This is a genomic window from Paenibacillus sp. E222 (genome assembly GCF_013401555.1).
GTDB lineage: Bacteria > Bacillota > Bacilli > Paenibacillales > Paenibacillaceae > Paenibacillus.
The window spans coordinates 6285668-6343338 of record NZ_CP058552.1; the positions used below are offsets into that span (position 1 = coordinate 6285668).

Genomic DNA, 57671 nt, shown 5'->3' on the forward strand with positions numbered 1-57671 from the left:
GGAGATGGAGTGGCAGCGGTGAGTTCTCACGAGAGCCCGCAATGGTAAGATACCGTCCATATTGAAAAAATAATGCAAACAGCTGCGGATCTTCAATCCCCTCACCCTGCTCCAACAAACGAATGCGTTGGTCTGTAGCCAGACCGGATTTCCCCTTGTGCCCCAACTGTATATCTACCTTGTCATATTGCTCGCCGTAATCACGGATATGATCCTCCCTCAGCAAAGCATACCCCTTCTCCAAAGCCCTCATCAGCGTAGACTCGTTCTCTGTTGCCCACTCCTGATCTGTACGGCGATAATCTGTGCTCACACTAAAATAAATCCAGGCCTCATCCGCTCCGGTCACAGTCAATCGACCATCTCTGCTTGCGACCGTCCCCCCGGATATAACCAACTTGACCAAACCCTTGGACCATACGCCGCAAGTCCCATCACTATGTACATTTTCCGTTGCCTGTCCTTGGAATTCAAGCGTGTTGTCGTCTAAGGCTACAACCTTGAATGATTCCGTGCCCGCCTGCAAGCCAAGTGTAAAGGTTACGCTACCCGGAACTTCGCTCCAAACTCTGGAGGCGACGATATCATCGACATTGGAAGCGAAAACTTCACGTCTAATCATGATATTGTCATCCTTCCAGAACGCCCCGGCCAGCGCTTGAGTCAGATCCAGCTCACGTTGGAAAATTCCCTCTTCATCAGAATCCGAATTCTTCTTCTCAAAATCAATCACAACTTCACATAATCCAAGATGGGTACCGAAATTACGTTTCGTTGGCTGCAAATGTTGTTTGGCAAGACGATCTCCTTCATCATAATCGCCGGAGAAGAAATAGCTGCGCATCTCTTCCAGTGCAGCCTTGCCTCCTTCGGAAGGATGCTCCGGGTCAATCCGCCCCGACCAGAAGGTAACCTCGCTCATACTCCATACCTCACGATGCGATGACGCCATAACATCTGCCCCTATTCTTCCATTGCCCAGCGGCAGGCCTTGAGACCAATCCGCTGCAGGGGTTGAATACCACAAAGTAAAATCGTTCATATCATGTCCTCCAGTCCAATAATAAATTTCTTTAGAAATACACTCATTCCCAAAATAGACAAACGCGCGATCTGTGAGATACAAAAGCGCGCGTTTGACTTTGTTTTTTTATATCCTATAACCGTTCACAGCTCTGGGTTGTCATGTCGCCCAGTCAGTTTCCCTTCACGGTCAATCTGAAGATTTTGGATTCCGCCGGTTCCAGCGAGACCGTAAGCTCTCCAGACGTTTCCCCCTGTGAACCTTCCCACAGATCCTGTAAGCGGTATACGGCATTGGCGTTTAGCCCGGCCCGCTCCAGCGAGATGGATTTAACCACTGCTTGTTCAGCATCAAAGTTGAAGACAGCAAGATAGAAACTCTTCTCTTCCGGCGATTCAAGGACAAACACATCAGAAGACAGTTTCCCATAATCACCTTCAACTGGACGGAAGGTTTTCCCCATACGAGCAACGTTCAAAATATCCTTGTTGCCAAGCCATTCTTTTGCTCGTTCGGCAGCTTCCTCTTTACGGAAGTCATCCCCGAGCAGGAGCACCGTACCAGCAATAACTGAAGCGGTCAGACGACTGCGGCCTTCATGCCAGCCGGTAGCTTCCTGGTTGAAGCTCTTGTATAACACGGAATGATCCGGATCATTGTAGCGATAAAGTGTGTTGCTCATCCACCAGCCGTGTGTCAGCGAGTTCAGCATATATTCCGTATCTGCAAGTGTACCGAAGACATCACAGGAAATACGACGGCTGTGGGCAAATGCATATGGAAATAATGGAGCGATGGACAAGTTTATGAAAAATGGACGTCCGATTACTTCTGGTGAGATCTTATGCTGCAAATAAGACATGCCATAGTGATAAGCCGCGATCCCTGTAGTAATATCCGGATTGTGGTGCTGTCCTTCCAGCGAGCCATGTGCCAAGAAATCCAGTTTGATATATTCGAAACCTTCCGCGATGAATTTATCCGTGAACCAGTCAATTCTTTGCAGGTTGCCGGGATGTGTCGGGTCTATTGCCAGACCACCGTCTACATCTGGCAGCATTTCGCCCTCACTGTCACGCAGCAGAATATCTGCATAGGTGTATTTGCCGTTCGTTCCTTCGACCGCCTGACCGAACTGATCAGGCCCGCCCCAGAAGGCAAATGGGGTCCAGTACGTTCCCGCTCTATGTCCATTTTGCCGCACCCGGTCCAGCGCGCTCTTCATCTCTTCCGGCGTAAAATTGTCCCAGAAAGCATCAAAGTTGATGTATAACGTTTCCTCATTCTCGAATCCAAGCGGCTGTACTTCATTTTTCAGAAAATCGCTGGTCGCTGTATACAGATCATAGTCCAGATCACTCATGGCCGCAGACCAGCTGTTCCATCCGATCGGGACACCGCCCTCCCAAGGCAATTGAGCCTCAATCCAGGTATTCGCCTGACCGTAGGCTTCAAGACCTTCACGGTAGTCTTCATAGAACCCGACGAATACCAATGGGGATTCCACTCTTTTTCCCTTCACATAACCATGAGGCTGGGAATCGCGAGTCAGTTCACTCACGGCACCGCCGTACAGATCAAGTCCCTCGATATGTCCGCTTTTTTCGCTTTGGATGCGAATCCCTGTTTTCCATACCTTATGCGTAAGGGAACCCATCACAATTCCCCGGCGGCTGTCAGGCGCGAACAAGGCTGTCGCCTCGTAACTCTCCACATCAAGCGGCGGCTTAACGACCGTATATCTGACCCATTTATCGTTATCAAACGGAACACGCAGAATGCTTGGTTCATCCTGGCCGGATTCTCCGCCGAGCGATATGGTTTTGGATTGGATGACAGCCATGCGATTCGCCTTAAGTTCTTCATCACCGACTATAGCGGTCTGCACCAGTACATATGGTGAAGATTCATACATATAGAAATGCTGCTCCAGTTGCGGCAGCAGCGAAGCTTTATGCAGAACCACCAAGCGGATCCCTTTTCCAAAACCTTCTCGAACAATATCTTCCTGTGCCGTCAGCTCATGGTTCTGATAATGATCCGTGCTGTATTCCCGGCCCTGCCAGCGAAAAGCACTACGAATGCCCTTCACATAGGAAGAATGGTTGCCGATGCAGGACACTTCACCATTTTCCAGATTGATCTCCAGGCTCACGTGGCCATTTGTAACGCTTACAAGATTAACATTCTGTTGCTGCACTTGTACGGCTGTATCGCGAGTTAGCATCATATGCCTCCTTATTGTTGCATGCTGTGCCCTGAGTGGAGCTGGTTACGTCTCTCCTGCCCAAGTCTGCCCTCATTATAAAGACCGAATAGAGCACTTTCCATGCAACGATCTTCCGATCCATACCGCGATTTAACTCAACTTAACCCTGTAAGTGCGTCCTGCAGATGTAGGGAAGCTTATGATATTTGAATGGGTTTCCTCCGTTTCAAGTACGCTGCCGTCAAGCGTTACCACAACTGGGCCTTCACCTCTAAGCACGCAGTCCCGGCCCAGATGAGAAGTGATGTACGCTTCTACGAGTTGTCCGTTGTCCCACCGGATACTGACCTCAAATCCACCTCGGGCACGCAGGCCGGAAACGTTGCCCTGCTGCCAAGCATCCGGCAGTGCAGGTAGTAGTTCCATATATGGACGGTGAGATTGCAGCAGCATCTCGGCTATACCGGCAGAAGCTGCGAAGTTGCCGTCGATCTGAAACGGAGGATGTGCGCCCAGAAGATTCGGATATACACCGCCATGGTTATATTGCTCCGACGCTCCATCTCTGACCAGGCGCAGCATGTTGGAGAGCAGACGCAGGGAACGATTTCCTTCCCTGAAACGACTCCAAAGCGCAACACGCCATCCTAGGCTCCAACCCGTGCTTTCGTCTCCCCGCCGTTCAAGGGAGGTTCTGGCAGCGACAAACAACTCCGGTGTCTCCTCGTCCGAAAGCTGTCGACCCGGATACACGCCTACCAGATGCGAAGTATGCCGATGGTAAATGTCCTCATCCTCATAGTCCTTCGACCATTCCTGCAATTGACCATATTTCCCGACTTGCAGCGGCAGAAGACGTTCGCGGATGCTTACCAGTTCTTTTCTGAAATCCAGGTCCGTTCCAAGTATTTCCGAGGCTTCAATACAGTTGGTGAACAACTCCCAGATTAATGAGATATCCATGGTTGAACCCGGACTGACCGCTGCTACACCTTCCGCTGTCCGGAATTTATGCTCCGGCGAAGTCGAAGGTGAAGTCACAAGGTTACCGCTACCATCGTCAATGAGCCAGTCCAGTGCGAACAGCGCAGCTTCCTTCATCACTGGATAAGCGGAATTCCGCAAATACGTCTCGTCTCCGCTGAAGGCATAATGCTCCCATACATGCTGAGTCAGCCAAATACCGCCCATCGGCCAGAAGGCCCAGCTGGGATCACCGTCACCATAATTGCCTACCGGTGCCGTCTGTCCCCAGATATCCGTATTATGATGCGTGGTCCAGCCATGAGTGCCATAGTTGACCTGTGCAGTCTCAACACCCTTCTTCGCCAAATGGCTGATCAAGTCCAGCAAGGGCTCATGGCATTCAGCCAAATTGCATATTTCAGCCGGCCAATAGTTCATTTCAGTATTAATATTCAGCGTGTAATTGCTGCTCCAGGGAGGACGAGTTACTGCATTCCAGATGCCCTGAAGATTTGCAGCCTGCGTTCCCGGACGGGAGCTTGCGATCAGCAGGTAACGCCCATAATGAAAGAGAAGCTCCACAAGCCCCGGATCCTCCGCCCCATAGGTCGTAATCCGCTGTTCAGTGGACATCTGCTCCGGAGCAGGTGAGTTTCCAAGCTGAAGCTTCACCCGATCGAACAGCACACGGTAATCCGTAATATGTGAGTCAAGCAGGCTGTCATATGGCTTGGCTACCGCCTCATCCAGAAATGAACTTGCAATGAAGGAAGCATCTTTTCCCTCGACTCCCGGAATAGCATCCATACCATTAAAACTGGTAGCCGCACTGAAATAAAAGGTTGCTGTTGTCGCACCCAACACATGAATTCCTCTGCCATCCACCGTTACCTGTCCATCCTCTGTCTTTACCGCTAGCTGTCCTTCAAAGGTCATGCCCTTGTTATTTTCGGGGTCACCGTATCGGATCGGGTCGTCGCTTGCAACGTAGCTGGGCTCGACATGCTCCGGGGCTGTTCCTTCCAGAACAAAGCGATCTTCCCTAAACCCAGTCATATGTCTAAGTGGGCTATCCAACGACGCATGTACATTCAGCGCACCTTCCACACTTGCTGCCAGTCGCAGTACAAGAACCTGGTCAGGATGCGATGCAAACATTTCACGGGTATAAATAACATGGCCAATCTGATATTCAAGGCTGTGCACTGCATTTTCTATATCCAGCGTCCGCTTGTAGGAATGGCAGATGTTCCCGTGTTCAAAACGCAGAAGCAAATCTCCGAAAGGCAGATACGATTGGGTGTACGGGCCCATCATCTCTTTGGTCAGCGTGTCTGCTTCCGTATAACGTTCCTCCTGTAACAACTTGCGAACCTTTGGCAGAGCGTCCTTTGCGCCAGGGTTGTTGCCGTTCTTCGGATAACCGGACCACAGCGTGTCCTCATTCAAGCTGATTTTCTCCTGCTCCACCCCACCAAAGATCATGCCCCCAAGACGGCCATTACCTAGGGGAAGCCCTTCCGTCCATACATGTGCAGGTTTGTCATATTGAAGTTTCATGTGCACTCTCCCTTAAGATTATTGAATTACTGGTTAGATCCTTCTAAAACATTAGTGAACGTATTATCCGCTATGTCAAGCTCGCTGCAAGCGATTACATAAACTGCTTCTTCAACGCAGGATAACTTTCCTGTCTCGCTGGTAGAAATTATTTGATTTGACTTGAACACTAGCCCGCGAGTGGATTTGGCGCTTACAATTTGGACATCTCCACTGGTTTCGAAACGGTTATTCAGGATAACGACCTGTCGGTGAACGGGAGCGTTCTCATCCACCTCCACATTCTCCGGGGATATGAATATCACGGGATGCTCACTGCCGCCACATTCAATAAAATGGTTATCGGTGATCGTTACATCTTCCACCCTTCCGGACTCATACCAGGACTCGGCATCCACCGCAATCAAAATAGCATTCATAGACATCCGTTCAAATGTATTCCCGGTAATCAGCACTTTCCGACGGGTCGTTACGAGTATGCCTCGTGTTGGTACTCGGGCAAAATGATTATTTGTAATGTCCACCTCAGGTGTCCAGGTTACATTCTCAATGACATCATGGCTGCCAATACCGTCCGGCACTGGATGAGCAAGAGTCAGTAAAAGCTCACGAGCACTTAAACGCTCAACCGCAACCACATTGTTGGAAGCGTAGGTCGTCAACGAACCGGAACGGACCAATTCGATCTCATCACCAGGATAAAACGCGGGAAGCCCATACGTCTGGGGATGCATGAATCGAACCTTCACACAATTCACTGCCGGCTGATCTACAATTCGTAAATAGGTACCGTGGACATTGACAGGATCATCATGCGAACCGGAAAAATAGCTGTCCCTTACGGTAACTTTACCTCTACAGCTGGAGATGTGCAGAAAATCCGCAAAGCCGGCAACCGTCCGTTCCGTTTCAGTGCGGGGAGCCAGGTTCATCCGTGAGAAGGTCAGATTTGTGCTGAATTGGCCAACGACACCGAGTCCATGCAAAAAATGCAGACTCACGTCCCTCCACGTTATATCCGAGCATTCGGTCATAAAAGCTCCAACTTGATCACGAATGCCATCGCGGTTTTGTAGTACATGACCCGGGACCACATCAGGTTGAAAATCAAAATGCAAACGGATGGTCATCGGCTCAAGCTCTTCCACAGATTGGGCCAATTCCAGCCAATTGTCGATTCGCCAGGTTGTATTCCGCAATGGATCATAGGTTTGCATGGGACCTTCCGCAAAACTCCAGCCTTCACCGAGCCAGATTAGCTTGTTGTCCCGAATCTGATAACGGGATTCGGGGTGAATCCGGGCATCGAAATAATGCTTTCCGCTGGAGATAATCGTCATCTCGGTCACCGTCGGCTGGTGATAGTCTGTACGCAGATTGCGAATCTCTACATTCATGCAATTGTCCAGCAAGAACAGGGTCTGTTTGCCGTGGAAAATAAACAGGGAACCGTTGCCCTCCAGTGTTACATCGTTCATCCCTTTCAGCAAAATGGCAATGGTCTTGGTTACGTCTGGGTTCTCTTCTTCACTCGTCGTGTTGGAGATATAATAAGGCGCCCGAATCGCCTCCTCCGGGTAGAAATGATACCTGCCTCTTGCACAGTCCAGCACCACCGGACCAGGGATTTCGGCCGCCGCCTGAATGGCACGAGCCATGGCTGGCTGGGTGTCCAGCTCAGAGTCCGGCACAGCGCCATAATCCGTCAGTCTTATCGTCGTGGAATTCGTGATATGTTCTTGTTCAGTCACAGGAATGTTGATCCCACCCTTCTTGGTATGTAACGCATCCATTGCCTATCCTCTATCATCACATATACTCCATCATCATACTTCTCTTCTGTCTAAATACAAGGAAAATCAGGTGCCGGTACATCATAGGCACCTGATTCCAATATCCCTGTTCATTACTTGCTTGTGTCATATGCGTTTTGCAAAATTTCCAGATAACGATCTAGCTTCAGGTTCTGTAAACCTTTCACATAAGCATCCCAGTCCTTATTCAAGTCCTTGTTGCCTGTGATGAATTGCAATTCATTTTGCTCAATGTAGTTTCTGATGTTGGTTTGCAGCAAGCTGGCTTCATCAATTTCGTTGGGATCAATCCAGACGGACCAGATCGGGAACAGCTCTTTGGGCTCATGCCCTTCGTACAACAGCGATGCATCATACAATCTGCGCTCATAACCATTGGATGCATAAATATCTGTGCCCTGTACGAAGGTATCACGATATTCTTTTGGCATATAGAAGTGAGCCATGCCGCTCCAGCCCGCATTACGTGGTGCCTCCCCTTCAGCCATAGGGATTTGTTTCACTACAGGTTTAACGTCTTTCCCCAGTGCCACATCACCTTCCACCGGGTCAGTCCAGTCAATCCCTTTCATACCGCTTGCACCGTTCGTTTGACCTTCTGGTGTGAACATGTAGTCAACCATTTTGATCAGGGCAATCTGCGCTTCTTCACTTGCCTTGTTGGTGATGACAAATTTCGCTCCTGGAGATACACCGCCCGCATCATGCGTTGCATAGGACACACTCTGTGGTCCGGAAATCGGTGGCAGCGGATTATAGTGCGCCGAGCGAGTATTGCCTTCGTCAATGTTTACGAAAATTGCGGGATGCATGGCTGCACCAGCACCCAAAATTTCAGCATCCGCATTTTCACCGATTTTCTTGAACGCTTCTGCGTTTTGTGTGAATGCGCCAGGGTCAATCAGACCTGCATCAAAGAGGGACTTGATGTAAGTCAATCCTTCTTTCCATTCAGGTGTAATCGCCGCAGATTCAACTTTACCATTCTCCATTTGCAGGTAGTTTCGGTCATCATCATAGACAAATGCATTCATCAGGAACGGAATAATTCGTACACCGAACTCCTCTATGGAACCACTCAGCGGTACCTCGTCTGCTTTGCCGTTTCCGTTCGGGTCCTGCGTTTTGAATGCTTGCAGAACGTTTTTGAATTCTTCGGTCGTCTTAGGCATTTCCAGATTCAGCTTTTTCAGCCACTCGGTATTAATCCACATCTTGCTCGGGTAGGAACAGTGGAAACATTCCGTATATGCAACAAGTCCATAGATATTGCCATCAGGCGCTGTATTAAGCGTTTTCAAATTAGGGTTCTTCTCCATGGCCGCTTTGATGTTCGGAGCGTATTGATCAATGAGACCGTTCAAAGGAACGAGCACCCCCTGCTTGCCATACTTCAGCAGATCTGCTTGAGAGAATTGGTCTATATAGTGGGTCAGCAGATAGGCATCGGGATAGTCGCCGCTTGCAAGTGAGATTTGGCGCTTTTCCTTGGCCCCATCCGATGGATTGATCTCCCAATTGAATTTGATATTGAATTTGTCTTCCACAAATGCAGTGAATTTATTGGTCGGAATATCAATGCTGGAGTCCTGAACCGCGAACACGCTGATATTCACCTTGCCGCCCTCTTCCGAGCTCCCCGGTTGTGAGGTCGAGCTGCCATTAGAACACCCGCTCATGACAACTGTAAATGCCACGACCAGCATCAATAACGTTACCATACTTTTCTTCAAATCTGATCACTCCCTTTTTGTAGTTTACCAGGTGAGACGATGGTACCTTGCGTATGAACGTCTATATCTTCTTTCTCCATACACCGAATCTAAGGATCAACCCTTAACGGAACCGACCAGCATCCCCTGTACAAAATGACGCTGTACAAATGGATAGATGACGAGTACAGGCAACGTGGCGACCACAATTAACGAATATTTTAACAGTTCGGTAAGCTGCTGTCTTTCCACCATTTTCGCCACGTCCATGGCACCCGAACCGTTATTTTGAATGATGATACTTCGCAAGATGAGTTGCAGCGGGAACAGGTCTGCCGATTTGAGATAGATCAGGGCGTCAAAGTACGCATTCCACTGCCCCACAGCATACATGAGAACCAGCACGGCGATGATCGGCTTCGATAACGGGAGTACAACACTCCAGATGAACCGCATATCACTACAGCCGTCAATTTCGCTGGCTTCCAGAAGCTCCCCGGGAATCGAAGATTGAAAGAATGAGCGAGCAATAATAACCTGCCATACCCAGATTGCATTCGGGATCAGTAACGCCCAGCGCGTATCAATCAGATGAAGCTGCTTCACCACCATATAAGTCGGAATCAGCCCACCACTGAAGATCATGGTAAAGGTAATGATCATCATCAGAGTGTTCCTGCCGAAAAAGGTCTTGCGTGACAATGGATAGGCAATCATGATGGTCAACGCTACACTGATCAGCGTACCAGCGGCCGTATAGAAAATGGAGTTACCGTACCCGATGAGAATTTCAGGTGTATTAAATAATGCCTTGTAACCGTTGAAGGAAATATCTACGGGCCAAAGCCATACCCGTCCGGAAGTTACTGCTGCCGGGCTGCTGATTGAGCTGCTGACGATAAATATCAGGGGGTAAATGACCACCAGCGCCACGAGACTGAGCAAAATGTAGATTGTAATCAGAAACGTTTTGTCCACGGCGGATTCTTTAATCTTGGTTTGAATGTTCGCAGCCATAGATGAACTCCTTTCCTACCAAATGCTATTCTTTGTAACTCTCTTCGCCAAACCATTCACCGTGACCAGTAAGACCAGATTAATCAGTGAGTTGAACAGCCCTACGGCAGTTGCAAAGCTATAGTTGGCATTCAACAGGCCGACTCGGTAGACGTAGGTTGCAATGATTTCAGAATTAGCCAGATTGAGCGGATTCTGTAGCAAGTAGACTTTCTCAAAGCCAATCGCCATGACATTGCCAACATTCAGGATCAAAATGATAACAATGGTTGGCACCAGCCCTGGCAGATCCACGTGACGGATTTTTTGAAAACGCGAGGCTCCATCGACCTTGGCTGCTTCGTACAATGTGGGGTCAATTCCGGCAAGAGCTGCCAAATAAATAACCGCACTGTAGCCCGCAGTCTGCCAAATATCGGACCAGACATAGATCGAGCGGAACATGCCCGGCTCACCCAGAAAATTCACGGAATCCAGCCCAAAGAAGTTCATGGCGATGTTCACAAATCCAAGCCGTGGTGCCAGGAACAGCATAATCATAGACACCATCACGACTGTTGAGATGAAATAGGGAGCAAAAGATACAAGCTGAACAAACTTCTTGAACTTGGCTCCGCGCACCTCGTTAATCATGAGTGCGAGCACAATCGGAATTGGAAATCCGGCCAACACTAAATAACCGCTAAGCAAAATGGTGTTCTTCACCAGGGTCCAGAATAATGGATTCTCAAAGAACAGACGAAAGTTTTGGAAACCAACCCAATCACTTCCCCATATTCCCTTGATGACGTTATAGTCCTTAAAGGCAAGAACCGCATTGATCATCGGATAATATTTGAAGATGAGAAAAAATAGCAAGGGCGGAATCACCAGTAGATGTAACTGCCAGTGCTTCATCATTCTTTTGCGGGCATTGGTCAGAAAACCAGGTGCCTTCGGCTGTGTTGATGTCTTGTGATTTAATACGATTTCCTTCTCCAGAACAATCCCCCCTTACCAGCTGTCTACTATGCGTAAATTTTGATAGCGCTTTCTTGTTTCTGATCATAGCCGATTTTAATGTCCCATAAACAGGTACACCTGCGCCATTAAACGTACAGTTATCCCGTTTTTGGGGGCACACATCCGCATCACAACAGCCATTTTCCCATTACGGAGGCCTATTCGCAAAAAAAAAGACTGCATTGTCCGGAACACGGACAACACAGCCAAAGGGTCTTCCATTCATTTAATCGTCAACCGATTGTCTATACGCACTGGGCGAAACGCCATTTAATCGTTTGAAGGCCCTCCTGAAGGAGTGAGAACTATTGTAACCTACCCGTGACGCAATTTCGTCCACCGTATAATTGCTCTCTTTTAACAAAATCACAGCCTGATCCATTCGGACTTTGATCAGGTGGTCGGAGAAATTAACACCCGTAATCTCTTTGAATAATTGAGAAATGTATTTCTCGGGCCGCTCCACATGCTCTGCCACTCGATACAGCGTCAGCTCTGTATCGGAATACATTTTCGCAGTATATTCCTTAATCTGTTTGATGATTTGAATATGGGCATCTTTCTTCTTTTTGGCAATAACGGAGCACAGCTCTTCCATAATTTCATAAAACTCGGCCTTTATCGTTTCGAGCGGCTCCGAGGAACCAATATCAATGACCCGCTGTTTCACATTCTCGATGGAGGCATATTCCGTAAACGCCTTTTGATCCAGCAACTTGAGAAAAGTCCCCTTCATTTCTCCGACAAGTTGATGCTTCATTTCCATGGACAACTCCCGCTGCTCCCTGTTCTGCACAATGATTGCATCGACAATCCGTTTGGCCTCTTCAAGTTCTCCTGCACGGATCGTGCCAATCAGCCGCTGCTCCGAATCCAGCGGGTAATAATACGTTGTATTTTCGGTTTGGGCTTCGTTGTTCCACATCATGCCTTTTTTGTTCATGTAGACTGCATATTCCAGCGCCTGATTGGCCTGATCAAAGGATAGGCTGACCTCTGTCAGCGATGTGAAGAGATTTCCGAATCCTGACTGGATGGTGATTCTGTATTCATTGAACACATACTGGGCCAGATTCTCCATGATATGCGTGATATCTTCCTTTTCACGATCCATTTCGGAGTTGGTTTCCTTCGAAAAGAACAGGACAACCACTTTGTCCGAGCCCATATCGGTCATCAGGACATCTACGCCCAGTTCAGTCAAAGCCTGCTTCAACAGTAGTCGGGAGGCATTCAGTTCATTCAGGATCTCAACGCTGTCCATACTGGCATAACCCTTAATCTGGACAATTCCTGCATATCCCGTGCCTTGATACAAATTAATATCTGCCTGTTCAGCGGCGGAAAGAATCTCATCCCGTGATTTGAATTCGCCGGAGATCAATCGCTTCAGGAAAGCATCCCTGACCAATGGAAGCTGGCGATTCAATTCGGATTCGAGCAGCTTGTTTTTGGTAAGCATATCAGCGATATTTCCACTCAAAAAGTCAAATTCATTTTTGGGAGCCGATTCATCCTTCCCAAACTGCTCTTTCATTACACTTAACAGTCGATTGATTGGAACGCTGTTGCGATAAGCCAGCACAAGTCCAACAATCAGTCCGATGAGCAGTGTGCCGCCAGTAATCAGCATCGTCATCCCCTTGATCCTGTTTGCATTCTCCATCAGGACATGACGGGGAATACCCGCTTGGTATACCCAGCCGTTCTTATCCGATCTTGTAGTGATTACGAGATCATCCCCATAGAACTGGCTGACTCTACTTGGGTCAAAATGAGCGTCCGAGGCCATTTTCACCATCTCGGGCTCGGAGCTCCCTTGCAGCGCAATGGTATTGCCCTCCGCATCGCTGATATGAACCCAGCCACCGTATCGGTCATTCAGGCTGGACAACAGACCGAGAATCATTTTCTCATCAATGATTACAACGGCGACAGCCGGTGAAGAATCATTGAAGCTGTCCAGAGGCAATGACTGCATATATGTGATTACCGAAGTTTGCTTCCCCCTGCTGACGTAGGAACTGAGCGGTTTAATCTCACTCCGGTGGGTCTTCTGCAACACGTCCTTCATCCATTCTTCCAACGAAAGATCGTTATAACGAAAATCAGTGTAATAGTGATTCGGTCGGTAAGAAGAGCCAGGGGTCAAAATTAGATTGTAATTCGCAAGATAAATATAATAATTTTGCAGAAAATCATTGGTCTGCCCAAAGGTCAACACATTCTCCATCGTTCTCCATATCCCATATACGTTGGTTTCGTTGTCCTTTTCATTCATCAGAACGTTCAATTCCTGATTGACCGCAAGCTGTCGGGTGAAGCCCTCCACTTCCGCCATGCGGCCCTCCAGTATTTCCTGGCTTTTCTGAAGTTGGGTCACACTATTCTCAATGGAAATGGACTGTGTTACGGAGATGGACGTCAGATAAGACATATAACCGCCAATGCTGGGTATCACCAAAATGATCACGTAGGAAATTAGAAATTTACGAAAAACACTGGAATATTTAATGGGTAACCCTCCTCCCCCTCTTTGAGGTATTGGTAGCGTTATCAAAGATAATAATATTTTTCGGCTTAGTCAATTGTTTTATCTTATTATTCAATCGTATTTCATTCGGGAATGAATAAAAGGCAACGATTAAAAGACGATGATCATTGCTTTTTTTACATTTCCGAAATTCTTTGATTTTGAAATAATCCACAACTCCAAAAACCTGTTTTTCTGTACAATAAGCCTCGCTCCTTTTCCATAAATCCTTAACATTCAGAAAAAAAGGGGCCCAGATGGCCCCCAATCCTAGTTTACATCATTTCTTCTTTGGTTCTTCCCCCTCTGATCGGGCTTTTACAATCTGATCAGTGGATGCTGCTTCAATATCGCCAAAGGCCCAGTGTGTGGAAGGAACATCCTTCCACTGCGGCTGCGAAACGTTCGTGAGCGGTGCTCTGCCCAAAGCTCTGTTGATTGCTACAACGGCTTCCGCTCTTGTCAGTAAGGCATTCGGTCTAAAGGTTCCATCATTATAGCCTTTCAAAATACCTGCACTTTTCGCTTTCAAAATGGCATCCTTGGCCCAATGGCTACCGATATCCGAGAAACCATCCCCTGAAATCTCGGAAGCCGGACCAAGAAGGGACACAAGAGTGGCCATCTCCGCACGAGTCAATGACTGATTTGGCTTAAACGTGCCATCCTTGTAGCCATTCATCAGCCCCATCTTGCTTACCTTAGCAATGGCGTCGGCTCCCCAATATTCAGATTTAACGTCACTGAATGCAACAGCAGATCCCGTGGCTTCTTTCTCAGATACCAATGCGACTATGGTTGCCATCTCTGCACGGGTGAGCTTGTTATCTGGCTTGAACAAACCGCCCGGATATCCTTGAATATACGCTTTGTACGGAATATCCTGACCATCATCCGTTCCTGTTGTCCCGTCAGTAGTTCCGGATTCAGGAGTTGGCGCTGGCACAGACGTGTCTGAAGGCTGGACGACTGGAGTCGATGGCCCGCCTGGATTGGATGGACCACCTGGATTCGACGGATTCGACGGATTCGTTGGTTCACCGTTTCCGTTTCCAGTAGGGACATTAAATTTCAGTTGATCGGCCAGCATAAGCTCACCGGATTTCTTCACAACTTTGAGTGTATGCTGACCTTTTGCCAGTCCTGAGATGCTGTAAATCTCCTGCATCATTTGGCGACTCGGACTATAGGCGTTCACGGTTTGCTTCAGTTGTCCGTCGACATAAATATCTACTTCTCCCTGCTCCGGTCCAGTAGGTGTAATCAAGCTTATTCCAGTACCCTTGAAGGTGTACTCGAAGAAATCTCCATCCGCCGTCGTAGAATGTACGTCATTGAGATAATCACCGCCGAAGGAAAAACTGAGATTTAACGTTCCTACAGGCTGGGCAGCAAGATATGTTTTGCTCAGTGTAACGCGGTCGCCATTAACTGTATAATCAGTCCCTCGTGTCAGTTCATTGGAGCCGTTGGTAATGCCCTTGAAGCTTCCCGCCTGGATCAGAAGCGTGACATCAATGTCAGCCTGAGCAGAAGCTAATTTGTCAAAGCTCGCATTCACCGGATTAATCATATTCGGGAGCTCAACCTTGAGCATATCAAGCAGCATAAATCTACCCGATTTCTTGACGGCCTTCAGCGTGTGCTGCCCATCAGGCAAGCCCGATATGCTGTACAGATTCTGCTGTGCCAATCGTCCGTTGCGATACGCACTGACCGTCTCCATGAATTGACCGTCCACGTAGATATCCATATCTCCCTGTGACTGGTCTACCTCTGTGAACAGCTGGATTCCTCTTCCTCTGAACGTATATTCAAAAGAATCACCATTCGTCTCGGTATACTGCACATCATCTTTATAGTCGCCCATACCTCGCCCCGTGCTGCGGGACCATGAGCCATTGTATTTTATGGCCGGATCGTCGTTATTGATCAGGACATAACGAAGGCCCGTTGTATCTCTGATTTGAACAGCAAGAGTTTGCGGATCACCAGCGCTGAAATTGACAACAAAGTCGGTTGTTCCTACAGGCAGTTGGGTGAGATATTCTTTCTTGATGTTCAGTTTGTCATCGACCACCGTGTAGTCGTCTTCACTGAGCATTACTCCGTCATTTTCAATGCCAGTTAGTGTATTTCCGTTCAATGTGAGCGTGACAGTAATGTCCTTCTGTTGTTCTGTTGCCTTGTCAAAGTCAGCAGAAGCCGGACTAATGGTGCTGTTATGATCTCCTGTAGGAATTTCCCTTGTTACTCTAAGCGCATCCAGCAGCATATACTGGCCCGATTGTTTGACGACTTTCAAGGTATGCGAACCGTTAGTCAAACCAGCAGCGCTATACAGTACCTGTTGCACTTCTCGTTCATCACTGGTATAAGCGCTAACCGTTTCAGGCGTTCCATCGTCGAGTGTGACTATCATGTCTCCCTGTTCTTGATCCTTCTCCGTAAGCAGGTCAATGCCTGTGCCCGTGAAGGTATATTCAAAATAATCGCCGTCATTCTCAGTAAAATGTACATCTTCCTTGTAATCCCCGAAATTTCTCCCGGAACTTGAACTCCATGAACCCGTGTATTGAATATTGCTGTCATCATCATTAATGTACACCACATCGGTAACAGCAGCCGCATCAACGGAAGCAGGATTTGCTACATTTTCTGCGTTCGCGATTAGGTCATCACCGGCTTCCAAGTCAGCTACTTGCTGCGTATTCATATTGGCTGGACCAGTGGTCGTTGAGGAATCCGTAATGGCGATGCTCAGATCCTGTCTGCCATCGATTTGCTCCTTGCCTCCATTACGCTTCCAATCCCCACTATAGCGCATGCCCGTATCATCATCATTAACGGCTGATGTGCCGCTCAGTGCGGTTACCTTAAGCATCCGGGAAGCATGGGGTTCCAGTACGCCGCCACTGAATTCATGATTAAAATTCCCCAGTTCGGAATGGCTCCAGAGATCACGGACCGAAGCCGGACCTTCGAGGCCAATATCACTCCATTTCACTTTGACCTCGGCACTCCGATTGCCCAGATTGAACAGAGCTACGTTGTACGTACCATCTCCGTTATTCGCATACCATACCTGCTGTTTGGTGTCCATGGAAACGGGATGAGCTGGACGTCCGGCCTGATTGACCGCAATGACCTCATCATTCGTCAGAAGCTCCAGCCCATAGCTGTCAAGCCTGGTCAGATCATTACCTGTATAAAGCGGTGCTGAAGAGATTGCCCAGAACGTCGTCGCGGTCTTCCGCTCGTCTCTGGTCAGACCATCCATCGAGCCATTCCCGACATTCAGGGAGTCAAAATCGTTCCAGCCTCCAGGACCTGCATCACGCCACCAGATGGCTGCTATGGGGAATAAGCGTGAAATACTCGACCATTCTGTTAACCCCTTACTACTGTCGTAGGCTTCAACATCCCAATCGATCCTCCAGCCGTTCGCATACTTTTTCCAGAAGTCCACGTAATTATGGTCAAGCGCCCAGGAAAGCTCATACCAGATATTATTTCTGTCCAGGGCTTTGGACCATGCCTCTACATCACCGCGTGCATCCCGGCTCAGGTTATTAATCCCTGATCCTGGCGTCACACTGTCGAATTTGACAAAGTTGATGCCCCACTCGCCAAGAAGATCCGCGATGGAGTCAATGTACTTCTGTGAGCAAGGGTTCGAAAAATCAATTTTGTACGTGTACGAATCCCAAGCATCCATAACAACGAGCGGTTTTACCGCAATATCCTGCATACGACATGCCCCACCCGTTCCATACACCTCAAGATTTTTTTCATAAGCGGTGATTGATAATCCCGGAATGAGATAGATCCCGATCTTCTGTCCGTTATTATGGACATAATCGATGACCTCCTGAAATCCATTTGGATAAAGAACAGTACTCGGAATAGGACGGCCGTATTCATCTTCATCACCGTTCCAGCCTGCATCAATATTAATGTATTCATATCCATGGGCTTGCAGCTTCTCGCGCATGGCATCCGACTGCTTCTTAATACTCTCGGCCGACGTCCAGTTACCCGCCCCGTCATATACCTGCATGCTGTAACTGCTCCAACCCATATACGGCTTCTGGGCCAGACTCTTATCTGCTGCTTGTGCCACATTGCCGCCTGTCGTTCCCATAATCCCGAACTGCACCACCGCAATCATGAATACCATGAAACACATTGCCATCCTTTTTCCGATTCGTTTCAAATTATCCCTACCCCCTCTGAATTTGGTCATTCAAATCCCTGTTGATAGCGCTTCCATACGAGAAGAGAATAGTAGATGAAGGATGCTCAGGATAGGTACATTTCGGTATTTTACGTACATTAAACCTGAAATACAGGGGCAAACCGTCACATAACGAACACTTTTCCATTTTTGGATAAATAAACAAAGATCAACTTCTTCTTTGCTCAAGTTGAAGGAATAGTTGAAAAAACATTCAGGATGAGCAACCGCTCTGATCCGTAAACAGATAAAAAAGGTTCCTAGAGTGGCAGCAATGCCATTCTAGGAACCTTTCTTCGTGTTGCACATGATGCGGTCGAGAGGACTCGAACCTCCACGGGGGTTAGCCCACACGGACCTGAACCGTGCGCGTCTGCCAATTCCGCCACGACCGCGTATATCTTATCTCCGAGAAATTATATCGCGGCGACAATAAATACTATATCATGTGCAGGTAATTAGTGTCAACAAAAAATTATCCTCTTCTCATGTGTAAAGCATTTTATAAATTAGATCTTGGAGGGCCAGTTGCCGTACCAGGCATACCCACTTCTTCTTTCCTTATCGATATCGCTGAGTTTGTATTTCACAACCCCATCACGTCCTACGAAGATTGGTTTATCCGTTCCAATTTCATAGAAACGTGCCCAAATTGGCGCTGCACCTGAATCTGCAATGAGTTGGCTGTCTCCGTTTTCTCTGACATACTTGTAACCAGTAATTTTAACTTTGTTGAACCAGGCTTCTGCCGCTTTGATGGAGGCAGTAATTTTGGAGTTAGCCGGTCTAGTTTTTAAAAACTTCACAATTGTACTGCTCTCTCCAGCACTCAGAGAAGGCACTTCATAAATCCTAGCGCCTGCAGGTTTAAGGGTACTGGAATCATGCTGCTGCCCCCATGCAGTCAGTTTACCGTTCGCTACAACCTGTGTATTGAGAATAGCCTCTACACCTTTGGCAACTGATTTTTTACTACGATCTGCAAGAGAGCTGTCGATGAATGAGAAATCTCCTTTACGTGCACCTACTTCATCCAGCATGTACATGACATTAATCATGGCATCGTCGTTGAAGGTGATGTGCTTGTGATAACCGGAGCTTTGGTATACCTGTGGCCAACCCCCATTGGAGTACTGCATATTCAGCAAAAAGTTGATTCCTTTGATGGCAGCAGCCGAATAACGCGGATCATTCGTCTTTTTGAATTCCTTGGCTAACCTTCTAATTTCTGAGTATGTAGCTTTGTTATCAATCGTAGATTTGGCCCACTCACCACTTGTTTCTTTGTAATCCTTCTTCCATCCCCCGTCTGGATGTTGATTCTTCAAAATGTCCGAGATACTTGCTGTCGTTCCAGAGGCGTCTGCAGCAGAGACCTTAGCAGCAGGCTGAAATACCATTCCGACAACGGAGAAAACCATTGTACATGCCTATAACCAAAGATGCAAACCTTGTTTTTGCCTTCAACATAGATTAGAAACACTCCTCAATTCATTTTCTGCAAACTGTTCCCCTGCTAATCTATCCCCCTTATATTTGTTTTATAATCAAACTATTTCTTTTAATCCAATAAATGGAATGTACAAAAAGAATTCTATGCAAAAAGATGAATTTTGTCAATATTTGCAACAACATGTAACAAATTCTTTGGACAACCTATAATTATCGTCTAATTGGATGTGAGAAAGCCAATAAATTGTCCAATTTCTCTCCTTCTGAAACAGTAGTTACTTTTTTGTCATTTATTAGAACCCATCATTCGAGTTATTTCTACATAAAAAGCGATAATTCCGTTAACATTGAGATGATAAGAAGGGTTCAAGATCGGTTTGACATTTTCGCATTTATGCAATATAGTTTCAAAAGGTTACAAAAACTTAATTATTCATTTGCCGAGTTTCATGTTTGAAAACGGGGGAACCATTTTGGGTGAATTATTCTTATACATAGGAAATATAGGGAACCTTCTACCGAACCCTTAGCTAACTCCGTAGGCATCGAAGGGAGAACAACAATTTTGAAAAAGCTTATCATTTCTATTTTTGGAGCAGCAGTTCTATTTACATCCGGTGCAGCAAGCACAGAGGCAAGCAGTATTAACACCGTCGTTAACAACATGACAGGCATTCCTTACAAATGGGGCGGCACGACACTCGCCGGGTTTGATTGCTCTGGATTTATGAGATATATTTTCAACAAATATAGCATTGAATTACCACGTACTTCCCAGCAGCAAGCGAAGGCCGGAACACCGGTATCCAAAGCTAATCTGCGGACAGGTGACCTGGTATTCTTTAATACGATGGGCAATGGCATTTCTCATACAGGTGTATATATCGGGGGCGGACAGTTCGCTCATGCTTCCAGCAGCAAGGGTGTCAGCATCACCCAATTATCCAATCCATATTTCAATGATCGTTATGTAACAGCACGCCGGGTAACAGGTCAGTTTATGTATAACAAAATGCTGGGCAAAATATAAGTTTGATTGGAAATAGCGCAAAGAGGAGGCTCCGGGTGAATCCGGGACCTCCTCTTTGTTTTGGGACTTTTGTTTACAAATCCGCTGTGCTGTAGACTTCTATACTTAATGTAGAGCCTTCTGTACTCTCATTGCACCTTGAGACAACGCATGGCCTCCGCCTACGGCTCCAGCCACAGCCACCGTCTCCATAATCTCCTGATCGGTCGCTCCTTTGGCACGCGCCTCTTCCACATGGTAAAACGTACATACCTCATTGTTTGCAAACAAACCAATGCCCAGCGCTATCAGCTGTTTGGTCTTGGCATCAATCGCCCCTGCCTGAAAACATTCTCCAGTGAACTCATGATAAGACTTAACCACAGCTGGCAGCACGTCGCTTAATTCACCAATCTGATCTTTATAGGCATGAACCTTATCATTCATTAATGTCATGGTTACCGCACATCCTCTCGGCTGATATGTTACAAGCTCTCACTGTACCTATCATTTCACCCGAGAGGTGCAATTATGCCAAAACACCCATGGTAAATGAACCTAAAAACACACGTCCTATTCTTCGAGCAGACTCTTACGTGGCTCGCTGAACAACTGATACTGATAATTCCGGTCCAGCTTGACCACACGACGATTCTGACGGCGAATGAGCACCTGCTCCCCGTCCCAGGCAACCACAATGCCTGTCACATCATTGGACTGAATCTCGTCCCGTACTACCCTTACTTTTTCACCCGATAAACGCAGTGCATCCAATTCTGCATCACTGATCATATTCATGGCGCCTACTTTCCCAAAAAATTATTTACAAAAAGAGACCTAAATGAAAAGTCATTTAGGTCTCACGTGACTGTATTGGACTGTCATGTCATTCGAAAGTATGTCCCGACTGAAAGTTACCGCTGCGCGTGCTCTTTGCTGTCGTTCTTCTCAAACCAAAAATCAAGCACTTTGGCGGACATCACACGTTCTTCAAGGTACTCCACTTGATGCGGTGTAAATTGTTCTTTCCAAGAGAAGGACAACTCTTCGCACAAGCCTACAATCGTCAGCAATTCTGACCAGGCAACGTAGCGTTTGTACCAGAAAAATTGAGGATGTTCAATCATATAGGGATAAAGGTCATCGAATTCCGTATGTTTACAATCCAGGGCACGCTCAAAATGTACTTTCGATTCCGCCAGCTTATCAATAAAAAATTGTTCTGTTGCCGGTTGGTTACCCATGGTGTTGCCTCCTCTCCCTAACATAACCCCATTATAAATGAAATCAGCGGTCATGCAAAGGCATTGTTATAAAAATAGGCACTTTTTCCTTTAAAAAGTCACAATTCGTTATCGTCAAATTGCACGGTGCCATCGTTCAAAGAACGAATACGCACCAACGCTTCAACCGGAATGCCCTGCTCACGAATGGTGCGCGCTCCGGCCTGAAAACATTTTTCGACCACGACACCGAATCCAACCAGTTCCGCACCCGAACGTTCGATAATTTTGATGACACCACGAGCAGCATCGCCATTGGCAATGATATCGTCAATAAACAAAATACGGTCATTCTCATGAATATACTCACGGGACACCATAATATCCGTTACAATCCCTTTGGTAAAAGAAGGCACTCTTTCACAGTAGGCATCGGGGTCAGCCAAAAGTGTTTTTTTGCGACGAGCAAATACCAGCGGAACACCCAGTTCATGTGCAGCAGCAAAGGCGACCGGAATCCCGGAAGACTCCACTGTAATGACCCGAGTTACACCACTTTCACGAAAACGAGCGGCAAATTCCCTTCCCATTTCCATCGTCAATGCAGGATCAATCTGGTGATTCAGCAGACCATCCAGCTTCAGCACCTGATCTGACATGACTACGCCTTCTTGTAAAATTCGTTGTTTCAAAACTTCCATAATTTGACCTCCCAAGCCGTTCCTATGACGTAAAAGTATCATAGATCCCGCTATCAGTTCAAGCGAAATTGCCTTTGCTCTTGTTCAGAGCATGTTAAATGACCCTTTGCCATACTTCAATTGTCATGAGTTTGACGGGTCAAGCATACCTTGTACCATGGCACCCGCATGTCCAAACTATTCAGGGGCCTGAGAGGGGAAACGCATGAAACAGGCATTTCGGGTGCTGCAGATCGCATTTACATACATTGGAACGGTAGTTGGAGCCGGCTTTGCAACAGGGCAGGAGATATTGCAGTTTTTTACCCAGTATGGCAAATGGGCCACCATTACCATCGGCTTATCGACCATGCTCTTTGTCTGGTTAGGTACAAAAATGATGCTGATTGCCCATGATACCGGCTCGCGCTCATACGAAGATCTCAACAAACATCTATTCGGCCATAAAGCAGGAAACTGGATTACCTGGGTTACCCTTCTGATCCTCATTGGAGTAAACAGTGTCATGCTGGCAGGAGCAGGGTCGGTCTTTGTAGAGCATCTGGGACTTCATTATCAGACCGGACTGATTGTCACCCTTATCGGTACTTATCTGCTGCTTGGACGGGGCATTCAGGCCATTCTGCAAATGAACAGTATCGTAGTGCCCATGATGCTTCTGCTATCTCTGCTTATGATCATCAGCACCATAAATCATCCCGGCGCAAACCGATTTATTACATTAACCACCGACAGCAATCCAATACGGGTCTGGTTATCTCCTCTGTTGTATGCTTCATTCAACCTGGCTCTTGCCCAAGCTGTACTCGTTCCGGTGGGGAATCAGATTCGCAGCCGAAAGGTACTGAAATGGGGCGGCGTTCTGGGCGGAATTGGTGTAGGATTCATGCTTATGGCAGCCCACTTCGCCATGTCGGCCCAGATGCCTGGCATCACACAATTTGAAATTCCGATGGGCAGCATTGCCTTTCAACTTGGATGGGTAGTCCAGTCTATCTATGTATCTCTGATTTTCATGGAAATCTTCAGTACGTTTGTAGCCGATATTTATGGAATGACCCTCCAACTCAGACAGCATGTCCACGTACATCCCAAACTAATCATACTGGCCATCATGCTGCTATGTTATTCGCTCAGCCAGTTTGGATTCAGTTCCCTGCTCTCTATTCTTTACCCCATTTTCGGCAGTTTGGCACTGGTCTGGGGTGCAAAATTAGTAATGGATCGATGGGGAAGCTTTCGCGGACGCAAAAAACATCTATAACAACGTATCCTTTTGTTGCGAAACATCATTTCCCTAAACATAAAAAAGCCGCTGTTCTCACAGCGGCTTCCTTCTTTCCCTTTTCAGAAACTAGACCTGGCTCGGAAATTGTAAATACATTTTTTTCAGTTCATTGACTGATCTGCCCAAAGAGTAATGGGTTTTGGCCTTCTCACATGCCGAACGGGCAAGCTCATAACGATACGCCGGGTCAACCATCACCTTCTCCAGCGCTTCTGCCAATGCAGATGGATCTTCTGAAGGCACCAGCAAGCCATTACTGCCGTTTTCGATCTGCTCTGGTATGCCGCCAACATCTGTACCTACAAGGGCAAGACAGCTAAGCGCTGCCTCCGCAAAAACAGACCCGAACGCCTCCGCCCGCGAAGGAAGCACAAAGATATCAAAAAATGGCATGAATTCCTCGGGGTGCAGCGTGTAACCATAAAAAATAGTCTCATTATAAATGCCCAGCCGTTGGGCCAATTCTTCCAAGTCCGGACGGATCGGTCCGTCCCCAATAATATGAAGCACATAGTCATGTCCCCGCGCTTTCAGTTCGGCACAGGCTTTGAACAGAATATCCAGCCCTTTCGCCGGAACCAGGCGGCATACGGTGACCAGCTGTGGTATCGCATTCTCATGGGGAATGGGTTTAAACCGTTTCTCATCAAAACCGTTCGGAATTACACCGATAACATCGGGATGCTGCACATAGGGCGCCAGATAACGACGGAAAGAATCCGACACCGTTAACAACCGCTCTGCCTGGTGCTCCAGCTCACCATAGATGGCCAGCAAGAATTGATGCTCCGGTCCATCCGGCTCAATGCGTCCATTCAGAATCAGCTCTCGCTCATAACTGGAGTGGATCGTTTGAATGAGAGGAACATCCGGGAAAACCTTCTTCATTGCAAGCCCCGCAATAGGGTGATGGGCATGGATCAGATCGTAAGGCTTCTGAATACGCAGCTTGGTCCACCACAAGTAATCCCGGTAGGTTTGCATATATTTTTGCACGACAGGACTATCCTGATACTGCGTCCAATCGAACGTCTCAAACTGGATATCTTCTCTGCCCTTGTTGCGAATTCGCTTAGGCAGTGAGAACAGATCCATCTCCCACCTCGGGGTTGTAAACCTCTCTTGCATATACGGAATCATAGAGGATACACCTCCGGGCTGCTCCGGAGGAAAGAAAAGCGCCTGCAGCAATCTCACCGTTAGTTTCCCCCTTTCTAGCATAAGTCTTTTCATTACATCTTCAATCATGATATATCAGAACATATGTTCAGTAAAGGTACAAAATGAGATTCCTTATCACTAGGTCATTTACAGCTGAATAATAGAATTCATTTCAATATCCATTGTACCATGTTGGTTCTGACGCTGACGACATGACGAATATTGTTAGGTACTGTGTCAACTTCACCGGAAGTAACCGCTCTCTGGCTGCCTTTATTTACTATACGTTCATCTTTTTCATCTTGTTTGAGCGTAAGCCCTCACTCCGGAGACGTATATACAACATATTCAGGAGATGCTCGGCTAAGAAGCGGATGTATGGTTTGAAAGTTCAACCTCTTTGTCCACATGCAAATGAAAGCCGGTGAGCAATGGTAGCTCCCGGCTTTTTGAATGCACTAGATATGTTGGATACAGTGTTATACAGACCGGTGTGTGACCGCCTTCTCATACGTACTGAAGCCATCTGTCTCTCCCACAAAAGTATAGCCGTTACGCGTATAGAATGCGTTCAATGTTGCGTTGTCCGCTCCACAATCCAATCGGACGATATGTTTATCCTCAAACTGGATCCCACTGCTGGACCATTGCAGAATCGCCCGTCCCAGTCCACTCTGGGCATACTTTCTGCGAATGGCTAATCGGTGCAGATAAAGTGCACCATCCCCGGCATGCGCTTTGCTTCCCCACAAATGCACATCCCATGCACTTGGCATACTCATCAAAATAACCATGCCAGCAACGTCAGAGCCCTTCTTAAATACAAATACGTCGCCACGCTGAATCGCCTCCGCCGTATGATGAGAATCCTCACCTTTTAACAAAGCATTCCATTGAGAAGACCCCTGGCTCCGCAGCCATTCGGCTGTTTCCATAAGCAGAGACATCACATTCTCCGTGTCTTCCGGCTGAGCCTGCAATGCCTTAAATTCGTCATTAATGTAGTCTGATGTGATACTGAATGAGTGCTTCATGATTCTCCTCCACTTCCAGGTCTCTCTTAAACTAATGGTACTATACCGGGAAATGGCTTGTTCGTCAAAAAGAAAACAAAAAGGCAAGAGGCTGTGCCTCTTACCCTTCGATCTTCGCTTCATCAATCATTTGATTTCGATATAACATCGTGAGATGTAATGTATCAAATTCAAGCTCTTTGTCCAGCTCCCGCATCAGAACTTCAACCAGACTCTTTCGCTGAGCACTTGTGCCCGGAACCTGATAATCCATATATCCTGACAAATCCGCTTGTGAGGTATCGATCGTTGCTGTACCTACAGGTAGCCCTCCGCGTTCTTGAAGAAACAAGTCATATACTCGAAACTCCCGATCTTTGCGCACCAGCATGACGTAGCAGGCTTCTTCAGCAGCTTCAATCTCTTCAAGATCTTCTTCGGACTCTAACTCAACCTCATCCGCAAAATCCCGGTGCACCCATTCCGCCGATTCCAGCTCCTGCCCTTGATGCCACATGCGGATCGTAATCGTATCGATAACTTCTTCATCCAGCTCTCGTACCAGCAGCTCGGCAGCCGCATCCTGATAACTCTCCGCCGGTTCATCATACCAATGGATCTCGCCCTGTACATCTGCACCATATTGTCTCAGAGAGGCTTCGGCCAGCTCCTGTCCATTGGGGTCATTAAATATATAGGTTGATATGCTGCGTCCGGCGCTTACCAGCTCCATCTCCAGCAAATGTTCCGGGTCTTCATATGTAAATGATTCGGCTTGTGAGCCGGATATGACGCGTACATCATTTACACCAGCCCGATCACTTTTCCCATCGTGACTATACTTATCTTCAGACCGTGAAGACTGAATGAACTCATCCATTGGAGACTCTGTTTTCTGTAACACAGAATACAATGTACCGCAGCTTACAAGCACTTCATATTCAGCAGCACTTACCGCATCCGCGAGAGAACGAATATATTCGTGCACCTGCTCCACAATATCATGTTCTGTCTCGTCAATTAGCGAATCCTGCTCGATCTGAAGGCTGCCGGATACCCGGTCTCCTTCTCTGAACACCAGCAGCAGCGAACCCACGTATTGACCGTCCACCATAATATCCTGCACTTCCCCACCTGATGTACGAAGATCAGGAATCAGCTCTACTTTTAGTTCCATGTACCTGTCCCCCTCAATTCCTAACGTTGTTCTATTAGGTTGCCCTTGAGAGCGACAGTTTATAAGATACAGCGTCTAATCAGATTTTAATCGTGTACGTTAGACGGACAACAACACATGTTTTTGGATAGCGTGGGCCACACCCTGATCGTTGTTCGAAAGTGTAACCTCATCCGCAGCAGCTTTGACTTCCTCCGGGGAATTGTCCATCGCAACCCCTTTGCCCGCAAAGGTCAACATGGTAATGTCATTGTAGTAGTTACCTACCGCCATGATCTCGGAAGGCAGGATTCCTTTGGCGTCGGCCAGTCTTTTTAGAGCTGCACCTTTGGAGGCTTCGGGATGCATCAGATCAATGAAAAAATCACCGCTGCGCGTCATATAATAAGGAAGATTCCAGGTCGACCACTCCTGCTGCACCGCATTCATCTGCTCAATGGGTCCAAACGCAGTGAATTTTGCAAGCGGCTCTGTCATATCTGCCCATTGCGGCAGCTTTAATGGCTCTGCCATGAAGTTTTGATACATTTCACGTACCTGCAGCTCCAAACCTTCCGGCTGATCTACATAGAGTCCAAACGCTGTGTTGATATCAAAATGCACACCTTGCGTACGGCAGTAAGTTATGAACGGCTCCAGTCCATGTCCATCCATAGCAAAATGGTGCACGACTTCACGAGTCTGGACCTGAGCAGTAACTGCACCATTATGTGTAATGACATACCCGTCAAGGCCCATCTGCTCCATAAACGGGATCGTGTTCGCAGGACCTCTGCCTGAACACAGGACAATCTCAGCGCCCTGACGGGAAGCACGAATTAAAGTCTCTTGCGTTAATTCGGTAAGTTCATGATGATCATTAAGCAGCGTTCCATCGACATCCAGTGCGATTAATTTAATTGTCATTGTCTTCATTCCTTATCTGTAAAAGAGTCGCACCCACCCAAACCCTCCCTTCCGAGGGAGGGCCCCAGAGGGCCCTGCCCTCTGGACTCCCGTCTCGTTTACCGGCGGCAGGTAGGATCTTGCTATGTGACGGTCGGTGTGGGAGCGCTTGGTTGCCGGGTCTGCCGCTTGACAGCGGCGGTCCCGCCCAAGCTAAAGCGGGACCATTACGTGCAGGGCTTCGCCCCCTGCCCGGGCTCCCTGCTCCGCTTCGCGAAGGACGGGAGCTGTTGCACCTTTGGTGCGGTGGGCAGGGCTTCGCATCCTGCCCAGACTCCCTGCTCCGCTTCGCGAAGGACGGGAGCTGCTGCACCTTTGGTGCGGTGGGCAGGGCTTCGCATCCTGCCCAGACTCCCTGCTCCGCTTCGCGAAGGACGGGAGCTGTTGCACCTTTGGTGCGGTGGGCAGGGTTTCGCATCCTGCCCAGACTCCCTGCTCCGCTCTGCGAAGGACGAGAGCTGTTACTTCCGCAGACGATCTAACTCGTCTGCGGTTAGTTCGCGATAACTGCCAATTTCCAGATTGGCATCCAGCTCCAGATCACCCATGGCAACACGTTTCAAATAAACTACGCGTTTGCCTACAGCCTGGAACATCCTTTTCACCTGGTGAAACTTGCCCTCATGAATGATCAATGAAATGGAAGAAAACACGCCCTCTTCCGTGTCCTCACGATCCAGCACAGTCAGTTCCGCAGGCAACGTCTCATATCCATCATCCAGCTGAATGCCGGCTTTGAATTTTTCAATATCTTCTTCGTCAACGTTTCCCAGCACACGGGCTTCATACGTCTTGGGCACATGTTTACGCGGGGATAACAGATCATGGGCAAGTGGCCCATCATTCGTTAGAATGAGCAGGCCCTCGGTATCTTTGTCCAGTCGTCCCACAGGGAACGGATCGAAGACACGCTCCTCTTTACGTAGCAGATCAATCACCGTTTTATCCCGATTATCTTCGGTTGCCGACACCACGCCAGGTGGTTTGTGCAGCATCAGGTAGATCATTTCCCGATACACAATCCGCTCTCCATCGGCTTCAATAACGTTTACGTCCGGATTAACCTGTACACCGCTATCTTTCACTGGTTTTCCGTCCACACGGATTCTACCCTGCTTCACCATCTTTTTGAGCTCACTTCGAGACCCCACACCCATATGACTCAATATTTTATCCAGACGCAGCGTTTGTTTGCCTTTTCCGCTCATACCGATGTCCACCTCCAGCCTGCCGGATATTCATTTTTCAGTACACCATCCAGCCATTTCCCCCAGCCAGCCGCATATCCGTCCACACACACCAACACATAACCTTTAGCAGCGGTATCTGCTTGGCGTTCAACTCGCACTTCTTCGATGTTCAACGTCTCTCCTTTGAGATACCTTACCGCTTCACCGTCTGCCGAAGATAAATTAACGGATCTCTGGGCTTCAGCTGCATTCAAAGCACATGCAAGCGGATGGGAGGGCACAAATCGCCCATTCTTCACGGTACCCATAAACCACCCTGGCCGAATAACCTTGAGCCCTTCCAGACGAGCAGCACCCACAGAAGATTGATACACGCGATCACCGTAAAACACTGTTTCTCCAGCAAGCTCGATTCTCAGATTATCTTGTACAAATTGAGCATACACCGTTCCTGGATCAACACTCGCCTGATCGGCTCCTCGTCCCTGACTCCGTTCGTTTTTGCGACCACCACGATCGTTTCCTTTGCCCTGTTTTCCTTGAGCTTTGCCACCACGGGTATGCCTGTCATTGCTCTCTCTGGATTCGGTTCTCATTAAACGTTCCCGTTTCCGCTCTTCTTTACTGATTGGTGCAGATGCACGGATGAATGGATCTACCAATTCAGTTGGTTCCGAGAAGTTTGCGCTCACTGCCTGTCCATTCTGTGATCCGCTACCCTGTTCTTGACTTCCGTCTTCTTCTGCAAGTGATGCAGCACGATGCTGCAATACAGCAACATAATGACCTTCCCCTTCCAACAGGTGAGGCCACAACCTCGCGGTGCCGCGCGTTTGCTCCAGCACAGATTCCGTCTCTTCTGCTTTTTCGGGCAACATCTGACGCACCCATTCCGGTCGTCCTGGAGCAAATCCAGCACTTTCCGGGATGTCATTCACCACAAAATCAGGATTGATGTTCAGAAATTCCGCTATCATCGCTTCATTTTCCTCCGGCGCAAACGTACATGTGGAATATACGATGGTTCCCCCTGGAGCAAGCAGCTTGGCCGCAGTCTCCAGAATATCGCGCTGCATCAGCACACATTTTTCCACCGAATGATTTTCCCAGGATTTCACCATGTCCTCATCTTTGCGGAACATGCCCTCACCAGAGCAAGGCGCATCGATTAACACTTTGTCAAAATAATGAGGAAATGCATTCGCAATCCGTTCCGGTGATTCATTTAATACAACAGCATTACGTACTCCATACAATTCCACGTTTTTGGCGAGTGCTTTCGTACGTTCCGCATGGATATCATTCGTAACCAGTACACCTTTCCCCTGAAGCTTGGCTGCGATCTGGGTTGTTTTCCCGCCAGGAGCAGCACACAGATCCAGCACACGTTCCCCGGGCTTCACATTCAATAATTCAACCGGGGCCATGGCGCTTGGCTCCTGGATATAATACAGACCCGCATGATAATAAGGATGTAACCCCGGCTTAACCCCGTGAGGCACATAAAAACCCGTTCCGCACCACGGAATGGGTCGCATATCAAATGGAGCAATTTCCTTGAATTGCTCCAGCGATATTTTTAACGTATTCACTCTCAGCCCCGCATGTGGCGACTGCTCATAAGATTTCATAAATTGTTCAAATTCATCGCCTAACAAGCTTTTCATTCGCTCGGCAAATATCGAAGGCAGCTGTACAGCCATAATCCCACTCATCCTGTCTTGTTAAAATTGCAACTAGTCCTATGTTATCATATCCGGGCATGGCTTTCCTATTGCTTCATGCATCATATATATTCCACTACAGCGTGTAATGTAGTATAATGGCAAGTAGATTGATGGATGTGCAAAAATTCGGGTGTTTATGCATATTATCCCATCCTGTATTTTTTGCCAAAACTATATTTCGATATGATCGATGGGGGATGTCTTAATGAAATCCAAGAAGAAAAAGAAAAGCGCTGCGATCCTTATTTTCCTGGGTATTTTCGTCGTATTGATTGCAGCACTTGTCCTGGTGAACCAGCAATCCAAGAAACAAATGGACGCCGTGGGGAATGCTTATGGCATCGCCGCCTCCAAGCTTAATCCCGCAACACGCGAACTGCTGGACGATCCGAACTACCAACAGATTATTTTACCAGCTGATCTGAAAGCCAGAATTGATAACAAAGACAGCTTCTTTGTCTATTTCTTTGCTTCCGACTGCTCACACTGCCGTGCGACAACACCTCAGTTGATGCCACTGGTCGATGAAGAAGGTATTCAACTGCCTCAGTTCAATCTGCGCGAATTCGATTCCGGTTGGACCGATTATAACATTGAGTACACACCAACTCTGGTATACTATCAGGATGGTGTTGAGAAAGACCGTATGGTTGGCGGGCTGCAGGAAAATGGCAGTGACAACGGTTATACGCTGGATGACTACAAGCAATTTTTCGAGAAATATAAAGGCAGTGCCACTCCATCGGCAAGCTAAACGCATATCCCTTCGTGGATGCGATGGACCCGCTTGGATGTTTTTGTCCTTTGCATGGACATGCTCTGGAACATTCCTAACTTTAATAATATCCTTTAATATCGAACACCCCGGCCAATTCCTCTAGAGGAACGGTCGGGGTGTTTTTTTATAGATCATATGTCAGACAATATGTTAATGAATGAAGTGAATGATGACTTTCCATTACCAGCTCACTCGCTCTCCAAGCTCTGCTCCTGCTGCATTTCCTTCATCTTCTCTTCATAGATTCGTCCACGTGTAGGGCTTCGCCGTTGGGGAATATTAGGCTTCAGTTCAAGAGCTCGTTCTCGAACCTCCTGCATAAGTACCTCATCCAGAATCTGAATATGCAAGTCTCTGTAAGGAAAATTCTGCGGCTCAGGACCGGAAAGTCCATGAACCAGCTCCTGTACTTCCTGCACCAACGGCCCAAGCGCAATGCCTCGCGCAGTTTCCGGATATGACTTTAACAGATCTACCGAACTCTGTAACATCATGCGTCCTCCGCGAAGGTTATTATTCCTGAAATGATACAGCCCCACTGCAATCTGCAGCAACCCTTTATACATGGAATCCCGATCCCGTTCAAGCCACAGCTCTTCCAGTACCTCATGGCATTCAAAGTAGTCCTGATCACGGTTGAAGTAGATTAGATAATCAACATACAGCGGCTCATAGCTGCTCATCCGGGTTTTCGCCCTTTCTGGCCGCGTTCAGAAGTGCTTTCACATCATCCAGCAGGTCTTTCAACCCTTCCATATCATGACGCTCCCAGCAGTCATTGAAGCGCTTTTGTGCCTCTATCGCTTCGTTCACGAGGTGGTAGAAATACAATTGATGTATGATGTTCAGCGTTCTTGATACGATATTGGAGTCATCCTCAAAGGCCTTTTGCGCCTCCAGAATTTGCAAACGGATCGCCGACATCTCATTATCGAGTACAAAAGCGGCTTCAGCCGTCTTTTTCAATCTGGCGCGCATATCATCCGGCAGACTCTCCCGGAACTTGTAACTCAGGGAGTGCTCGATCGTGGCCCAGAAGTTCATCGCCAGCGTCCGAATCTGAATCTCGGCCAGCACATTCTTCTGTCCCAGAGCCGTCTGAACAGGATATTCGATAATCATATGGAAACTGCGGTAGCCGCTCTCTTTGAAATTGGTGATATAATCTTTCTCGATTAATACCGTCAAATCCTTGCGACCACGAATATACTCGGCTACCCGCCGAATATCATCCACAAACTGGCACATAATGCGGATACCTGCAATATCCTCAATGCCTGTTTCCACCTGATCAAGCGGCACATTCAGGCGTCTGGATTTCTCCAGAATGCTGGATATTTTTTTGACACGACCGGTAACGAATTCGATCGGGGCGTATTCTTCCCTTTTCTTAAGCTCCGCCCGCATCGTTTTAAACTTAACCTTCAATTCCTCTACCGCTTGTTCATAAGGAAGTAAAAATGTACCCCAGTCTCTACCGTCCATGCTTATGCCTCCTGTCTCTATAGCTTCCCCTGTTCTTATCCATTATACATGATGTTAAGCGGGGGGAAGAGTCCCGTACGACATTACCCTCTTCCACGCTTCTAATTTTCAATCCGGGGAACTCCGAAACATTGCTTAACGATGCTCTGCACCGACAGCTTCCGAAATATGACTGTAACCGTCTTTGCGCAGCAATTCACGCAGTCCGGCATGAATGCGCCGATTCACTTCAGGTCCTTCATAGATCAATGCCGTATATATTTCCACCAGGCTGGCCCCTGCTTTAATCTTTTCGTAAGCATCTTCGCTTGTGAAAATGCCCCCCGATCCGATGATAGGCAGTTTGCCTTCTGTCTGGCGATAGATCTGGCGAATGATTTCCGTGGAACGATCACGCAGCGGCTTGCCACTTAGTCCACCAGTCTCTTTGGCATGCTGATGGGACAGACCTTCACGGCTGATCGTTGTATTCGTTGCGATGATTCCGGCAACTCCACTATCAGCAATGGTACTCACCATATATTCAAGCTCCTGGTCATTCACATCAGGTGCAATTTTGACCAGCACCGATTTAACGGAACCGCCCGCTCTCTTGCGCTGCGTCTCCATCTCATTCATGACAGCGGCAAGCAATTCCTTCAGTTCATTCCCATGTTGCAGATTACGCAAATCCGGTGTATTTGGTGAACTGATATTCACCACAAACAGGTCGGCATAATCGTACAGCGCCCGAATGCATTTGGCATAATCCAAATGCGCTTCTTCATTCGGTGTTGCCTTATTTTTAGCTATATTTACAGCCACTGGAATTCGGCGCTCCGTGAGGCGTGCCAATTCACCCGCCATCGCTTCGGCTCCGAGGTTATTGAAGCCCATCCGGTTTACCAATGCCTCATCCGGAGGCAGGCGGAATAACCGTGGCTGGTCGTTACCTGGCTGTGCGAGCGGTGTGACTGTGCCCACTTCCATGAAGCCAAACCCGATGGAAGAAAAGCCCGTTACAGCCTGTCCGTTTTTGTCCAAACCAGCCGCAAGTCCTACAGGTGTAGGGAAATGACATCCAAACATGTCCACAGCCAGATCCGATGTTTCACGTACACCATACATGACACGCAGACCGGAAGGAACCGGGCGTATGCTCCCCATTCCGCTGAGACCGCCGATAATTAGATGATGGGCCTGCTCAGGGTCCATTTTGAACAACAAGGGTTTAGCAAGACTTCTGTATAACAAATCACTCACTCCGTTCTGGTCCGGTACGCTGAAAAACTGCTTTCCGTTTTTTTCATATGTAAAAAAACACTCTATACACAAGTCTATCCGTTTCTTCTTCAAAAGGAAAGTAGTTTGAGCATAGACAGAAGCATTTTGCATCCCCCTCAAGCAACAGGAATCGTATGATGCAAAATGCTCACAAGAAATCCACCCGCCTACTGGAAATGGCGAGTTGAATTCTTTACAATGGGAGCATGGCTACATCGATATAGCCTTATTCCATGAAGGAGGAACAGCCCATGGCTCCCAAACGAAAACCACCTACTTTGCAGCAAAAGAAAGAAGAGGTCAACCGGAAAGCCATTATCTGGACAGCAGCCAGCGTCGGTGGACTAATCATTATCATTGGCGCGCTTATTATTATCGCCAACCTGTAAATGCTTCAACCGACTGTTTCTGCATCTACATACCAATCCAGCATGGATTTTACGTTTCCTTCGGTCTGAATCACTTGGTTTATCGTTTAATTCAACCAATGATACGTCTTATTCGGATTATTTTGCTTGAGAACAAGTGTGTACCGGTAGCGATCCTTCGCTTCTGGAACCATAGGTGTCTCTGGCAGCAGATCTTTCCCGATGCGTACCGGAGTTCCCTGAGGAGCAAGAGCAAATAGCTCTTCCACATCTTCAGTACTCATTCTCACACATCCAAGGGATTCATCCAGCCCGATACTGTTTGGCTCGTTGGTCCCATGGATGGCATAATTCGTGTCCGATAGCTGCATGCCCCTACTTCCAAATTCGCCGTTAGACCGACCATTTGGATTTACAACCTTGTCTGAAATGACAAACGAACCCTCTGGAGTACGCTCTCCCCCAAGTCCCACCTCGTAATTTCGAATAATGGTGTCACCACTAATCAGTGCAAGCTTATGCCTGCTCTTGTCCACGATGATCTCAAGCCGATCCTGCAAAAAAGGCTCTCCTCCTAACGTATCCACAAATGCAGCATTTTTACTTTGTTGTGAATCTGGAGCTTCACCTGTTCCCTTATCTGCGTTTTTTCCTTTCCCCAATCGACCTTGTTGATGCATGGCTAGTAGTGCAGGAAACATCCGGGTCATGCCAGGTGCAGTTTCGCCCAGAATATTATTTGGAAATGGCTGAGCTAATTGCGCCACACTTTTCGGCCAGCTTCCGTTTTGTTTCTTATATGTAATCATTGCACTTGACAGAGCTGCCGCGGTTTCTTGTTTGGCTGTCCAGGCCTTTGCCAACCGCTTGATCTCCGGTGATACTTCCGGTGGTTCACAGTTACACTGTTTGGCATCATAACTCTGTGCCGTTAATTTGCCACTGCTGTTCGTCTGAACGATGTATTTCACCGCCATATTGCGTTTCCATAATGTCCAGTTCCCCGCGACCTGCATTCCAAGCACAGCCGATGTTTGCACTTTCGCACCAGAACCTGACCATGCAGCTGCAAGTGCAGCCTCACCTTTGGCACCTCCACCGAATGCTCCAGCTGTAAACACATTGGAGTTCGCAACAAGAGCCAAGTCTTCCATCGGTTTATTTCCTGATTCGCTATCCATGGAATTGTCCGTCGATTCCAAAGCTGAAGCCAACGCCTCGGCAGCATCCCGATCGAAACCAGGAGCATCCGCAGGTGGTAATCCTGCCAGTACAAGCAGCATCAGCAGGGTGAGCCACATCTTGCGAACACGATGTTTTTTCTCCTTTTGCTCAGCCATTTCAACCAGCTTCTCCTGATAATCCACCCATATATCGGCCGGTGCTTTACTCCGCTCAAAAGCCTCGTAGACTTCACCCGCCTGTTGAAAACAATAGTTCGCCTTGGCCTCCTGCCCTTCACCCAAATATTCCTTACCGAGTAAATACCAGGCCATTTTATTATCTGGATGTTTCTTTACATATGTTCGTAGGTGAGTATTTTGCATCCGATCCTCCATTATTTCGCCTTTTTCCGTTTCTATATATATCGGCAAATGATGACAAGAAATCCATAGGACTTGAGTACCCGGATCTAAGCCTTAACATTCGACAAAAAAACACACCCCACTGTCCCAAAGACAGAAGAATGTGCTTTTGTATGTTCATATGAAAGGAATTAACCTTCTTTGTTGAAAGGTTCATCCGCAACTTTAATGGAGTCTGTAGGGCAGCCGTCGCAAGCGTCCTGCATATCGTCGAACAAGTCATCCGGAATTGCTTTGATCCCTTGGTTCGCATCTCCATCAAAGATTACTTCTGCCAAACCTTCATCATCATAGTCATAAATGTCTGGCGCCGTTGCTCCGCATGCTCCGCACGCAATACATGTATCTTTTTCTACCCAAGTATATTTACTCATTACCAATCTCTCCTCCTATTATTCAAAAACGTACAGTATTTTTATCTAGAAACATATTAATACAAAGTAAGAGTTATTACAAATCATTTTCACAGCCTCAAGACTCCATTATGCCCTATTTAATCGAGACTTTGCAAATTATCTTTTTGCAGCGACGTCCCCCGGACTTTATGATTGCGCAGTAATACGGAAGGATCATCCCCCAGCATGCCAGCAGTAACGACAGCATTTTCGCCAAATTTGTCACGTAACTGATCCATAATGCGAATCAGGTTCTCCTTCTTCGGCTTCTGCTCATATTCGAAGAGGTCAAGCTGTATCGCCGACTCCTCACGCGGAATCAACGTTTGGAGGGTCACACCCAACATTCGAACAGGCTTCCCGCCGCCCCAATGTTTCGCAAATAAAGCACAGGCCTCCCGGTATATGATCGATGCATCTTCAGTAGGCACTTCCATCATCCGTGATCTCGTTATTGTCTTCATATCGGGTGTACGAATCGTAATCTGAATGCCCTGACTGAGCATTTCGTGCTTGCGCAACCGTCTGGCAACCTGGTCACTTATATTAAGCAACACCCGATGCACATCATCCGGTTCAGATATATCCGCAGGCAACGTTGTTGTGTGCCCAATTGATTTGTTCGCTTCACGTTCAGCCTGAACTGCCGAATGATTAATGCCGTTTGCTGAATTTTTTAACCAAGAGCCATTAATTCCAAACACATCGGTTAACATCCGCTCATCTGATTTGGCCAGCTGTCCTATCGTTTCAATGCCTAGTTTCTTCAGCTTTTCCGCTGTCTTTTTGCCGATGCCAAACATCTCGTTACATGGTCTATGCCATAAAATCCGAGGTACATCCCTCATCCGCAAAATCGAGATACCATTCGGCTTTTTCAAATCAGAGGCCATCTTGGCGAGCAGCTTGTTGGGTGCAATTCCGATCGAACAGGGCATTCCCAGCTCTTCCCGGATTCTAGTCTGAATACTTTCCGCTATTTCCATCGGAGTACCGAACTGTCTGGACCCCGTAATATCGAGGTAACACTCATCGATTGAGGTCGCTTCAAGCAGCGGTGTATAACTGTAAGCTATTTTCATGAATTCTTTCGAATACCTACGATATAAATGAAAATCCGGACGAATCACAATTAAATCAGGACACTTCTTTAATGCTTGATGAACGACCATGCCTGTGGAAATGCCCCTGCGTCGTGCCGTGTACGAACAAGTGACTATGACACCTTTGCGCACTTCACTGCTGCCCGCAACGGCCGTCGCTTTTCCTCTATATAATTCCGGTTCCTCGGCTTCATGTACAGAGCAATAAAAAGCATTCATATCGACATGCAAAATAACTCGTCCGGCGGCAGGATAATATCGATCTACATTTATGTTGTTATGCGTCTCGTCTGAAGACATGATCCACCACCGCCCTTTCGTATACACAATTCCGTTAAATGCACTCTCTACTCTATTATATCAAAATCCCTTATGTAAAAATCATTTATATCCCCTTATTTTCGGAGAGATTTAACGATCGATCGAATGATACCCCACACGGCAACGACGATAATAGCGATTATAATGATTGAAATAACTATATTCTCCCAAACAAAGTTCATTCATTTCCCTCCATTTATAAAGACAAGATTTGAATCCATAATTAATCCTGGAATACTTGTATTTAGATGAAGCATAACATATTACAAGATAACGTTTACAGCTCACTTAACTCTACAATCCATCATTTGTTACACCAAATGGTGAATTCGATGTAGCATTTGGCGATAATGGTGCTATAATAATTAATTATACAAATTCACGATTTTAGGACAAATCTACACTTTGAATTTAATACAGTGTAGCGGTACAGAATCGAAGGATTCGTCACCAACATTCTAATATGTTTTTTAAACATACCATTAAACTTTCTAAAAAAAAGCGCTTCATCTTAAAGGAGGATCTTCATGTCAAAGGCCATCTCCATCTTCGATACGACTTTACGTGACGGCACACAAGGGGAGGGAGTCAGCTTATCGGCAGATGACAAGCTCAAAATTGCCAAGAAGCTCGATGACCTGGGTGCTCATTATATTGAAGGCGGAATCCCAGGCAGCAATACCAAGGACATTGAGTTTTTCAAAAGAGTCAAGGAACTGAACCTGAACGCGAAGGTTGTCGCTTTTGGCAGTACACGTCGTAAAGGCAGCATCGCCAGTGAAGACGCCAACTTGAAGCGCATGCTCGAGTCCGGTGCTCAGGCCGCAACTCTGGTTGGGAAATCATGGGATTTTCACGTACACACAGCTTTGCAAACCACTTTGGAAGAAAACCTGTCCATGATCTACGACTCCATTGCCTATCTGAAACAAAATGGTATGGAAGTCATCTTTGATGCAGAGCATTTCTTTGACGGATTTAAGCACAATCCGGAGTATGCACAGGCTGTGTTGACCAAAGCCCATGAAGCTGGAGCGGACTGGCTTGTGATGTGTGACACCAACGGCGGAACGATGCCGCATGAGGTGTACGAGATCGTGTCCACTCTCGCTGGACGACTTCCTCAAGCCCATCTGGGCATTCATACACATAATGACTGTGAACTTGCTGTAGCCAACACCTTAAGCGCAGTACAAGCTGGTGCCAGACAGGTCCAAGGTACAATGAACGGGTATGGAGAGCGATGTGGCAACGCCAATCTGGCTTCGATTATCCCTAACCTGCAACTGAAGCTTGGATATGAGTGCGTTTCTGAGGATTCAATGAGACAGCTCACGAATGTTGCCCGTTATGTCAGTGAGATTGCCAACGTAAATATGCCAATCAACCAGCCTTATGTCGGAAATGCGGCTTTCGCTCACAAAGGCGGTATTCACGTCTCTGCCATATTGCGCGATTCCCGGACCTACGAACACATCGTTCCTGAGTTGGTTGGTAACAAACAGCGTGTGCTCGTCTCCGAACTGGCAGGACAAAGCAACATTGTGTCCAAGGCGCAGGAACTGGGTCTTGAGTTCGACCCAAGCAGTGCCAACTCACGTCAGATCATTGAGAAAATCAAAGATCTGGAACATCAGGGCTATCAGTTCGAAGGTGCCGATGCCTCTCTTGAACTGTTGATCCGTGAAGCCAACGGTGACATGAAAGAATTGTTTACCTTTGAATCGTTCAAGATGCTTGTTGAAAAAGTGGCTGGCAAGTCTGTTGTTTCGGAAGCCTTTGTTAAACTTAACGTAGGCGGAACAAGTGCGTATACCGCAGCGGAAGGCAATGGTCCGGTCAATGCACTGGATAACGCGCTTCGGAAAGCACTTGTGCAGTACTTCCCTTCCCTTGCCAACATGCATCTGTCCGACTATAAAGTACGTGTTCTGGATGAAAAAGATGCTACTGCCGCAAAGGTTCGTGTATTAATTGAATCCAAAAACACAGAAAACACGTGGAATACCGTCGGTGTATCCGAGAACGTGATTGAAGCGAGCTGGGAAGCCCTCGTACACAGCTTCCGTTATGCCCTTCTTCAGGAAAAATTGCAGGACGAGCCTGGCGTAGTCAACATCCCTGCTCACGGTCTAAGCAACCATTAATGCATATTTCCCGGAAAATAAAAGAAGCGCCTCTCTCCAAAAAACTTTGGAAGACAGGCGCTTTTGCTTTTCGCTTGGCTAGCTTCTTGCATGATAGCTTTTTGCTTGGTTAATCCGCAATTAACTCCTTAATTTTGCGCTCCAGCTCTTTCTCAGGCAAAATCCCCAAGATAATTTCCTGAACGACACCTCGGGAATCAATCAATACATTCGTCGGAAAAGCTAAACCGTTATATTTGGCATATGCTGTTCCGTCTTCATCAAGCAAAATAGGGAACGTCAGTTTGTATTTATCTACAAAAGCTTTGGCATCCCTGATTTTATCGTACGTGGTTACGTTCACACCGTACAGATCCAGTTTGTCCTTGTATTTTGCTGCCAATGTATTGAGCGCAGGAGCTTCCTGCTTGCACGGTTCACACCAGGATGCCCAGAAACTGACGAAGATGGCCTTTTCCTTGGCTCCACCTACAGCGTAGGTTTTCCCATCCATGGCTTTCAAAGAGAATGCTGGTGCCAGTAAACCTGCTTTCGGCCCCGTCTCCGTGGGCATCGGCTCCTCTTGTTTAAACACGGCTGCGATTCCGTTGTCTGCATTTTGAGCCAAAGCAATGCCCACCAGCAAAACAACACCCAGCAGTATGTATATATTTCGTTTCATGACCAGCCACCCTTTTGTATAATCAAACCTATTGAGATTCACGTTCTTCTAACATGTGAGATATTTCAAGCTCTCTCTCATATTGTACCCTTTTCCTTTAAAATTTTACAATCCGGGTCACACAAAATAAAATAAAAAAGGACTCCTGCCGAAGCAGGAGCCAAAGAGAGAGGGGTGAATACAAATGGCAGCACTTCACGAGCAGCAAAACACCTTCTACATCCCTTCCTCCGTAGAGCAGGAGATGTCTAAGTACATGTTCGCTTCGCTGCCGCAGGAAGCCTGCGGGGTTGTGCTGGGTGAAGCCGCAGCGGGCGGCATACGAATCAGTCGGTTTCAGCCCATTCGTAACGTAGCGCCTGACCCGCTGCACCATTTCGCATTGGAAGATGCAGAATGGATCCGATGTGTGTTCAATGAGCCACAACTTATCGGGCTCTTTCACTCCCACCCTCGAACCACGCCCATTCCTTCCAATGAGGATCTGCGCAACCTACCACTTTTCGCTGGACTACTCCAGGTCTATTTTATAGGCGCGCCTGATCTTACGGCTGATACACCATCAAAGATGCTTCTAAATGGTTATCAAATTCATTCAAATGTTGATTCAAGCATTGGAATGAGTCCTGGCCAATCATACAGCTTACAGCCCGCCCGGCTAAGCGTGACTTAACTGGGTGTACAGGTCACCCAATGTTTCTACATTTTTGTGAGACATATCCTCCAGATAACAGGACCATAACTGTGCAGTCATTTTTGCGTCCTCCAAAGCATGGTGCCGTCCGTAGATCGGAATGCCTTTGGATTCCAGCAATTCATCCAGACCATAGCCCGGTCTGCTCGGTTCAAGCCAACGCGCCAGCATCATCGTATCGATGAGCCGGTGCGTTAGCCTTACTTTGGATGTCCGCCACAAGGCCGCATTCAGAAAAGCCCGATCATGCGCGCTTGCATGGGCAACCAGTACACTTCCGCCAACAAAAGACATGAAGTCATGCAGACCTTCCAGGAGCGACGGAGCATCCATCGTCATTTGCTGTGTAATTCCCGTCAGTTCCGTAATGTGTTCCGGAACAGAGACTTTGGACTGAACCAATGTGTAGAACTGCTCATTCTCCAGCATCACACCACCATTAATACGCACCGCCCCAAAGGAAAGGATCTCATCCCCATGCTGGGGAGAGAAGCCCGTCGTTTCCAGATCAAATACGACAGCATTCAATTCGTTTAAAGGCGTGTGAAGCGCCTCGGGTCTGCGCTGTTCTCTCATCATCGAACGGATAAACGCCATATGTTGCGCCGTTGGGGCTCCCATTATGGAAGCGATGGCGGAAGGAACCCCTCCCTGGCGCAGCGAATTCCAGAATCCTGTATTGCCCCTTGCCGGCTCTCTCATGGACGTCTCCTTTCTGCAAAACGAAGTTGTCTTTGCAGCGCACGATGTACTCGCCGCACCAACCCTAACGTATCCCGGAGTTCATAAAGCATTTGTTTTTCCTTCAACTGTTTCTCATTCAGAAAACCACCGCTATGCTGCAACCCTTGTTTCATCACAATGGGTGTACTGCGGCGCAGCTTCAAAGCCGTCATAAATGCACGCTGAGCTGCATCCAGCAAAGTAAGCGGAACTGCTTCGAGTGATACCAACCTCTGAATTCGTTTGAGCGTGGACGTTTCTTTGATGCCATGCTGCAAAGCCAGAAAACGTGCACTATTCACCAGCGGAATATACAAGCCGTACTTCACATCAAATCCACCTGCATGTTCACCGAATCGTTCCGTTACCACCCTTCCAAGAATGTTCAGTGTCGCCTTGTGTTTAACGGTATTGCGCAGCACGGCATCGGAAAGCTCAGGAACCGATCTGAACCCTTCATAAAATGCAGATATCCATTCCTCCGCAAGCTCTGGCTCACCCGCAACAAAACGCATGTCTGAAGCGATAATCAGATTGCGAACCGGCTCCCAGGACAGGTCCGATCCCCATGCTTTCAATTGTTCCTTCCAGGATTCCAGTGTTTTCCTCCATAAAGGCTCCGAACACATCACTTTGCCTTCACATTTGGCGTAGCCAAGCTCCTCCAGCATATCGGTCATTCGAAGTCCGAGTTCGGCAAAATATACCTCTTTCCCCTCATCCGGGGCATCGCTGATAATCATGCCATTATCCTGATCACTCCATAACGTCGCTTCCTGCCTGCCGGAACTACCAAAAACGATAAAGGCATAGGGGACGGGAGGTTGGCCTAGGCCTTCCTCTACCATCCCCTGGATGCATAACTCTACTGCTCGCCGAGCAACCCGGTCATGCAGTTCATTTACCGTCTGGTACCATTCGATCGGCGACAAGGAAGCGGACAACAGTTCCTGGAGCTCATTCTGCAATATCACACGCGCCTGACGCAGTTCTTGAGAAGATGCCGCACCATCTATTCCCTGATAGGACCAGGATTGATTTATATACGGGATGGGTTCCATCATGTCCTGCCTCCTTGAAGCATGATTCAGCAATCATTCCTCTTAGGAGCTGAACGTACCGCCATTGGATTTAGTTTCTACATTTTTCATTTGTTCAGGGTACCCGTAAGTACCATGCTCACTTAAATCCAGCCCCATCGTTTCTTCTTCTTCCGTTACACGGATTCCCATGATAGCTTTCATACCACCCAGAATAATGAAGGACATGATCAGAACGAAGGCAAATGCGCCTGCCAGACCCAGAAGCTGAACGCCCAGTTGGTGGAAACCGCCACCGTAGAACAATCCCGCTTGACCTACACCTGCATTCTCAGCAAGTTCTGGTGTTGCGAACAAACCCGTGGAGATCGCTCCCCACATACCGGCAATACCGTGTACAGAGAAGGCGTAGATTGGATCGTCAATTCCTTTGCGTTCAAAGAATTGAGCAGTGAAGAATGTAATAATACCTGCCAGAGCACCAATAACCAGTGCTGCCCACGGTTCAACGAATGCACAAGCACCTGTGATGGCAACGAGTGCCGCAAGCACCCCGTTCAGCATGCTAGGAATATCGGATTTACCCAATACAGCCCATGAGATCAACAGTGCAGCCACACCACCAGCAGCCGCAGCTACGTTTGTAGTCAATGCTACATAACCGAAGAATCCATCACCCATGGCAGATAATGTACTACCTGGGTTGAAACCGAACCAACCGATCCAAAGGATAATGACACCGAGTACAGAGTACACTTGGTTATGACCTGGGATGATGTTAGGTTTACCATCTTTGTTATATTTGCCGATACGCGGCTTCAACAGAATCGTAGCTACCAGCGCGGCAGTCGCACCCGTCAAGTGGACAACCGTCGAACCTGCAAAGTCTTGCATACCAAGCTCAGCCAACCAGCCGCCGCCCCATACCCAGTGAGCAACAACCGGATACATGATAATGGTATACAGCGTACCGAAAACGATATATACACTCATCTTTGCGCGTTCTGCCATACCACCGCAGGCAATAGCCAGGGATACCGCTGCAAATGCAAGGTGGAATACAAATTTAATGGTTAACGGAACATCAGAGAAGGCCAGTGATTCGAACGAAGCAGCCATTGCATCCCCACTCAGGAAAAATCCGGTTGTTCCGAAAAAACTGTTACCATTACCGAAACCAAGACCGAAGCCAAGAGCCCAGAAGGCAATAACCGAAATCCCCAATGTCAGGATTGTTTTACCCGCAATGTGTCCTGCGTTTTTCATTCGAGTTGAACCCGCTTCAAGTAAAGCAAATCCCCCTTGCATCAGGAAAACCAGCACAACAGCCAGAAACGTAAAGGCTGAGTTCAGACCGCTTTGAAGTTCGATGTTAGTCGGCCCCTCCGCAGCTGCAAATGCGCTGACCGGGAAAGCCAATAAAGTAAGCATTATTAACACCGAAACCAACCATTTCTTTCTCATATACCCCACTCCCTCTTATGTTAAGTTTCTTCACATATCGTGAAACTCTTAATGCCATTATAAGCAGAAGACAGGAAAGTTGACAAGAGTATTTTCAGCAAAATTGAAAAATATTTCTGGGAATAAAGTCATACGTCTTTTTCTTGCACTTAAGTACATAATCATGTCCCATGAGTACATAGATATAGAAACGAAGCTTCGCAGCCACCAAAGCATAACGTTTGACTGTATGGTTAAAGATCATGTATCATAACTATTAGTAAGAAAAAAATTGGGCGGGTTATGCAAAGCCGCAACTGGAATCTACAATTCCCTACATTTGAACTTGCAAGCGAGGTGAATATCATTGGGGATATGAAATTGTTTCGGATTGGCGAACTTGCCAAAACTGCAGGTGTGAGCGAACGGACGATTGATTATTACACAAAGCTCGGTCTCATCGCTCCTGAAGAGCGCACAGAAAAAAACTATCGTCTTTATAGTAATGAAACTTTAACCAGGCTGGAACGTATTGTACACATGAAACAAGAGAAGTATAGTCTCGACGAGATTAAGCAATCTCTTGAGAAGTGGAGTCTGGTGAGCACGGAAGAACAAGTTGCCAGCAAACTGACAACATTGGAGCTCCACGTGCAACAGCTTGAGCGAGAGGTGAATGAGCTTAAACCGCTGCTTGGCGAGATGAAACCTGTACAAGCACGTAAGATGATGGCCGGACTACTCACCAAAAGTGCTGGTACGATGGAAGCTTTGAAAATCTTGCTTGAGAACACCATGATGTAGCTTATTATTTAGAAAGCGGAGGAATGAATATGAGTTTTAATAACGGTATGTTCGTTTTGATCATTATCGCCTTTTTGCTCTCCTTATGGGCGCAATTTCGCGTTAAGAGTACATTCAATCGTTGGTCTGATGTTAAAAACCTAAATGGAATGACCGGTTACGATGCTGCCCGTCACATGCTTGATTCCAATGGCCTACACGACGTTCCTATTGAACCCGTACGCGGAGCACTCTCCGATCACTACGATCCAATCAATCGTGTCGTGAGGTTGTCTGAGCCTGTATATTATGAAAATTCAATCTCGGCTGTCTCCGTTGCGTGTCACGAAGTTGGCCATGCGATCCAGCATAAGGAAAGTTATCCGATGTTGGCACTACGTCACCGGATTTTCCCAATCGTCAACTTTGCATCCGGACTTGCACCCTTCTTGCTCATTGCCGGATTCATCTTTAATGCAATGAACCTTGTCGGTATTGGTATTATTTTCTTCTCCGTAACCGTCGCATTCCAACTCATTACGTTGCCGGTTGAGTTCAACGCAAGTAACCGTGCAAGAGAGATTATGGTATCGGAAGGTTATATCCGGAACGAAGAAGAGAGAGGCGTCGCCAAAGTACTGAATGCCGCAGCATTAACTTACGTCGCTGCAGCATTAATCTCATTGCTCGAACTGATTCGTTACATCGGAATTTTCAATAGCCGCGACTAATTGAATACACAAACCAAAAAACAATACCCCACCGTTAATCGGATGGGGTATTGTTTTGCTGTAAACCGAAATAATTAAGTAAAAATGAACGAAATGACTGCGCAACAAGCGGAAGCTTGTCATCTGCACGGTGGATCAACCCGATCGTACGCGTCACTTTTGGATGAGAAATGGCTACATGCGCCGGTTGCAGCGGGTTCGTCTGGAAAAGCGCCATTTCCGGCAGCAAACTCACACCCATGCCAGCCGCAACCAGCCCTCGAATCGTATCCGTCTCTTCCCCCTCAAAAGCAATCTTGGGCGTAAACCCGGCTTCAAGGCACGCGTGCCAGACAATCGGACGCAGAGAATAGCCTTTACTGAATAATACAAACTTATCATCTTTGAGCTGCTCTAACGCAATACTCTCTTCACCGGCCAATGGATGATTCGGCGGAAGGATCGCATGCAGTTCTTCCGTTAGCACAATGTCACCATCCACCTGGTCATGCTTCTCCGGAAATGGAGATATAAATGCCAAGTCCACTTCGGCCGATAACACATCACGAATGAGCGTCGGGAACATGCCTTGCTTGAATCTGAATTTGACGTTAGGATAACGCTGACGGAACGCTGCCACAACCGAAGGAATCAAGTGAATACCGAGACTGTGAGGAAAACCGATACGAATTTCACCATGCTCCGGGTCGAGAAACTCATGAACCTCCCCGACCGCTTTGTCCAGATCTTTCAATATACCTTCAACCCGTTTGCAAAAGAGCTGCCCAACGGCGGTCAACTGCAGATTTCGCCCTTTTTGCATAAAAAGGTCTACTCCCAGTTCTTCCTCCAGCTGATGAATCTGACGACTCACTGCAGACTGCGCTACGTGCAATTCCTCCGCTGCCTGCGTAACATGCTCCTTCTGTGCCACTTTCAAAAAGTAATGCAACTGTCTTAATTCCACTGCCCCTGATCTCTCCAATCTGCTCTATACCCTACTTATCCGTGATTGCATTCCGTCTTCAGATCAATTTGACTACTGCTTAAAGCTACGGGGTTTCCACAAGCGGATGAGAAGTCCATAAATGAAGAATCCACCCAACAACCCGCCCAAATGCGCCATCCAGTTAATGCCCGTCATAGCAAAGGAAAAAATAATACCGAATACAAGCAGCGTATACAACGTTTTACGCGAGGTTTCGTCCATCATTGTTCGCTGGAACAAGGCTACATACAGAAACGCACCATAGATTGCGTAGATCGCACCTGAAGCACCTACCGAGATTGTCGTTGCTCCAACCGAGTTATACCAGGCAACAGCCAGAATATTACCCAGAATGCCTCCACCCAAGTACAACACACCATATCTCACCGACCCAAGCAGTCGTTCCATTGGTGGTGCAAATACGATGAGAGCAAAGCTGTTAAACAACAAATGGCTGAAACCAGCATGCAGGAACATCGATGTAATGTAACGCCACCAATCTGCTGCAAATAATTCATGGTTAACAAGCGCTCCAAACTTAAGCAACGTCATACTGTTTGTGGAACCACCGTTCAAACTGAGCACAATAAACATAACAACATTGGCAATTAAAAGAATCGACGTCAAAGGGAAAAATTTTAAATAACTTTTCCAGTTCTCATACCTTATAAATATCATAAGTTTCTGCTTTCACTCCACCCTGTTCAGATCGGCCTGCAAATCTGACCCATTCTAATGATCCTTCGTCCGAATTGGACAATGCCTTTCATAAAAGATTATAATGGATTTTGGCACGGATCACCAACTTATAAGGAGGAACATTATTATGGCACAAGAACGTACAGGCGCAGCCACCTTTAAAGGCAACCCTATTACACTGATCGGACCCGAATTGAAAGTGGGTGATCAAGCACCCAATTTTACACTGAGTAAAAACCTGGTTGAAGATGCATCCCTGAAAGACTTCGCAGGTAAAATCAAATTAATCAGCGTTGTTCCTTCACTGGATACTGGCGTATGCGATGCCCAAACCCGTCGCTTCAATGTTGAAGCAGGAGATCTTGGAGACAATGTTGTCGTATTGACAGTAAGCGTTGACCTTCCTTTTGCACAAGCACGCTGGTGCGGCGCAGCCGGAGTTGACCGCGTTGTAACACTGTCTGACTACAAAACACGTTCATTCGGTCAAGACTACGGTGTTCTGATCAAAGAATTCCAATTGGACATGCGCTCCATCTTCGTGTTGGATGCTGAAGACCGAATTACATATGTGGAATATCTGCCTGAAATGACAGACTCCCCTAACTTCGAGCAAGCGATTTCCGCTGTAAAAGCCTTGCTGTAAAAGGTAGTTCACGTTCAGAACAAAAGCGAGGAAGGTTAACCTTCTCTCGCTTTTTGTTATTCATCCATCTATTTCAATCGTTTGACTTATACTTACTCAGCTTCTTATCCAAAACGGAGAACAAGTTCATGATCGTTCGATAATTAGAACCCAGGTCTCCAAGTGAACCACGTGAAGCCGAATACATATCGACCGCACTTCGTACAGGACTTACCGATATAATGGAAACCGTAATATCCATCGTCCGTCCAAAGGTAGTCCGCTTCTCCAGTATAACCTCTCCCACAGAAGGCACTTCATGCAGCACTTTATAACCCGGGATTTTTTTGAGTGTCGAAGAAACCTCTTCCCAGGCTCTGTCTTTGGATAAGTTATAATACCGTGTTTTTAATTTGGGATCCTTGGCTCGATCGCTGGTTCCCTCCATGCTGCGGATGATACCGACGAGCGTTCTCTTTAAGGTCAAGACCCTTCCTCCTTTGATGTAACCGTTCCATTTATGTATACTAGTGTAACATTGTTCATGTAGTAACAAAAGGGCAAGCGACACTTTTAACAAAATACAGCCAATCCAACAAAATAAGCTCAAATAAAAAGCACCCTGAAATTCCTGGATTAGAGGAAAGAGTCAGGGTGCTGTACATGATAAAATAGGAACCCGCCTATGCCGTCCGGCTACATTGTCTTATGAACCTGCTTAGCAGGTGGGTGGCCGCAAAAATGTTTTTTGAAGTCCCCATGTCATATAGACAGGGCGTTTCAGCAACATTCTGTATTGATCTCCCGAAGACATCATCATTGGTTCAAAACAACGAATAACCGAAACGTACATCGCAGGATGTACAATTATTATATCCCTAACTGTGTAAAAAGTAAATGGTGACAGCTCATGTTTTATTTTTGGAGATTATCTTGTTTTTCGTCAGATGGCTTAACCTCAGATGGTTCATGGGCCTCTATCGTCTCAACTGACTCCCCTGCCTGTTCTGCAGCTTGTGCAGCTTCCTCTTCTTCTTTCTTCAACTGCATCTTCTCCATCTGCTCCTGCATCTTATTAAACGTTGCGTAGAAGTTGAAGAAAGCAAACCAAGCAACAATACTAATAATGAAGAAGATGAACAAGACCGGATAACGAAAACCGATATAGAACAACAATCCACTTCCCAGCAGCGTGGAAAATACACGGAATGGTCTAATCAGCGTCAACAGCACCGCATTTTTGATGATCAATCCGATGGACATGTGGTAATGTACCACCATCGAGAAGAAGTTAAAGAGAGAAACAAACAGCAGCAGCAATAGTACGAGCATAATAATTCCGACCAGCTGCATATTCTTGAATTGTGTCATATATACTGTGTAATCCAGATACATGATGGCAAACAGCAAGGTATAGAAGATACCTCCGATTAAACTTTGTTTGTAGTTCTCTTTGTAACCTACAAAGAAAGTACGGAAGATTGGCACGTCCGTATCCCCCATATTCCATTTACGTACAACCGTAAACAGGGCCGATGTCGCTGGGAATAGTGTAAGCGGTGCCACAATGGCTATAGCCCAGTTCATTTGTAGTGATTCGTTGGCCAGGTTCTGCTGCATCACGAGCAGTTTCATAATCAAGAAAAACAAGAACGGAGACGAACAAATAGCCCACAACAGATTGGTTGCGGCCAGTCTCGTAATCCACTCTGTAAGTCGGTAGATCCCACCCATAGCTCCTTTAAATTCCAAACAATTCTCCTCCTCCGCAGCCTTGCGTCTAACCTGAAGTCTAATAATATTAATATACCTTATTATAGATAGGAAAAGCCAGCCCTTCCCGAAAAGAGATCGACAGTACACTGGTTTGGCCTAATCTGCACATAAAAAAATGGAGCAGTCGCCCTGCCCCATTTTCCAGTTCACGCTTGTATATTATTCGAAAGAAGAATCTTTCGCAGGACGACGTCCTTCGTTGTTGCTTGGACGCGGTTTGCGGTCACGGTTGTAACCACCTTCTCTGCTTCCACTTCCACTACCACTGCTGTTACGATCGCGGTTGTATCCACCACGTCCGCCGCCACTGCTGTTGCGATCACGGTTGTATCCACCGCCACCACCACTGCTGCGGTTGCCGCTGTAACCAGATGGTTTGCGTCCGCCAGAGCGAACATCCGGTTTACGACGTTTTGCACGAATTGGATCTTCAGGAGTCAGATCAACCTGAGCATCTTTTTTGTCACCTGTCAGGAGCTTCAGAGCAGCCGACAACAGTTGAACAGAATCATATTGCTCCAGCATTTGAATCGCGATACCTTTGTATTCGTTCAGTTCACCAGATTGTACGATTTCGAGCAAACGCTCAGCTGTCAAACGTTGTTTTCCTTCTACAGCCTCAGCCATAGTTGGCAGCGGTTTGCGCGGAATACGGTGACGTGTTACACGCTCGATAAAGTGCAGGTGGTCGATCTCACGCGGAGTAACGAAAGACCATGCAGCGCCCTCTTTACCCGCACGACCTGTACGGCCGATACGGTGAACATAACTTTCCGGATCTTGCGGAAGGTCAAAGTTCACAACGTGAGTTACGCCGGATACGTCGAGACCACGTGCAGCTACGTCTGTTGCAACGAGAACATCAATGCTGCCGTCACGGAACTTACGCATTACTGTATCACGTTGGTTTTGCGACAAGTCACCATGCAGACCGTCAGCAGAATATCCACGTTTTTGCAGAGCTTCAGCCAATTCGTCAACACGACGTTTAGTACGTCCGAATACAATCGCCAGTTCAGGAGATTCCATATCCAGCAAACGGCTGAGTGCTTCGAATTTTTGACGCTCTGGCACTTCAATGTAAGCTTGGTCAATCAAAGGTGCGCTTACTTGTTTAGGGATCACGGAAACGTGCTCAGGGTTGTTCAAGAATTGTTGAGCCAATTTTTGAATGTTAGGAGGCATTGTTGCTGAGAACAGCATTGTTTGACGCTCGTCTGGAACTTGTTTCAGGATGGATTGGATATCTTCCATGAAGCCCATATCAAGCATTTCATCTGCTTCATCCAATACAACAGTTTGTACATCATCAAGTTTGATTGTTTTGCGGTTGATGTGGTCCAGGAGACGTCCTGGTGTACCAATGATGATCTGTGGTTTTCTTTTCAGTGCACGGATTTGACGAACGATGTCTTGTCCTCCGTAAATTGGCAGGGAGCGCAAACCTTTGAAGCGGGTGAGTTTTTCGATTTCTTCGGCAACTTGGATCGCAAGCTCACGTGTAGGTGCCATAATGAGGGCGCGGATTTTTTCATCACTTTTGGAGATTTTGCTGATCAATGGAATACCAAATGCAGCGGTTTTACCAGTACCCGTTTGAGCTTGACCGATCAAGTCTCTGCCTTCTAGAGCAAGAGGGATTGATTTGGATTGAATCGGAGTGGCCTCTTCAAAACCAAGTTCGGTGATTGCTTGCAGCACCAGTGGTTCAAGATTGAAATCTGTGAAATTTAAATTTGTCAAAATTATTCATACTCCTTCTATATGGTGGACATGGTGGACAATCCACTTTGTTGTCTGTATTCTTAAGTAGCGTTAATATTTATAGGTTATCCCATCAAGTCGAATTATTTTCACAAAAGAACATAATTCGTGAATGGGTCCCCAACATAAGACTAAAACTACATACATGTGTTTGAAACATTTCAAATTTTATCGTTCCATTTGGAAAAAGTTTCCTACTCAAGAATATCCACAAATCATTATATCACAAAACAATTCAAGATTACCAGCAATCTGGTTTTAAATATAAATGAGGTGATTAAATTGCCCAAAATGATTTGGCACTTTTTAGTGATCGTATTGGGTGCTGCAGCTATTGCCTGCGGCTTCAACTGGTTTTTGGTTCCCCATCAGCTTCTTAGTGGCGGGGTATCCGGTATTTCCATGCTTCTTGGTTATTTTACAAATTTGAATCTTAGTATAATGTATTTTGTTCTTAACATTCCTCTGCTCATTGCAGGTTGGTTTATTCTTGGACGACGTTTCATTACATTAAGTATTGTTTCGGTAGCGGCCACTTCATGGTTCATCGGGCTTCTGCCTGTTTTTGTTGTGGCAACAGATCCTCTTCTGAGCTGTGTATTTGGCGGCGTATTAGTGGGATTGGGCACCGGAGTTTCCTTTCGAGTAGGCGGATCCACAGGCGGGCTGGACATCGTTGGTTCCATTTTCACCCGTAATCGTGATTTCCCGATTGGTACGGTAATGGCTGGCATGAACGGAGCCATTATTATGCTCGCAGGTTATCTAAATGATGACTGGAACATCGCGCTTGCCTCCATGGTTTCGATCTATATCACAGGCAAAGTACTGGATCTGATTCATATCAGCCATGTCAAAGTCACCTTGTACATTATTACCAATGAAACCGAAGCGATGTTGAAAAAATTGCTTATTCGCCCTCGTGGGGTCACCAAAATTAAGACTCAGGGAGCATATACAGATATCGAAAAGGACATGTTAATGACAGTGACTACTCGCTACGAACTCGTTGAAATCAAACGAATTATCAAGGAAACTGATCCGAAGGCATTTGTTAATATTGTGGAAACAGTTGGAGTTATGGGCTCTTTCCGCCGAAGTTGAGACAGATGTACGGTTAACAATTCAAAACATTGTGGTATAATAACGGTGTACGGCTCCTAAATATGTTGTATAGCAGGATGTGCCCTTCAATTTCACAGAACCATGTGCTTTTCCGATTCGCGCCGAATGACTTACCATTTTGGAATTCGAGTAGGAAAGGGTGATTATTGTGGATATGGAAACGGTAAAACTGTTTGAAATCGTCAACAGATGGTGCCCGGAAATGCTCCCTTTCTTAAAACCGAATGAGCTCGACTCACTGATTGTTCTCCGGGATGGGCTGGGCATCCTGGAACAGGGAGACGCAATGGAAATCATTCAGTACAGTATTTGTGAGCATCAAAATGAGATTTACATTCAATAATTTTTTTTAGATTGATCACGCCGCTTCTTGTGGGGGTTACCCTCAACAGGAGGCGGTTTTCATTTTTCCCATGTGTTTCATCACTTGAATATTATGGTTAAAAGCCCAGAGGCTTTATTGTATAATTCAAACATGGAATGCACATAGGGGAGTGGAAATGAATGAATATGTTTTGGGCTTTACTGGCTATGGCGTTGGGAACCTTCAGTGGTACACCAGGTACAGCCGAGCAAGGGAATCAACCCTTTCAATCATTAACAAGCAGTTTCAACACCGCCATCATTCAATCTCAAAAAGACCAGGTCGTTATTGATGCGGATAACCCACCTGCCAAAATCGACCCACAACCCGATGCACCCGTTGTCAAAGGCATTTACGTGACGGCTTACAGTGCTGGTGGTTCACGTATGACATCATTACTCGATCTAATGGATAACACCGAGCTCAATTCCATGGTCATTGATATCAAGGACGATCTCGGATACATAACCTACCCTACGGAGAACAAGACGTTACAGGAAATGGGCAAATCCCAGCCTTTTATCCGTGATATGGATGCTTTGATGAAACGTCTGCAAAAACATGATGTTTACCCAATCGCACGAGTTGTCGTATTCAAGGATACAATTCTCGCCAAGAAAAATCCGGAGCTCTCTTTCCGGAATAAGGACGGTTCCGTATGGGCCAATGGCAAAGGCGACAGCTTCGTCAATCCCTACAGCAAGGAAGTATGGGATTACAATATAGAGATTGCCAAGGAAGCTGCCAAATTGGGATTTAAGGAAATCCAGTTCGACTATGTTCGTTTTCCGGAAGGTTTTGAAACGCGTGCAGACGCACTGAAATACACCAAGTCCGACAAGTCCCGGGTCGACATTGTAGCCGAATTCGTGCAGTATGCACGCAAGGAACTTGCACCGCTGGGCGTTCGAGTCTCCGTTGATATATTCGGTTACGCGGCCTCAGTACCCGCAGCCGAGGGTATTGGACAGGATTTTGTGAAAATATCTGAAAATGTGGATGTCATCTCGCCGATGGTTTACCCGAGTCATTACTCCACCGGCTGGTACGGTGTGAAGGACCCTGACAAAGACCCTTATACGACCATCAAAGGCTCCATGAAAGATACACATAAGAAGCTTGATCCAACCAAGGAGCTTAAACCCGTTATTCGCCCATGGATTCAGGACTTTACCGCAAGCTGGCTAGGCAGTGGACATTACATCAAATACGGCAAAAAACAGGTAGAGGACCAGATCCGAGCAATGAAAGACATGGATGTGGATGAGTACCTGCTATGGAATGCCTCCAATCGTTATACACCAGACGTAAACTATAAATAATGGACTTTTACTCTTATTCACTCTATTCCAACAACCTCGTTCCATCTCATCTGGAGCGAGGTTTTTTTTACTATGTTCTCACCCATACCTTCCGAACAACTATGTTTCCCTCCCTATTCAAAATGAGTAAAATCCACTACAATAAATAGCTGTCCGAACATGAAAGTTTAGTGATAACTCTTAAGAATAGTGAGGCACTGCCAGTGAACATGATCACCACCAGCTTTTCTCAAAAAGTAAAGCAATTCCTGATTATATTTCTACCCATCTTCACCACACAAATCGCCCTCTCTGCCATGTCGTTTTTCGATACCAATATGTCAGGCAAGTTCTCCCCGGCTGATCTTGCGGGTGTCGCCATCGGCACAAGTCTGTGGTTGCCGGTGCAGACAGGACTAAGTGGTATTCTGATTGGCATTACACCTGTCGTCTCCCATCTGCTCGGTTCGAAGCGTAATGACAAGATTGGTCATAGCGTCATTCAAGCATTATATCTCGGTGTGGCGGTCGGAATCGTCGTTCTGGCAGCAGGCACATTGCTGCTCAGTCCGATTCTAAACGGAATGCCCTTGGAGCCGCGGGTTGCCCAAGTCGCTTTCTATTTCCTGTGTGCTTTGGCTTTTGGGATCATCCCCCTTTTCGGTTACACTGTGCTGCGAAGTTTTATGGATGCACTGGGCCAGACACGGATCACCATGATGATTACGCTAGTCTCGCTGCCTGTAAACATCTTCCTGAACTATTTACTTATCTTTGGACGCTGGGGCTTCCCCCAACTGGGAGGTGTCGGAGCAGGTGTGGCTACGGCAAGTACATACTGGCTCATTTTTCTCCTCAGCCTTTTTTTCGTACACCGTATTGAGCCCTTTGCCCAATACGGGATCTTTCGAAATTTGCCCAACGTTTCATTGACCAAATGGAAAGAGCTGCTCAAGATCGGCGTCCCCATCGGTTTCGCTACTTTTTTTGAAACCTCTATCTTTGCAGCAGTCACATTATTAATGAGCCGGTTCGACACGATTACGATTGCTGCCCACCAGGCGGCCCTGAATTTCGCTTCTACGCTGTATATGCTGCCTGTGAGTATATGTATGGCCCTTACGATTCTAGTAGGCTATGAGGCGGGCGCAGGGCGTGTGAGAGACGCAAAGCAATACAGCCTCCTGGGTATCGGAGGCGCCATTGGGCTCTCTCTGTTAACAGCTGTGGTATTACTGGTATTCGGGGAACAAATTGCAGGCGTGTACTCGAATGATCGCGAGGTTATTGCTTTGACAAAGCATTTCCTGATTTACGCCATCTTTTTTCAAATCTCTGATGCCATTGCCACCCCAACGCAGGGAGCACTTCGGGGCTACAAAGACGTGAATCCTGCATTGATCATAACGTTTGTCGCATACTGGATCATCGGTCTACCTGTCGGCTACATCACGGCTACGTATACTTCACTCGGCGCCTTTGGATACTGGGTTGGACTGATTGCAGGCCTTGCCGTTGGGGCAACGGCGCTTCTATGGAGATTGTTCCTTGTGCAGAAGCAAGCCTCGATTCGTATGGTCGAAAATAAATAGTGGACTTATAAAAAAGAGCACAGCCCGCGGCAAAACGGGACTGTGCTCTTTTGATTTGAACTTTTGGTGATACAGAAACTGGATTATTGGGACAAACGCTGTGCAAGCTGGTAAGTCTCCATATCGAAATCTTTTTTGGTATTAACAACTTTATCAATATCCGTCAGGGTCAGTTCACCCTTGATAATACCGCAACCTTTGTCTGTCTCCCCTGCAATCAGACTGCGTACGGCGAAATCTCCCAGACGGCTGGCAAGGTTACGGTCAAACGGAGTTGGCGTACCTCCACGCTGAATGTGACCCAAGACAGTTACACGTGGCTCATACGTTGGGCAGCGTTCCATCAGTTCTTTTGCTACATCCTCACCTTTGCCCACGCCTTCAGCTACGATGATGATACTGTGACGTTTACCATGTGCAAAGTTGGCTTTCATGCGATCTGCCACTTCGTCCATGTCAAACGGAACTTCCGGTACAAGAATCGTTTCTGCACCTGATGCGAGTCCTGCATGTAAAGCGATATCGCCACAGTGACGACCCATAACTTCAACGATGGAAGAACGTTCGTGTGAAGACATGGTATCGCGCAATTTGTTAACTGCATCTACTACTACGCTTACTGCTGTATCGAATCCGATCGTGTAATCGGTGAAAGAAACGTCATTATCAATCGTTCCCGGAAGACCCATCGTGTTGATACCCAGCTTGCTCAGTTTGTTGGCGCCGTTGTAAGAACCGTCCCCACCAATAACAACCAGGCCGTCAATGCCGCGTGCACGCAGAATGTCTGCACCTTTCTGCTGACCTTCAGCGGTATAGAATTCCTTGCAGCGTGCCGATTGAAGAACCGTTCCCCCACGCTGGATGATATCCCCTACACTCCGCAAGTCCATTGGGAAAATATCGTTATTCAAAAGACCTTGGTATCCACGTTGAACCCCGTACACTTCGAGACCGTGAAACAGTCCGCTGCGAAC

At 47.0% G+C, this 57671-nt stretch carries 49 protein-coding genes, 1 tRNA gene, 1 other RNA gene and 1 riboswitch (2 of these 52 running past the window's edge); of the genes, 13 read left to right on the forward strand and 38 right to left on the reverse strand.

What is annotated here, in order from left to right:
• From HW560_RS27780 to pelA, 11 genes are all read right to left on the reverse strand, one after another.
• Nucleotides 1-1042, reverse strand: the 5' portion of a protein-coding gene (locus tag HW560_RS27780) for a glycoside hydrolase family 95 protein (RefSeq protein ID WP_179265225.1). 1289 nt of this gene lie to the left of the window's left edge; the window shows 1042 of its 2331 coding nt (coding positions 1-1042); it begins with the start codon at nucleotides 1040-1042; its stop codon lies beyond the left edge, outside the window.
• Between the two features lie 154 nt (nucleotides 1043-1196).
• Nucleotides 1197-3254 (reverse strand): alpha-galactosidase, encoded by a 2058-nt coding sequence (locus HW560_RS27785; protein ID WP_179265226.1) that lies wholly within the window; start codon nucleotides 3252-3254, stop codon nucleotides 1197-1199.
• Between the two features lie 129 nt (nucleotides 3255-3383).
• Nucleotides 3384-5759: a glycoside hydrolase family 95 protein gene (locus HW560_RS27790; protein WP_179265227.1), complete on the reverse strand. Its 2376-nt coding sequence runs from the start codon at nucleotides 5757-5759 to the stop codon at nucleotides 3384-3386.
• 26 nt (nucleotides 5760-5785) lie between these two features.
• On the reverse strand, nucleotides 5786-7552 hold the full coding sequence (locus HW560_RS27795; protein ID WP_179265228.1) for a right-handed parallel beta-helix repeat-containing protein: 1767 nt from the start codon (nucleotides 7550-7552) through the stop codon (nucleotides 5786-5788).
• A gap of 113 nt (nucleotides 7553-7665) precedes the next feature.
• On the reverse strand, nucleotides 7666-9306 hold the full coding sequence (locus HW560_RS27800; protein ID WP_179265229.1) for an extracellular solute-binding protein: 1641 nt from the start codon (nucleotides 9304-9306) through the stop codon (nucleotides 7666-7668).
• A 96-nt stretch (nucleotides 9307-9402) separates the two neighbouring features.
• Nucleotides 9403-10302 carry a carbohydrate ABC transporter permease gene (locus tag HW560_RS27805; protein WP_179265230.1) on the reverse strand — a complete coding sequence of 300 codons (900 nt, stop codon included), beginning with the start codon at nucleotides 10300-10302 and terminating at the stop codon, nucleotides 9403-9405.
• A gap of 15 nt (nucleotides 10303-10317) precedes the next feature.
• The gene (locus HW560_RS27810) at nucleotides 10318-11172 is read right to left on the reverse strand and encodes an ABC transporter permease (RefSeq protein WP_024629272.1); all 855 of its coding nucleotides are present in this window, start codon (nucleotides 11170-11172) and stop codon (nucleotides 10318-10320) included.
• Between the two features lie 358 nt (nucleotides 11173-11530).
• Nucleotides 11531-13741 (reverse strand): helix-turn-helix domain-containing protein, encoded by a 2211-nt coding sequence (locus tag HW560_RS27815; RefSeq protein ID WP_179265231.1) that lies wholly within the window; start codon nucleotides 13739-13741, stop codon nucleotides 11531-11533.
• A gap of 376 nt (nucleotides 13742-14117) precedes the next feature.
• Nucleotides 14118-18053 carry a X2-like carbohydrate binding domain-containing protein gene (locus HW560_RS27820; RefSeq protein WP_179265232.1) on the reverse strand — a complete coding sequence of 1312 codons (3936 nt, stop codon included), beginning with the start codon at nucleotides 18051-18053 and terminating at the stop codon, nucleotides 14118-14120.
• A gap of 332 nt (nucleotides 18054-18385) precedes the next feature.
• Nucleotides 18386-18469 (reverse strand) — tRNA-Leu (locus HW560_RS27825).
• A gap of 114 nt (nucleotides 18470-18583) precedes the next feature.
• Nucleotides 18584-19495, reverse strand: a complete 912-nt coding sequence (pelA, locus tag HW560_RS27830; RefSeq protein WP_179265233.1) for a pectate lyase — start codon at nucleotides 19493-19495, stop codon at nucleotides 18584-18586.
• Between the two features lie 459 nt (nucleotides 19496-19954).
• Nucleotides 19955-20086, forward strand: a riboswitch (cyclic di-AMP (ydaO/yuaA leader).
• 5 nt (nucleotides 20087-20091) lie between these two features.
• Here pelA and HW560_RS27835 point away from each other — a divergent pair.
• Nucleotides 20092-20556: a C40 family peptidase gene (locus tag HW560_RS27835; protein ID WP_090895654.1), complete on the forward strand. Its 465-nt coding sequence runs from the start codon at nucleotides 20092-20094 to the stop codon at nucleotides 20554-20556.
• 105 nt (nucleotides 20557-20661) lie between these two features.
• Here the strand turns inward: HW560_RS27835 and HW560_RS27840 are convergent, their stop codons facing one another.
• The 4 genes from HW560_RS27840 to HW560_RS27855 form a co-directional block, all read right to left on the reverse strand.
• Nucleotides 20662-20991, reverse strand: a complete 330-nt coding sequence (locus tag HW560_RS27840) for a carboxymuconolactone decarboxylase family protein (protein ID WP_062322073.1) — start codon at nucleotides 20989-20991, stop codon at nucleotides 20662-20664.
• 117 nt (nucleotides 20992-21108) lie between these two features.
• Nucleotides 21109-21327: a hypothetical protein gene (locus HW560_RS27845; protein ID WP_179265932.1), complete on the reverse strand. Its 219-nt coding sequence runs from the start codon at nucleotides 21325-21327 to the stop codon at nucleotides 21109-21111.
• 122 nt (nucleotides 21328-21449) lie between these two features.
• Nucleotides 21450-21779, reverse strand: coding sequence for a hypothetical protein (locus HW560_RS27850; RefSeq protein WP_024629266.1), 330 nt, complete (start codon nucleotides 21777-21779; stop codon nucleotides 21450-21452).
• A gap of 98 nt (nucleotides 21780-21877) precedes the next feature.
• Entirely contained in the window at nucleotides 21878-22459 is a 582-nt protein-coding gene (locus HW560_RS27855; protein ID WP_063564778.1) for a xanthine phosphoribosyltransferase, read from the reverse strand.
• A gap of 205 nt (nucleotides 22460-22664) precedes the next feature.
• Between HW560_RS27855 and HW560_RS27860 the strand changes: the two genes are divergently transcribed.
• Complete coding sequence (locus tag HW560_RS27860) at nucleotides 22665-23723, forward strand: YkvI family membrane protein (protein WP_090895652.1); 1059 nt, start codon at nucleotides 22665-22667, stop codon at nucleotides 23721-23723.
• Between the two features lie 90 nt (nucleotides 23724-23813).
• Here the strand turns inward: HW560_RS27860 and HW560_RS27865 are convergent, their stop codons facing one another.
• The 6 genes from HW560_RS27865 to HW560_RS27890 all read right to left on the reverse strand — a co-directional run bounded on the left by HW560_RS27865 (nucleotide 23814) and on the right by HW560_RS27890 (nucleotide 30936).
• The gene (locus HW560_RS27865) at nucleotides 23814-24944 is read right to left on the reverse strand and encodes a glycosyltransferase family 4 protein (RefSeq protein WP_090895650.1); all 1131 of its coding nucleotides are present in this window, start codon (nucleotides 24942-24944) and stop codon (nucleotides 23814-23816) included.
• A 443-nt stretch (nucleotides 24945-25387) separates the two neighbouring features.
• On the reverse strand, nucleotides 25388-25942 hold the full coding sequence (locus HW560_RS27870) for a GNAT family N-acetyltransferase (protein ID WP_090895647.1): 555 nt from the start codon (nucleotides 25940-25942) through the stop codon (nucleotides 25388-25390).
• A gap of 100 nt (nucleotides 25943-26042) precedes the next feature.
• On the reverse strand, nucleotides 26043-27098 hold the full coding sequence (locus HW560_RS27875; protein ID WP_090895644.1) for a hypothetical protein: 1056 nt from the start codon (nucleotides 27096-27098) through the stop codon (nucleotides 26043-26045).
• Nucleotides 27099-27197: 99 nt separating this feature from the next.
• The gene (locus HW560_RS27880) at nucleotides 27198-28004 is read right to left on the reverse strand and encodes a Cof-type HAD-IIB family hydrolase (RefSeq protein ID WP_179265234.1); all 807 of its coding nucleotides are present in this window, start codon (nucleotides 28002-28004) and stop codon (nucleotides 27198-27200) included.
• Between the two features lie 500 nt (nucleotides 28005-28504).
• Nucleotides 28505-29251: a pseudouridine synthase gene (locus tag HW560_RS27885; protein ID WP_179265235.1), complete on the reverse strand. Its 747-nt coding sequence runs from the start codon at nucleotides 29249-29251 to the stop codon at nucleotides 28505-28507.
• Entirely contained in the window at nucleotides 29248-30936 is a 1689-nt protein-coding gene (locus HW560_RS27890) for an RsmB/NOP family class I SAM-dependent RNA methyltransferase (protein ID WP_179265236.1), read from the reverse strand. Before HW560_RS27890 ends, HW560_RS27885 begins: the two co-directional genes overlap by 4 nt.
• Nucleotides 30937-31165: 229 nt before the next feature.
• On the opposite strand from HW560_RS27890, the gene HW560_RS27895 reads away from it, so the two are divergent.
• Complete coding sequence (locus HW560_RS27895) at nucleotides 31166-31714, forward strand: thioredoxin family protein (RefSeq protein ID WP_179265237.1); 549 nt, start codon at nucleotides 31166-31168, stop codon at nucleotides 31712-31714.
• Between the two features lie 212 nt (nucleotides 31715-31926).
• Here HW560_RS27895 and HW560_RS27900 read toward each other — a convergent pair whose 3' ends face one another.
• The 3 genes from HW560_RS27900 to HW560_RS27910 all read right to left on the reverse strand — a co-directional run bounded on the left by HW560_RS27900 (nucleotide 31927) and on the right by HW560_RS27910 (nucleotide 34456).
• Entirely contained in the window at nucleotides 31927-32421 is a 495-nt protein-coding gene (locus tag HW560_RS27900) for a DUF309 domain-containing protein (protein WP_179265238.1), read from the reverse strand.
• Entirely contained in the window at nucleotides 32408-33223 is an 816-nt protein-coding gene (locus HW560_RS27905; RefSeq protein ID WP_053783647.1) for a GTP diphosphokinase, read from the reverse strand. The genes HW560_RS27900 and HW560_RS27905 overlap by 14 nt, the downstream gene beginning before the upstream one ends.
• 135 nt (nucleotides 33224-33358) lie before the next feature.
• On the reverse strand, nucleotides 33359-34456 hold the full coding sequence (locus HW560_RS27910) for a quinone-dependent dihydroorotate dehydrogenase (protein ID WP_179265239.1): 1098 nt from the start codon (nucleotides 34454-34456) through the stop codon (nucleotides 33359-33361).
• Between the two features lie 281 nt (nucleotides 34457-34737).
• On the opposite strand from HW560_RS27910, the gene HW560_RS27915 reads away from it, so the two are divergent.
• Nucleotides 34738-34875 (forward strand): hypothetical protein, encoded by a 138-nt coding sequence (locus HW560_RS27915; protein ID WP_167434889.1) that lies wholly within the window; start codon nucleotides 34738-34740, stop codon nucleotides 34873-34875.
• 86 nt (nucleotides 34876-34961) lie between these two features.
• Here the strand turns inward: HW560_RS27915 and HW560_RS27920 are convergent, their stop codons facing one another.
• The 3 genes from HW560_RS27920 to HW560_RS27930 form a co-directional block, all read right to left on the reverse strand.
• Nucleotides 34962-36401 (reverse strand): L,D-transpeptidase family protein, encoded by a 1440-nt coding sequence (locus tag HW560_RS27920; RefSeq protein ID WP_179265240.1) that lies wholly within the window; start codon nucleotides 36399-36401, stop codon nucleotides 34962-34964.
• Nucleotides 36402-36571: 170 nt separating this feature from the next.
• The gene (locus HW560_RS27925) at nucleotides 36572-36814 is read right to left on the reverse strand and encodes a ferredoxin (RefSeq protein WP_062322102.1); all 243 of its coding nucleotides are present in this window, start codon (nucleotides 36812-36814) and stop codon (nucleotides 36572-36574) included.
• 119 nt (nucleotides 36815-36933) lie between these two features.
• Entirely contained in the window at nucleotides 36934-38238 is a 1305-nt protein-coding gene (locus HW560_RS27930) for a DNA polymerase IV (protein WP_090895627.1), read from the reverse strand.
• Nucleotides 38239-38786: 548 nt separating this feature from the next.
• Here HW560_RS27930 and cimA point away from each other — a divergent pair.
• Nucleotides 38787-40406 (forward strand): citramalate synthase, encoded by a 1620-nt coding sequence (gene cimA, locus HW560_RS27935; protein WP_090895624.1) that lies wholly within the window; start codon nucleotides 38787-38789, stop codon nucleotides 40404-40406.
• Between the two features lie 109 nt (nucleotides 40407-40515).
• On the opposite strand, the gene HW560_RS27940 is transcribed toward cimA, so the two are convergent.
• Nucleotides 40516-41067 (reverse strand): TlpA family protein disulfide reductase, encoded by a 552-nt coding sequence (locus HW560_RS27940; protein WP_090895621.1) that lies wholly within the window; start codon nucleotides 41065-41067, stop codon nucleotides 40516-40518.
• Nucleotides 41068-41251: 184 nt separating this feature from the next.
• Here HW560_RS27940 and HW560_RS27945 point away from each other — a divergent pair, with 184 nt between their 5' ends.
• Nucleotides 41252-41740, forward strand: coding sequence for a M67 family metallopeptidase (locus tag HW560_RS27945; protein WP_090895618.1), 489 nt, complete (start codon nucleotides 41252-41254; stop codon nucleotides 41738-41740).
• Here HW560_RS27945 and HW560_RS27950 read toward each other — a convergent pair.
• From HW560_RS27950 to HW560_RS27960, 3 genes are read right to left on the reverse strand one after another with little or no spacing between them, the layout of a single operon-like run.
• Nucleotides 41726-42463 (reverse strand): exonuclease domain-containing protein, encoded by a 738-nt coding sequence (locus HW560_RS27950; protein WP_090895616.1) that lies wholly within the window; start codon nucleotides 42461-42463, stop codon nucleotides 41726-41728. The two genes, HW560_RS27945 and HW560_RS27950, sit on opposite strands and share 15 nt — an antisense overlap.
• The gene (locus HW560_RS27955; protein ID WP_090895613.1) at nucleotides 42460-43545 is read right to left on the reverse strand and encodes a DUF294 nucleotidyltransferase-like domain-containing protein; all 1086 of its coding nucleotides are present in this window, start codon (nucleotides 43543-43545) and stop codon (nucleotides 42460-42462) included. The genes HW560_RS27950 and HW560_RS27955 overlap by 4 nt, the downstream gene beginning before the upstream one ends.
• A 42-nt stretch (nucleotides 43546-43587) precedes the next feature.
• Nucleotides 43588-44988 (reverse strand): ammonium transporter, encoded by a 1401-nt coding sequence (locus HW560_RS27960; RefSeq protein WP_090895611.1) that lies wholly within the window; start codon nucleotides 44986-44988, stop codon nucleotides 43588-43590.
• 354 nt (nucleotides 44989-45342) lie between these two features.
• Here HW560_RS27960 and HW560_RS27965 point away from each other — a divergent pair, with 354 nt between their 5' ends.
• Both HW560_RS27965 and HW560_RS27970 read left to right on the forward strand, forming a co-directional pair.
• The gene (locus HW560_RS27965; protein ID WP_063564944.1) at nucleotides 45343-45771 is read left to right on the forward strand and encodes a MerR family transcriptional regulator; all 429 of its coding nucleotides are present in this window, start codon (nucleotides 45343-45345) and stop codon (nucleotides 45769-45771) included.
• Between the two features lie 29 nt (nucleotides 45772-45800).
• A complete protein-coding gene (locus HW560_RS27970) occupies nucleotides 45801-46481 on the forward strand; it encodes a zinc metallopeptidase (RefSeq protein WP_062322116.1) in 681 nt (226 codons plus the stop codon).
• Nucleotides 46482-46515: 34 nt separating this feature from the next.
• On the opposite strand, the gene HW560_RS27975 is transcribed toward HW560_RS27970, so the two are convergent.
• Both HW560_RS27975 and HW560_RS27980 read right to left on the reverse strand, forming a co-directional pair.
• A complete protein-coding gene (locus HW560_RS27975; protein ID WP_024629242.1) occupies nucleotides 46516-47427 on the reverse strand; it encodes a glutamate biosynthesis transcriptional regulator GltC in 912 nt (303 codons plus the stop codon).
• Between the two features lie 72 nt (nucleotides 47428-47499).
• Nucleotides 47500-48126 (reverse strand): rhomboid family intramembrane serine protease, encoded by a 627-nt coding sequence (locus tag HW560_RS27980; protein ID WP_063564796.1) that lies wholly within the window; start codon nucleotides 48124-48126, stop codon nucleotides 47500-47502.
• 148 nt (nucleotides 48127-48274) lie between these two features.
• Here HW560_RS27980 and tpx point away from each other — a divergent pair, with 148 nt between their 5' ends.
• Complete coding sequence (tpx, locus tag HW560_RS27985; protein WP_090895608.1) at nucleotides 48275-48793, forward strand: thiol peroxidase; 519 nt, start codon at nucleotides 48275-48277, stop codon at nucleotides 48791-48793.
• Nucleotides 48794-48866: 73 nt separating this feature from the next.
• Here the strand turns inward: tpx and HW560_RS27990 are convergent, their stop codons facing one another.
• From HW560_RS27990 to HW560_RS28005, 4 genes are all read right to left on the reverse strand, one after another.
• Entirely contained in the window at nucleotides 48867-49259 is a 393-nt protein-coding gene (locus HW560_RS27990; protein WP_024629239.1) for a DUF1499 domain-containing protein, read from the reverse strand.
• 185 nt (nucleotides 49260-49444) lie between these two features.
• Nucleotides 49445-49636, reverse strand: a non-coding RNA gene (gene ssrS / locus HW560_RS27995) — 6S RNA.
• A 51-nt stretch (nucleotides 49637-49687) separates the two neighbouring features.
• Nucleotides 49688-50524, reverse strand: a complete 837-nt coding sequence (locus tag HW560_RS28000) for a YesL family protein (protein ID WP_090895603.1) — start codon at nucleotides 50522-50524, stop codon at nucleotides 49688-49690.
• A 183-nt stretch (nucleotides 50525-50707) separates the two neighbouring features.
• Nucleotides 50708-52291: a degradosome RNA helicase CshA gene (locus tag HW560_RS28005; RefSeq protein WP_090895601.1), complete on the reverse strand. Its 1584-nt coding sequence runs from the start codon at nucleotides 52289-52291 to the stop codon at nucleotides 50708-50710.
• A 312-nt stretch (nucleotides 52292-52603) separates the two neighbouring features.
• Between HW560_RS28005 and HW560_RS28010 the strand changes: the two genes are divergently transcribed.
• The 4 genes from HW560_RS28010 (at nucleotide 52604) to HW560_RS28025 (ending at nucleotide 56694) form a co-directional block, all read left to right on the forward strand.
• Nucleotides 52604-53416, forward strand: a complete 813-nt coding sequence (locus tag HW560_RS28010; protein ID WP_373565017.1) for a YitT family protein — start codon at nucleotides 52604-52606, stop codon at nucleotides 53414-53416.
• A 175-nt stretch (nucleotides 53417-53591) separates the two neighbouring features.
• The gene (locus tag HW560_RS28015; RefSeq protein WP_029880762.1) at nucleotides 53592-53780 is read left to right on the forward strand and encodes a hypothetical protein; all 189 of its coding nucleotides are present in this window, start codon (nucleotides 53592-53594) and stop codon (nucleotides 53778-53780) included.
• 161 nt (nucleotides 53781-53941) lie between these two features.
• The gene (locus tag HW560_RS28020; RefSeq protein ID WP_179265242.1) at nucleotides 53942-55123 is read left to right on the forward strand and encodes a putative glycoside hydrolase; all 1182 of its coding nucleotides are present in this window, start codon (nucleotides 53942-53944) and stop codon (nucleotides 55121-55123) included.
• Nucleotides 55124-55332: 209 nt separating this feature from the next.
• Nucleotides 55333-56694, forward strand: coding sequence for an MATE family efflux transporter (locus HW560_RS28025; RefSeq protein WP_090902093.1), 1362 nt, complete (start codon nucleotides 55333-55335; stop codon nucleotides 56692-56694).
• An 83-nt stretch (nucleotides 56695-56777) separates the two neighbouring features.
• Here the strand turns inward: HW560_RS28025 and pfkA are convergent, their stop codons facing one another.
• A protein-coding gene (gene pfkA, locus HW560_RS28030; RefSeq protein WP_076292040.1) for a 6-phosphofructokinase crosses the window boundary here: on the reverse strand, nucleotides 56778-57671 show its 3' portion. It continues 78 nt past the right edge of the window; the window shows 894 of its 972 coding nt (coding positions 79-972); the start codon falls outside the window, past its right edge — the gene reads right to left on this strand; it ends in the stop codon at nucleotides 56778-56780.

Excerpts from the sequence above, each read along its gene's own strand:
- HW560_RS27785 (WP_179265226.1), bottom strand. The coding sequence starts at position 3,254 with ATGATGCTAACTCGCGATACAGCCGTACAAGTGCAGCAACAGAATGTT.
- HW560_RS27790 (WP_179265227.1), bottom strand. The coding sequence starts at position 5,759 with ATGAAACTTCAATATGACAAACCTGCACATGTATGGACGGAAGGGCTT.
- HW560_RS27795 (WP_179265228.1), bottom strand. The coding sequence starts at position 7,552 with ATGGATGCGTTACATACCAAGAAGGGTGGGATCAACATTCCTGTGACT.
- HW560_RS27805 (WP_179265230.1), bottom strand. The coding sequence starts at position 10,302 with ATGGCTGCGAACATTCAAACCAAGATTAAAGAATCCGCCGTGGACAAA.
- HW560_RS27815 (WP_179265231.1), bottom strand. The coding sequence starts at position 13,741 with ATGTCTTATCTGACGTCCATCTCCGTAACACAGTCCATTTCCATTGAG.
- pelA (WP_179265233.1), bottom strand. The coding sequence starts at position 19,495 with ATGGTTTTCTCCGTTGTCGGAATGGTATTTCAGCCTGCTGCTAAGGTC.
- HW560_RS27840 (WP_062322073.1), bottom strand. The coding sequence starts at position 20,991 with ATGACATTAATGAATGATAAGGTTCATGCCTATAAAGATCAGATTGGT.
- HW560_RS27845 (WP_179265932.1), bottom strand. The coding sequence starts at position 21,327 with ATGATCAGTGATGCAGAATTGGATGCACTGCGTTTATCGGGTGAAAAA.
- HW560_RS27850 (WP_024629266.1), bottom strand. The coding sequence starts at position 21,779 with ATGGGTAACCAACCGGCAACAGAACAATTTTTTATTGATAAGCTGGCG.
- HW560_RS27855 (WP_063564778.1), bottom strand. The coding sequence starts at position 22,459 with ATGGAAGTTTTGAAACAACGAATTTTACAAGAAGGCGTAGTCATGTCA.
- HW560_RS27860 (WP_090895652.1), top strand. The coding sequence starts at position 22,665 with ATGAAACAGGCATTTCGGGTGCTGCAGATCGCATTTACATACATTGGA.
- HW560_RS27870 (WP_090895647.1), bottom strand. The coding sequence starts at position 25,942 with ATGAAGCACTCATTCAGTATCACATCAGACTACATTAATGACGAATTT.
- HW560_RS27875 (WP_090895644.1), bottom strand. The coding sequence starts at position 27,098 with ATGGAACTAAAAGTAGAGCTGATTCCTGATCTTCGTACATCAGGTGGG.
- HW560_RS27880 (WP_179265234.1), bottom strand. The coding sequence starts at position 28,004 with ATGACAATTAAATTAATCGCACTGGATGTCGATGGAACGCTGCTTAAT.
- HW560_RS27885 (WP_179265235.1), bottom strand. The coding sequence starts at position 29,251 with ATGAGCGGAAAAGGCAAACAAACGCTGCGTCTGGATAAAATATTGAGT.
- HW560_RS27890 (WP_179265236.1), bottom strand. The coding sequence starts at position 30,936 with ATGGCTGTACAGCTGCCTTCGATATTTGCCGAGCGAATGAAAAGCTTG.
- HW560_RS27895 (WP_179265237.1), top strand. The coding sequence starts at position 31,166 with ATGAAATCCAAGAAGAAAAAGAAAAGCGCTGCGATCCTTATTTTCCTG.
- HW560_RS27900 (WP_179265238.1), bottom strand. The coding sequence starts at position 32,421 with ATGAGCAGCTATGAGCCGCTGTATGTTGATTATCTAATCTACTTCAAC.
- HW560_RS27905 (WP_053783647.1), bottom strand. The coding sequence starts at position 33,223 with ATGGACGGTAGAGACTGGGGTACATTTTTACTTCCTTATGAACAAGCG.
- HW560_RS27915 (WP_167434889.1), top strand. The coding sequence starts at position 34,738 with ATGGCTCCCAAACGAAAACCACCTACTTTGCAGCAAAAGAAAGAAGAG.
- HW560_RS27920 (WP_179265240.1), bottom strand. The coding sequence starts at position 36,401 with ATGCAAAATACTCACCTACGAACATATGTAAAGAAACATCCAGATAAT.
- HW560_RS27925 (WP_062322102.1), bottom strand. The coding sequence starts at position 36,814 with ATGAGTAAATATACTTGGGTAGAAAAAGATACATGTATTGCGTGCGGA.
- HW560_RS27930 (WP_090895627.1), bottom strand. The coding sequence starts at position 38,238 with ATGTCTTCAGACGAGACGCATAACAACATAAATGTAGATCGATATTAT.
- cimA (WP_090895624.1), top strand. The coding sequence starts at position 38,787 with ATGTCAAAGGCCATCTCCATCTTCGATACGACTTTACGTGACGGCACA.
- HW560_RS27940 (WP_090895621.1), bottom strand. The coding sequence starts at position 41,067 with ATGAAACGAAATATATACATACTGCTGGGTGTTGTTTTGCTGGTGGGC.
- HW560_RS27945 (WP_090895618.1), top strand. The coding sequence starts at position 41,252 with ATGGCAGCACTTCACGAGCAGCAAAACACCTTCTACATCCCTTCCTCC.
- HW560_RS27950 (WP_090895616.1), bottom strand. The coding sequence starts at position 42,463 with ATGAGAGAGCCGGCAAGGGGCAATACAGGATTCTGGAATTCGCTGCGC.
- HW560_RS27955 (WP_090895613.1), bottom strand. The coding sequence starts at position 43,545 with ATGGAACCCATCCCGTATATAAATCAATCCTGGTCCTATCAGGGAATA.
- HW560_RS27960 (WP_090895611.1), bottom strand. The coding sequence starts at position 44,988 with ATGAGAAAGAAATGGTTGGTTTCGGTGTTAATAATGCTTACTTTATTG.
- HW560_RS27965 (WP_063564944.1), top strand. The coding sequence starts at position 45,343 with ATGAAATTGTTTCGGATTGGCGAACTTGCCAAAACTGCAGGTGTGAGC.
- HW560_RS27970 (WP_062322116.1), top strand. The coding sequence starts at position 45,801 with ATGAGTTTTAATAACGGTATGTTCGTTTTGATCATTATCGCCTTTTTG.
- HW560_RS27980 (WP_063564796.1), bottom strand. The coding sequence starts at position 48,126 with ATGATATTTATAAGGTATGAGAACTGGAAAAGTTATTTAAAATTTTTC.
- tpx (WP_090895608.1), top strand. The coding sequence starts at position 48,275 with ATGGCACAAGAACGTACAGGCGCAGCCACCTTTAAAGGCAACCCTATT.
- HW560_RS28010 (WP_373565017.1), top strand. The coding sequence starts at position 52,604 with ATGATTTGGCACTTTTTAGTGATCGTATTGGGTGCTGCAGCTATTGCC.
- HW560_RS28015 (WP_029880762.1), top strand. The coding sequence starts at position 53,592 with ATGGAAACGGTAAAACTGTTTGAAATCGTCAACAGATGGTGCCCGGAA.
- HW560_RS28020 (WP_179265242.1), top strand. The coding sequence starts at position 53,942 with ATGAATATGTTTTGGGCTTTACTGGCTATGGCGTTGGGAACCTTCAGT.
- HW560_RS28025 (WP_090902093.1), top strand. The coding sequence starts at position 55,333 with ATGATCACCACCAGCTTTTCTCAAAAAGTAAAGCAATTCCTGATTATA.